At 43.3% G+C, this 57,671-nt stretch carries 54 protein-coding genes and 1 tRNA gene (2 of these 55 cut by a window edge); 11 read left to right on the top strand and 44 right to left on the bottom strand.

Features of this window, described 5'->3' with window-relative positions:
* From pepV to AC6F33_RS04335, 3 genes are all read right to left on the bottom strand, one after another.
* Positions 1-1,238, bottom strand: the 5' portion of a protein-coding gene (pepV, locus tag AC6F33_RS04345) for a dipeptidase PepV (protein WP_480947672.1). 169 nt of this gene lie to the left of the window's left edge; only the first 1,238 of its 1,407 coding nucleotides appear in the window; the start codon lies at positions 1,236-1,238; the stop codon falls past the left edge of the window.
* A gap of 765 nt (positions 1,239-2,003) precedes the next feature.
* Positions 2,004-3,380: a sugar phosphate nucleotidyltransferase gene (locus tag AC6F33_RS04340; protein ID WP_500777808.1), complete on the bottom strand. Its 1,377-nt coding sequence runs from the start codon at positions 3,378-3,380 to the stop codon at positions 2,004-2,006.
* Between the two features lie 173 nt (positions 3,381-3,553).
* The gene (locus AC6F33_RS04335) at positions 3,554-6,115 is read right to left on the bottom strand and encodes an excinuclease ABC subunit UvrA (RefSeq protein WP_500777807.1); all 2,562 of its coding nucleotides are present in this window, start codon (positions 6,113-6,115) and stop codon (positions 3,554-3,556) included.
* Between the two features lie 155 nt (positions 6,116-6,270).
* Between AC6F33_RS04335 and AC6F33_RS04330 the strand changes: the two genes are divergently transcribed.
* Positions 6,271-6,342: transfer RNA gene (locus tag AC6F33_RS04330), tRNA-Gln, on the top strand.
* Between the two features lie 376 nt (positions 6,343-6,718).
* Here the strand turns inward: AC6F33_RS04330 and AC6F33_RS04325 are convergent.
* Positions 6,719-7,387 carry a Type 1 glutamine amidotransferase-like domain-containing protein gene (locus AC6F33_RS04325; RefSeq protein WP_480947675.1) on the bottom strand — a complete coding sequence of 223 codons (669 nt, stop codon included), beginning with the start codon at positions 7,385-7,387 and terminating at the stop codon, positions 6,719-6,721.
* A gap of 85 nt (positions 7,388-7,472) precedes the next feature.
* Positions 7,473-8,117, bottom strand: coding sequence for a TetR/AcrR family transcriptional regulator (locus AC6F33_RS04320; protein ID WP_500777806.1), 645 nt, complete (start codon positions 8,115-8,117; stop codon positions 7,473-7,475).
* A 140-nt stretch (positions 8,118-8,257) separates the two neighbouring features.
* Here AC6F33_RS04320 and AC6F33_RS04315 point away from each other — a divergent pair, with 140 nt between their 5' ends.
* The gene (locus AC6F33_RS04315) at positions 8,258-10,240 is read left to right on the top strand and encodes an ABC transporter ATP-binding protein/permease (protein WP_500777805.1); all 1,983 of its coding nucleotides are present in this window, start codon (positions 8,258-8,260) and stop codon (positions 10,238-10,240) included.
* 181 nt (positions 10,241-10,421) lie between these two features.
* Here the strand turns inward: AC6F33_RS04315 and aroD are convergent, their stop codons facing one another.
* The 5 genes from aroD to AC6F33_RS04290 all read right to left on the bottom strand — a co-directional run bounded on the left by aroD (position 10,422) and on the right by AC6F33_RS04290 (position 16,877).
* Positions 10,422-11,189 (bottom strand): type I 3-dehydroquinate dehydratase, encoded by a 768-nt coding sequence (aroD, locus tag AC6F33_RS04310; RefSeq protein ID WP_480947678.1) that lies wholly within the window; start codon positions 11,187-11,189, stop codon positions 10,422-10,424.
* A gap of 37 nt (positions 11,190-11,226) precedes the next feature.
* On the bottom strand, positions 11,227-12,447 hold the full coding sequence (locus AC6F33_RS04305) for an MFS transporter (protein WP_480947679.1): 1,221 nt from the start codon (positions 12,445-12,447) through the stop codon (positions 11,227-11,229).
* 43 nt (positions 12,448-12,490) lie between these two features.
* Positions 12,491-13,702: an MFS transporter gene (locus AC6F33_RS04300; protein ID WP_480947680.1), complete on the bottom strand. Its 1,212-nt coding sequence runs from the start codon at positions 13,700-13,702 to the stop codon at positions 12,491-12,493.
* A 175-nt stretch (positions 13,703-13,877) separates the two neighbouring features.
* Positions 13,878-14,783, bottom strand: coding sequence for a shikimate dehydrogenase (locus tag AC6F33_RS04295; protein WP_480947681.1), 906 nt, complete (start codon positions 14,781-14,783; stop codon positions 13,878-13,880).
* Positions 14,784-14,855: 72 nt separating this feature from the next.
* Positions 14,856-16,877 (bottom strand): oxidoreductase, encoded by a 2,022-nt coding sequence (locus tag AC6F33_RS04290; RefSeq protein ID WP_480947682.1) that lies wholly within the window; start codon positions 16,875-16,877, stop codon positions 14,856-14,858.
* 180 nt (positions 16,878-17,057) lie between these two features.
* Between AC6F33_RS04290 and AC6F33_RS04285 the strand changes: the two genes are divergently transcribed.
* A complete protein-coding gene (locus AC6F33_RS04285) occupies positions 17,058-17,954 on the top strand; it encodes a LysR family transcriptional regulator (RefSeq protein WP_480947683.1) in 897 nt (298 codons plus the stop codon).
* A gap of 321 nt (positions 17,955-18,275) precedes the next feature.
* On the opposite strand, the gene AC6F33_RS04280 is transcribed toward AC6F33_RS04285, so the two are convergent.
* From AC6F33_RS04280 to pfkB, 8 genes are all read right to left on the bottom strand, one after another.
* Positions 18,276-19,427 carry a mannitol-1-phosphate 5-dehydrogenase gene (locus AC6F33_RS04280; RefSeq protein ID WP_500777804.1) on the bottom strand — a complete coding sequence of 384 codons (1,152 nt, stop codon included), beginning with the start codon at positions 19,425-19,427 and terminating at the stop codon, positions 18,276-18,278.
* A gap of 17 nt (positions 19,428-19,444) precedes the next feature.
* Entirely contained in the window at positions 19,445-21,532 is a 2,088-nt protein-coding gene (locus AC6F33_RS04275; RefSeq protein ID WP_500777803.1) for a BglG family transcription antiterminator, read from the bottom strand.
* A 63-nt stretch (positions 21,533-21,595) separates the two neighbouring features.
* The gene (locus AC6F33_RS04270) at positions 21,596-23,500 is read right to left on the bottom strand and encodes a PTS mannitol transporter subunit IICBA (RefSeq protein WP_255747615.1); all 1,905 of its coding nucleotides are present in this window, start codon (positions 23,498-23,500) and stop codon (positions 21,596-21,598) included.
* Between the two features lie 287 nt (positions 23,501-23,787).
* The gene (locus tag AC6F33_RS04265; protein WP_480947689.1) at positions 23,788-23,958 is read right to left on the bottom strand and encodes a YvrJ family protein; all 171 of its coding nucleotides are present in this window, start codon (positions 23,956-23,958) and stop codon (positions 23,788-23,790) included.
* A gap of 79 nt (positions 23,959-24,037) precedes the next feature.
* Complete coding sequence (locus AC6F33_RS04260) at positions 24,038-24,256, bottom strand: DUF2922 domain-containing protein (protein ID WP_255747619.1); 219 nt, start codon at positions 24,254-24,256, stop codon at positions 24,038-24,040.
* 35 nt (positions 24,257-24,291) lie between these two features.
* Complete coding sequence (locus tag AC6F33_RS04255) at positions 24,292-24,510, bottom strand: DUF1659 domain-containing protein (RefSeq protein ID WP_255747621.1); 219 nt, start codon at positions 24,508-24,510, stop codon at positions 24,292-24,294.
* Between the two features lie 105 nt (positions 24,511-24,615).
* Positions 24,616-26,514, bottom strand: coding sequence for a fructose-specific PTS transporter subunit EIIC (locus AC6F33_RS04250; RefSeq protein WP_255747623.1), 1,899 nt, complete (start codon positions 26,512-26,514; stop codon positions 24,616-24,618).
* The gene (pfkB, locus tag AC6F33_RS04245; protein WP_255747624.1) at positions 26,511-27,455 is read right to left on the bottom strand and encodes a 1-phosphofructokinase; all 945 of its coding nucleotides are present in this window, start codon (positions 27,453-27,455) and stop codon (positions 26,511-26,513) included. The genes AC6F33_RS04250 and pfkB overlap by 4 nt, the downstream gene beginning before the upstream one ends.
* Before the next feature lie 119 nt (positions 27,456-27,574).
* Here pfkB and AC6F33_RS04240 point away from each other — a divergent pair, with 119 nt between their 5' ends.
* From AC6F33_RS04240 to AC6F33_RS04230, 3 genes are all read left to right on the top strand, one after another.
* Complete coding sequence (locus AC6F33_RS04240) at positions 27,575-28,354, top strand: MurR/RpiR family transcriptional regulator (protein ID WP_255747626.1); 780 nt, start codon at positions 27,575-27,577, stop codon at positions 28,352-28,354.
* Between the two features lie 138 nt (positions 28,355-28,492).
* A complete protein-coding gene (locus tag AC6F33_RS04235; protein ID WP_500777802.1) occupies positions 28,493-28,672 on the top strand; it encodes a hypothetical protein in 180 nt (59 codons plus the stop codon).
* A gap of 156 nt (positions 28,673-28,828) precedes the next feature.
* Entirely contained in the window at positions 28,829-29,212 is a 384-nt protein-coding gene (locus AC6F33_RS04230) for a RidA family protein (RefSeq protein WP_500777801.1), read from the top strand.
* Positions 29,213-29,587: 375 nt separating this feature from the next.
* On the opposite strand, the gene AC6F33_RS04225 is transcribed toward AC6F33_RS04230, so the two are convergent.
* From AC6F33_RS04225 to gabT, 5 genes are all read right to left on the bottom strand, one after another.
* The gene (locus tag AC6F33_RS04225) at positions 29,588-30,904 is read right to left on the bottom strand and encodes an aspartate aminotransferase family protein (RefSeq protein WP_500777800.1); all 1,317 of its coding nucleotides are present in this window, start codon (positions 30,902-30,904) and stop codon (positions 29,588-29,590) included.
* Between the two features lie 40 nt (positions 30,905-30,944).
* Positions 30,945-31,703, bottom strand: a complete 759-nt coding sequence (locus AC6F33_RS04220; protein ID WP_500778135.1) for an amino acid ABC transporter ATP-binding protein — start codon at positions 31,701-31,703, stop codon at positions 30,945-30,947.
* A 4-nt stretch (positions 31,704-31,707) separates the two neighbouring features.
* Entirely contained in the window at positions 31,708-32,415 is a 708-nt protein-coding gene (locus AC6F33_RS04215; protein ID WP_255747646.1) for an amino acid ABC transporter permease, read from the bottom strand.
* Between the two features lie 133 nt (positions 32,416-32,548).
* Complete coding sequence (locus AC6F33_RS04210; RefSeq protein WP_500777799.1) at positions 32,549-33,397, bottom strand: substrate-binding periplasmic protein; 849 nt, start codon at positions 33,395-33,397, stop codon at positions 32,549-32,551.
* Positions 33,398-33,510: 113 nt separating this feature from the next.
* A complete protein-coding gene (gene gabT / locus AC6F33_RS04205; protein WP_255747649.1) occupies positions 33,511-34,833 on the bottom strand; it encodes a 4-aminobutyrate--2-oxoglutarate transaminase in 1,323 nt (440 codons plus the stop codon).
* A gap of 89 nt (positions 34,834-34,922) precedes the next feature.
* Here gabT and gabR point away from each other — a divergent pair, with 89 nt between their 5' ends.
* Entirely contained in the window at positions 34,923-36,338 is a 1,416-nt protein-coding gene (gabR, locus tag AC6F33_RS04200) for a MocR-like transcriptional regulator GabR (protein WP_500777798.1), read from the top strand.
* A gap of 63 nt (positions 36,339-36,401) precedes the next feature.
* Positions 36,402-37,352 (top strand): homocysteine S-methyltransferase, encoded by a 951-nt coding sequence (gene mmuM / locus AC6F33_RS04195; protein WP_500777797.1) that lies wholly within the window; start codon positions 36,402-36,404, stop codon positions 37,350-37,352.
* A 497-nt stretch (positions 37,353-37,849) separates the two neighbouring features.
* Here the strand turns inward: mmuM and AC6F33_RS04190 are convergent, their stop codons facing one another.
* The 11 genes from AC6F33_RS04190 to AC6F33_RS04140 all read right to left on the bottom strand — a co-directional run bounded on the left by AC6F33_RS04190 (position 37,850) and on the right by AC6F33_RS04140 (position 48,544).
* Positions 37,850-40,507, bottom strand: a complete 2,658-nt coding sequence (locus AC6F33_RS04190; RefSeq protein WP_500777796.1) for a calcium-translocating P-type ATPase, PMCA-type — start codon at positions 40,505-40,507, stop codon at positions 37,850-37,852.
* Positions 40,508-40,700: 193 nt separating this feature from the next.
* On the bottom strand, positions 40,701-42,509 hold the full coding sequence (locus tag AC6F33_RS04185; RefSeq protein ID WP_500777795.1) for an Ig-like domain-containing protein: 1,809 nt from the start codon (positions 42,507-42,509) through the stop codon (positions 40,701-40,703).
* A gap of 385 nt (positions 42,510-42,894) precedes the next feature.
* Positions 42,895-43,746, bottom strand: a complete 852-nt coding sequence (locus tag AC6F33_RS04180) for a DUF2785 domain-containing protein (protein ID WP_500777794.1) — start codon at positions 43,744-43,746, stop codon at positions 42,895-42,897.
* A gap of 32 nt (positions 43,747-43,778) precedes the next feature.
* A complete protein-coding gene (locus AC6F33_RS04175) occupies positions 43,779-44,438 on the bottom strand; it encodes a metallophosphoesterase family protein (protein WP_500777793.1) in 660 nt (219 codons plus the stop codon).
* 77 nt (positions 44,439-44,515) lie between these two features.
* On the bottom strand, positions 44,516-45,631 hold the full coding sequence (locus AC6F33_RS04170; RefSeq protein WP_500777792.1) for a glycosyl hydrolase family 18 protein: 1,116 nt from the start codon (positions 45,629-45,631) through the stop codon (positions 44,516-44,518).
* 153 nt (positions 45,632-45,784) lie between these two features.
* The gene (locus AC6F33_RS04165; protein ID WP_500777791.1) at positions 45,785-46,183 is read right to left on the bottom strand and encodes a VOC family protein; all 399 of its coding nucleotides are present in this window, start codon (positions 46,181-46,183) and stop codon (positions 45,785-45,787) included.
* Between the two features lie 53 nt (positions 46,184-46,236).
* Positions 46,237-46,698: a GNAT family N-acetyltransferase gene (locus AC6F33_RS04160; protein ID WP_500777790.1), complete on the bottom strand. Its 462-nt coding sequence runs from the start codon at positions 46,696-46,698 to the stop codon at positions 46,237-46,239.
* Positions 46,699-46,714: 16 nt separating this feature from the next.
* A complete protein-coding gene (locus AC6F33_RS04155) occupies positions 46,715-47,206 on the bottom strand; it encodes a GNAT family N-acetyltransferase (protein WP_500778134.1) in 492 nt (163 codons plus the stop codon).
* Positions 47,207-47,251: 45 nt separating this feature from the next.
* Positions 47,252-47,473: a hypothetical protein gene (locus AC6F33_RS04150; protein WP_500777789.1), complete on the bottom strand. Its 222-nt coding sequence runs from the start codon at positions 47,471-47,473 to the stop codon at positions 47,252-47,254.
* Positions 47,474-47,518: 45 nt separating this feature from the next.
* On the bottom strand, positions 47,519-48,025 hold the full coding sequence (locus AC6F33_RS04145; protein WP_500777788.1) for a DUF6141 family protein: 507 nt from the start codon (positions 48,023-48,025) through the stop codon (positions 47,519-47,521).
* 12 nt (positions 48,026-48,037) lie between these two features.
* A complete protein-coding gene (locus tag AC6F33_RS04140) occupies positions 48,038-48,544 on the bottom strand; it encodes a GNAT family N-acetyltransferase (RefSeq protein ID WP_480947724.1) in 507 nt (168 codons plus the stop codon).
* A 101-nt stretch (positions 48,545-48,645) separates the two neighbouring features.
* Between AC6F33_RS04140 and AC6F33_RS04135 the strand changes: the two genes are divergently transcribed.
* Positions 48,646-49,101: a hypothetical protein gene (locus AC6F33_RS04135; protein WP_500777787.1), complete on the top strand. Its 456-nt coding sequence runs from the start codon at positions 48,646-48,648 to the stop codon at positions 49,099-49,101.
* 222 nt (positions 49,102-49,323) lie between these two features.
* Here the strand turns inward: AC6F33_RS04135 and AC6F33_RS04130 are convergent, their stop codons facing one another.
* Positions 49,324-49,419 (bottom strand): putative holin-like toxin, encoded by a 96-nt coding sequence (locus AC6F33_RS04130; protein ID WP_500777786.1) that lies wholly within the window; start codon positions 49,417-49,419, stop codon positions 49,324-49,326.
* An 84-nt stretch (positions 49,420-49,503) separates the two neighbouring features.
* On the opposite strand from AC6F33_RS04130, the gene AC6F33_RS04125 reads away from it, so the two are divergent.
* Positions 49,504-50,391, top strand: coding sequence for an alpha/beta fold hydrolase (locus AC6F33_RS04125; protein ID WP_500777785.1), 888 nt, complete (start codon positions 49,504-49,506; stop codon positions 50,389-50,391).
* 147 nt (positions 50,392-50,538) lie between these two features.
* On the opposite strand, the gene AC6F33_RS04120 is transcribed toward AC6F33_RS04125, so the two are convergent.
* Positions 50,539-51,141 (bottom strand): GNAT family N-acetyltransferase, encoded by a 603-nt coding sequence (locus AC6F33_RS04120; RefSeq protein WP_500777784.1) that lies wholly within the window; start codon positions 51,139-51,141, stop codon positions 50,539-50,541.
* A 304-nt stretch (positions 51,142-51,445) separates the two neighbouring features.
* A complete protein-coding gene (locus tag AC6F33_RS04115) occupies positions 51,446-52,060 on the bottom strand; it encodes a hypothetical protein (RefSeq protein ID WP_500777783.1) in 615 nt (204 codons plus the stop codon).
* Between the two features lie 138 nt (positions 52,061-52,198).
* Here AC6F33_RS04115 and AC6F33_RS04110 point away from each other — a divergent pair, with 138 nt between their 5' ends.
* Positions 52,199-53,005 (top strand): HAD family hydrolase, encoded by an 807-nt coding sequence (locus tag AC6F33_RS04110; protein WP_500777782.1) that lies wholly within the window; start codon positions 52,199-52,201, stop codon positions 53,003-53,005.
* A gap of 18 nt (positions 53,006-53,023) precedes the next feature.
* Here AC6F33_RS04110 and AC6F33_RS04105 read toward each other — a convergent pair whose 3' ends face one another.
* The 7 genes from AC6F33_RS04105 to AC6F33_RS04075 all read right to left on the bottom strand — a co-directional run.
* Positions 53,024-53,491, bottom strand: a complete 468-nt coding sequence (locus tag AC6F33_RS04105; RefSeq protein ID WP_480947736.1) for a GNAT family N-acetyltransferase — start codon at positions 53,489-53,491, stop codon at positions 53,024-53,026.
* A gap of 46 nt (positions 53,492-53,537) precedes the next feature.
* Positions 53,538-53,687: a hypothetical protein gene (locus AC6F33_RS04100; RefSeq protein WP_480947737.1), complete on the bottom strand. Its 150-nt coding sequence runs from the start codon at positions 53,685-53,687 to the stop codon at positions 53,538-53,540.
* A 167-nt stretch (positions 53,688-53,854) separates the two neighbouring features.
* Positions 53,855-54,634 carry a glutamate racemase gene (murI, locus tag AC6F33_RS04095; protein ID WP_480947738.1) on the bottom strand — a complete coding sequence of 260 codons (780 nt, stop codon included), beginning with the start codon at positions 54,632-54,634 and terminating at the stop codon, positions 53,855-53,857.
* A 163-nt stretch (positions 54,635-54,797) separates the two neighbouring features.
* Positions 54,798-55,421: a sugar O-acetyltransferase gene (locus tag AC6F33_RS04090; protein WP_500777781.1), complete on the bottom strand. Its 624-nt coding sequence runs from the start codon at positions 55,419-55,421 to the stop codon at positions 54,798-54,800.
* A 42-nt stretch (positions 55,422-55,463) separates the two neighbouring features.
* The gene (locus tag AC6F33_RS04085; protein WP_500777780.1) at positions 55,464-56,312 is read right to left on the bottom strand and encodes an alpha/beta fold hydrolase; all 849 of its coding nucleotides are present in this window, start codon (positions 56,310-56,312) and stop codon (positions 55,464-55,466) included.
* Between the two features lie 38 nt (positions 56,313-56,350).
* A complete protein-coding gene (locus AC6F33_RS04080; protein WP_500777779.1) occupies positions 56,351-56,803 on the bottom strand; it encodes a hypothetical protein in 453 nt (150 codons plus the stop codon).
* Positions 56,804-57,361: 558 nt separating this feature from the next.
* A protein-coding gene (locus AC6F33_RS04075) for an Imm59 family immunity protein (RefSeq protein ID WP_500777778.1) crosses the window boundary here: on the bottom strand, positions 57,362-57,671 show its 3' portion. 23 nt of this gene lie beyond the right edge of the window; only the last 310 of its 333 coding nucleotides appear in the window; the start codon falls outside the window, past its right edge; its stop codon occupies positions 57,362-57,364.

Raw genomic sequence — 57,671 nt, 5'->3', positions numbered from 1 at the left:
CCTCCGGATGTCAGTAATTCAACATCCTTAAGACCCATATGTTTTTCATAAACGTTCTTCAAAATTTGTACTGCCGGATGCTTCGGATCCATGTACAGCGGTTTGCTTGTTCCAAGTTCTCCGATAGAAAGGCCAAGCTTCTCAATTGAAGCGGTGAGCGTCTTGGTTAATTCATCTAATGACGCTTTGATTGGGCAGCGAATATCGAGCGAAACGGTACCGCCTTCTTCTCCAAAACGGATGACACCGGCGTTCACGGTCAGTTCACCGGAAATGTCGTCATGATACTTAATTCCAAGACGTTCGCCGCCGAAGTCGTTATTCAGCGTATCAGCAAGCAAATCAACAAATGCCTTTTCTGTTGGAATAAGCGGCAGATCTTTTAATGCGGCAGCGAGCAGAAATGCCGCATTAACACCCCCAGCCGGCTCCGATCCGTGTGCCGATTGACCTTTTACTGTCAACTTTATTCCCTGTTCTGTTTTTTCCTCAGTGAACGGTACCTTTTTTGCTTTGAGTTCATCTTGAACATGTCCGGACCATTTTTCTGCTTCCGTACCTTTCAATATAGCGTAAGCCTGGTCTGGAACCATATTGATGCGTTCGCCAGAGTAGAAGGAAGCGATATGCACCGGAGCGTCACCGGCAGCCTGCGGGAGTTTGATCCAGGCGCGAATCTGACCTTTTTCAGCAAAAATCAATGGGAATTCTGCATCAGGAGCAAATCCGAACAGTGACATAGGTTCGAGTTCATTGTACTTTACCATACATTCGCAGCCGCTCTCTTCGTCTGTTCCGATCACAAGGCGGATTCGATTTTTAACGGGTACGCCGGATTCCTTCAATGCTTTGAGCGCGTAATAAGCGGCCATCGTCGGGCCTTTGTCATCAATTGCTCCCCGTGCATAAAGAGTACCGTTTTCAACGTATGCGGTAAACGGATCATGCGCCCATTTGCCGGTCGCAGGCACGACATCCACATGACCGAGCACTGCAATGTAATCCTCAGCATCTTCCGGACCGTACTCAATGTAGCCGGCGTAGCCCTGGAGCATTTTTGTGCGGAATCCGTCTCTGTCACCCATTTCCAGTATTTTTTTCAATGCAGCAAGCGGACCCGGTCCGAATGGTGCGCCCTCCTTTGCCTGAGTTGCATCCTTCGTGCTCGGAATCGAAATGAGCGCGGAGAGATCTTTCAAAAATGCATCTTTATTTGCCTTAACATTCAATTGACTCATTTTTTTACCGTCCTTTTTATCCAATAGTTACGATGTTTGCAAGCATTCAAGCTATGGCCAACGATCACAAACATTCATCTATTAAGCATTCTAGCACAAAGCAGTAAGCAAGGAAAAATCCGGAAAAAGTAAATGCTGCTTAACTCAGCAACTATTGAGTAAATCTCTGTTGCATGGTAATTACGCACTGCGCAGTATGCAGTGAAGTTAATGAGAAAAGTGGTGAAATACAAAAGTTAAAGCTAATCCGTGAAAAGTGAAAGCTAATGATGGAAAACTTAAAGCCAACCTACCGAAAGTGAAAGCTAACCTCAAAAGTTAAAGCTAATTTGAGAAAAGTGAAAGCCAACAATGGAAAACTTAAAGCCAATCCTCCAAAAGTTAAAGCGAAATTATGAAATTCACAAAATGTATGAGACAATCGCGTTACTCTGCTTCATTCGGTCTAACTTTCACCAGGTTCGGTCTGACTTTCCATCGGTTCGGCCTAACCTCTACTTTTCGGTCTAATTCTCACTAGATTCGGTCTAGCTTTCCCTGGATTCGGTCTAACTTCTTCTCTTCAATTCAGCTTTCTTAATATTATTAGTGTTTTTTCAATTGATACGATGTTGCGCCTCTTCCGTCTACTGCGAACTAAAAAGATAACAAATCGTTTCCCAGTAATTCTTAATTAATGAACCATAGATTATGATCGGGACACTGTGTAAAATTTCAGCCAAAAAAAGCGGATAGGTTCGCCTATCCGCTCAGCTTGCATCTTTTTTATCCGCGAACCTGTGAACAGTTCGCTTCGATTTCTTCCCACTTCATGTACTTGCGATCAATGTCTTCTTCAATCAGCTGACTGCCGATCTGTACCTCGATCAATTCGAGTGCATCATCAGCTTTAATTGCATGAAGCGTTTCGGCTGTAACGATGACCACATCGCCAGGCTTGATCGAACGGATCACGCCGTTTTCCGCATAGCGGCCATTCCCCTTGACGATCGTCCATACTTCCTTGCGCATATGATGGCAATGGTAGCTGAGATTGGCACCAGCTTTAATCACGATCTTTTTCGTCAGTACTTCTTCATTATTAACCGAGTACCGTGAATAATCGAGAACGCGATAGGAACCCCATTGGCGTTCTTCATACATCGGGCGCTGGTCAAAGCCCTTCATTACTTCTTTTATGCGCGGACTTTGTTCTTTATCCGCAACAAGAATACCGTCCGGGCTGACTGCAACAATCGCATTTGAGACGCCGATTACCGTCACCGGCAGATCAAGCTCGTTAATAAGATTCGTGTTTGCCGAATCATCACTGATAATTCCTTTACCGATCTGTTTTGTCGCCATTTCTTCAGTCAAAGTGTTCCAAGTGCCGAGGTCTTTCCAGAACCCTTCATAAGGCAGCGCAACAATGTTTTTCGCCTTTTCAACAACTGCGTAGTCAAAGCTGATTTTCGGCAGCTTGGCAAATTGTTGTGAAAGCTCCTCATAGTTAAGCGGCAGGCCCAGCGATTCCAAAATGGAAATGACATAGTTCAGACGGAATGCAAATACACCGCAGTTCCAAAGAGCGGAATCTTTAATCAGCGTTTCCGCCAGTTCCGTAGTTGGTTTTTCAGTGAAATGATCCACTTTTATAAATGATTTATTTTCGCCTTTAACAGGAACAATATAACCATATTTTTCCGAAGGGTAGGTTGGTTTGACACCCATAAGTGCCAAATCTGCCTTCGTTTCATCGAGTAATTTCTCTAAGTCAAGGATTCGTTTAAAAAATGCGGTATCGACATAAGGATCGACCGGCAGTACAGCAACCGCATCGTCAAGAGAAGCGTCCGTCATGGTATATAAATAGGAAGCCGCAAGTGCGATTGCCGGAAAGGTATCACGACGTTCCGGTTCAACGATTAAAGGCACATCCTTACCAAGCTGGTTTTCAAGCATCTCCACTTGGCCCTTTCCCGTCGCAATCACTGTTGATTTTCCAAGTCCCACTTCGTTCAACTGGCCGAACACCCGCTGAACCATTGAAGACAGCTTCTTATCTTGGTCTTCAAGCACTCTCAGAAATTGTTTGGATCGTGCATCATTAGACAATGGCCATAATCGTTTTCCTGACCCGCCTGATAGCAAAACTAATCGCATGTTAACTCTCTCCTCATGATCTTTTATTACATAGACTGAGTCGCGATCAAATTCTATGTAATTAGCTCTTTATATTTTTATCTGAACCTTGTTTTGCAATAAAAAAATAACGTTGACTGATTCTATTATGCCACTAAAAGGAAATAACGATCAATACTCATCGGCCAAATCACCTATTTGGATACCATGCGCATTCGATTGGCAAGATAATTTCCGGTAAGACTTTCCGAAATCTTCGCAACCTGCTCAGGAGTACCTTCGGCAACAACTTTCCCTCCGGACGGGCCGCCGCCGGGTCCTAGATCGACGACATAATCACAATTTGCGATCAAATCAGGGTCGTGGTCGATGAGAATAACCGTAGAATCCTCAGCCATTAAGCGATCCAATACCCCGAGCAGCATTTCAATATTTTGCGGATGCAGCCCTGTTGACGGTTCATCAAGTATATAAAGCGTTCCCTGATGATGCTTCTGCAGTTCACCGGCAAGTTTCATTCGCTGCGCTTCACCGCCGGAAAGTCCCGGTGTCGGTTCACCGAGCCGTAAATAGCCGAGTCCGACGCTCTGAAGAAGACGGAGTGGTTCGACCAATCCAGGAACATCAGCGAAAAACCCAGCTGCTTCATCAATGTTCATCTCCAATACATCGGCAATCGACTTGCCGCGAACGTTTATTTTCAAAGTCTCCGGCTCGTAGCGTGTGCCGCCGCAATGCGGACAGCGGACGCGCTGCTCCGGCAAATACTGCATGTCAAGCGCCATCTCTCCTCTTCCTTCACAGACCGCACAACGTCCGCCTTTCACATTAAAGGAAAAATAGCCGGCATCCCATTTCCTGCCTGCCTCTGCTGAAGCCTGGGCAAACAGGTTACGAATTAAATCAAAAATGCCGGTATACGTCGCCGGGGTAGAACGTGCATTGCGTCCGATCGGTGCCGCATCAACAACGAGAATACGCCGGATTTCGGCTGCACCGGTCAATTGGCTGACACATGTCGGCAGACTCGTTTTATTGAGATGCGTACGGATTGCCGGAACGAGTGCTCCTTGAATCAACGCCGTCTTTCCCGCTCCGGAAACACCGGTCACCGCTGTCATTCGATTAAGCGGAAAACGTGCTGTTACGTCATGAAGATTGTGTAGATCATGAACGCTTATCTCAACAAAGGAATGATTTTGTTTAATAGAGCGTTGTTTCCGGCCATGTACCATCCGCCGCCTTGATAAATAATTGCCGGTCACTGAATTCGGCATATGTGCCACCTGATTCGGTGTCCCTTCAGCGACAACCTGCCCGCCTCGTTCGCCCGCTTGCGGTCCCATCTCGATCATGTAGTCGGCTCCGCGAATGATTTCCAAGTTGTGGTCAACGACAACCAAGCTGTTGCCATTCGTAACCATTCGCCGCATAATCCGCTGCAAACCGGCTACATTAGCCGGATGCAGACCGACAGATGGTTCATCAAGTACATAAAGGATGCCTGTTGAATGACTTTTGGCCATATTAAGCAATTCAAGCCGCTGACGTTCACCTGTTGAAAGTGTTCCACCGGACCGATCCAGCGTTAAATAACCGATTCCAAGCTCCAGCATCGGATCAATTTCCCGACGCATACCCTCAGCAAGTTTCTCTGCGACAGGCCGAAGCGGCGATTCCAAATGGTTCGGTAATTCATCTGTAAAATGCTTCAGCTCATTGATGGTCAATGCTGCGGCTTCTGCAATAGACAAACCACCTAACCGCGTAAGCAGCGCTTCCGGTCGCAGGCGTGTTCCATGACAATGCTCGCATGGACGCACGCTTAGAAATTTTTTCATGCGTGCATACCGTGTCTGATTGCGGTCGCCGGCGAGCGATTGCCGTACTGCTTCGACTGCATTGTCATAGGTAAACGTGATCGGATACTCCTCGCCTGTTTCACTGTTGTGAAACGTGAGCGGTCGCTTTGTCTGTTTGCCGCGCAGGACAATCTCCTGTTCTTTTTTGCTCAATTTCTGCCATGGCACATCAATGCGCACGCCAAGCTGTGCGACGAGCCGCACTGTGTAGCCTCGGCCCGCGGCGCGCCATGAGGCAACTGCGCCTTGACGAATCGTTTTATTAGGATCTGCGATTACAAGTGCGGGGTCCACCTCCGCACGTTCGCCGAGTCCGCCGCATACAGGACACGCACCAAGCGCAGAATTGAATGAAAACGTTTCGGCACTTGGAAGAGGAAACGACGTGCCACATTCCGGGCACACACATTCTTCATTTAAAATAGCTGTCAGAGACGGATTAACTCTATGTCCTTTGGGACATTGATGTGTCCCCAATCGAGAAAACATAAGCCTCAGAAGGTTATAAGTCTCCGTCACGGTTCCGACCGTACTGCGACGACCAAGCATTGGAGGACGCTGGCGCAGGGCAAGCGCTGGCGGAAGAAATTCAATTTTCTCCGCATCTGCGCGCTCCATCTGATGAAGTTTACGCCGTGTGAACGCCGACAGTCCTTCAAGATAACGGCGGCTGCCTTCAGCATAAAGAACCCCCATTGCAAGTGAGGACTTTCCCGATCCAGAGACACCGGCGATTGCAACCTGTTTTCGCAACGGTATCTGAACGGTCACATCCTTCAAATTATGTGTGTGGGCACGAACTATATTAATCGTTTGCGGCAAGTTTTCGTTGCGTCGATACATGATACACGTAATGGGCAGCGGATCACGTCTCCGCGACACGCATTCACTCATCCTTCCTCCCATCAAAAAATGATTCTGCTTTCATTATAGCTTTTTTGATCCTTGTCCACTCATATAACCTGATTTTGGGAGTAATTCAACTTTTTTCAGAAAAAGCCTTGCATTATTAATCTGTACTGGGTATAATATTTCTTGTTCTGATTCATTACCCCATGGCCAAACGGTAAGGCAGCGGTTTCTGGGGCCGCGATGTTCTGGTTCGAATCCAGATGGGGTAATCATAGTAAGTAAAGCCGTGGATTCTAGATGTATCAAGGATTCACGGCTTTTTTCTGCGTCTGTGTCACTTTTCTCTCACCGGGCAGTCAACCTCTATTTTTGGAGGACAGTTGCGAGGCGATCGGTCATTGATTTTTCTTCCCAGTCTCTTCTTTTTGTGGTCATTTTTTGTCTGAATGACGCATCTCCACTTTCGAAGAACCAAGGGTCACTTGGCTTGATACAACTGCTAAACTAAAGTAACAGTTTACGTTAGATAAAAACGGACACTTTTTTTAGGGGTTTGCATGAAATGGGTGCCGCCCCGAACCAGAAGCGACACCCATTTCAAAACTTTTATAATTTACTTTTAATATGTTTAGCGGCAGAGTAATATCAGGGCGAAAATCGTTTCCAATGTCCCTCGGAGATCACTTCTACCGCTCCATCGATCACTTTGATTGCAGTTTGATCGTCAATCGCATATGCCGGCCCTTGCATCCCTTCGGCCCATCTCGTTGCGGCAGCCATAGTGTTTCCCGGCAGCATCTCGTTATCCAGATGCGGAAACATTGCAAAATTGACCAGTCTCAGCGCTTCATCACCACCGTTGGGCGGAGTCCAGCCAACGAAGTCTTCCCCGATGTTGGGTGCCATCACCATGCTCCCAGCACTCATTCCCACATAGACTGCGTGCAGGGATGGCAAGAGATCTGCGAACCCGGACTGCCGCATCCAGTGTCCCAGGTAGAGAGCGTCGCCACCAGCCACCAGCAGGACATCCGTCTCTTGAACCAGTGGCACCCAGCGGTCTTCATCGATGCTTGGCAGCGCTGTGAGTTCCAGAACACCGACAGACTTCCAACCCAGGTCGACCATGGGATTCTCGGAATTCCCACTGATGAACTGCCAGGTTTTGACACCGGGGCCGACCCAAGGGTGTCCGTACATCGCAGTGGGGATGCACAGGGCATTGGAGTCGGCGATCGGCTTGCCCAGTAAGTCAACCAGCGCGTCATGTATGCTTTTGTTAGTGATGCCTGCAGATGTGAGCAATAATTTCATAAATTCTCTCCCTCGTATCGTAATTTAGTTTCATCCCATTAGAAAAGTGAAGAACTATAGATTATTAATTTTGGTTATCTGCTACCTAATTACTTAGATTTTTTTCAGAATTCTTTTTAACTTCAATGCAACTATCGTTAATGCCCAGCAGCCCTCGGTAAAACATCTTGTCCAATTCATGATCAATTTTTTGCAACGATTGCGGAGTCATGTTAAATTTTTCCATATACTGCCGATTACGAAAATACTGAAAGAACATGTCGATGTAGATAAAAACTGCGGTATCGCTCAAATCATCGTCAATATATCCTTCCGCTCGCCCGCGTGCAACAAATTTTCTCCAAAAAACACTCCTACTGTCAAATAACAGATTAATTTCACTATTATCTTGATACATTTTGAAGAAAAGATCAATCATCTTCTTATTCACATGACTGAGTGCCTGTTTCGAAAACTGTTGCATGCCCTGCAGACACTCAGGGAATGTTAACGTCGAATCATTTAAAAACCCCAAGATTGAATCATAAAACTCAGTAAATATTCGCGTAACGACTGCCCTTGATAACTCGTCCTTGCTTGAAAAATATTTATAAAGTGTCGCCGATGAAATGCCAATGACACGCGCTAATTCACGCATTTTGATTGTGTCCGGATCCACTTTTAAATACAGTTCAGCAGCGGTCCTTAGAATGTGTTCGCGCATCATGTTCTTCCGTTCGCTTCGTTTCATTTACTGTTCACTTCCATGCTCATCTTTTGTCTAATAATTGTAAAAGTAATCTTGTATTTTGTCAAAAAAACTAAAACAACATTGACATTTTGTTTTAGTTTTCGTATATTTAAGCTTGATATTAGTAAAGGAGGAAACACATGGCCTATCTCGAATTACATGACATTCACAAATCATACTTTTTAGGAAAAGAAGAATTTCCCGTTCTTAAGGGTATTGATCTGCAACTAGAACGCGGTGAATTTGTTTCAATTTTAGGGGAATCTGGGGGCGGCAAATCGACCCTGATGAATATCATTGGTGGATTGGATCGTAAGTTCACTGGTCAAGTAACCGTTGACGGACGTCAGCTGGATCATACCAAGGAAAAGCAGTTGGATGACTACCGCCGCAGCACCATTGGTTACATTTACCAATCATATAACTTAATCAGTCATCTCAACATCGTTGAAAATGTATTGGTATCTTTGGATATGACTACGCTCACCGGCAGCCAGCGAAAGGAACGTGCCATCGCCTTACTGAAAAAGGTCGGTCTGGGCGAGCATTTAAAGAAACGCCCAAGTCAACTCTCCGGCGGTCAAAAGCAGCGTGTAGCGATCGCACGGGCTTTGGCCAGCGATCCTGAAATCATCATTGCTGATGAACCAACAGGCGCTTTGGACTCCGGAAACACCGCAGAAGTGCTCAAACTTCTGGAACAAATTGCGGAAGAAGGCAAACTGGTCATCGCCGTCACCCATTCTCAAGAGGTCGCCAACTATGGAACTCGGATTGTCCATCTGACAGACGGGAAGATCGATGGCGACACACGACTAAGCCCAGCCTATCCGTTACCAACAGACGCTCAAAACGAGTTTCGACCAAAAGCGCTTTCTTCCGGAGCAAGTTATCGAAATGCATTCAAACACCTCACTTTTAATTTTTGGCGCAATTCGCTTATCATGCTGGGAACGGCCATCGGGCTATTCGCCGTACTGCTCTTCAGTGGTCTGGGCAACGGAGTTAACGCCTTCATGCAGGATCAAATCAATTCAATGGTTAACCCCAATTCAATTACTGTGTTTAAGAACCCAACCGGCAAAAAGGTTACTACTGCCGAACTGCAACAGTCCATGCAGCAGTTTGCCAATGACCCATCGAAGCTGCTGCTTACCAACGATCAGGTTGACCGCCTGCGCGACTTAAAACACGTCAACAAGGTGGAACCTGGCTATCAGCTAAGCACCTACACCTTGTCCTACAACAAGAAAAATTCAAACGGCAGTGGCATCCAAACTTGGACAAAGGGATTTGCTGACAACACAATTAAAACGGGACATGCACCCGGAGATAATGAAATTGTGATCAATAAGAACCAGGCGATCGCACTCACCAGTGCCAAAACCTATAAAAAGCTTCAAGGAAAAACAATCAAGCTTACGATGCAGTGGATCAATAAAAAGAACCAGCCTGTTCAGATTATCGGTAACCTTAAGGTTGTTGGATTTTCAAACAATGCCCAGACTCTACCGGCAGCGACCAACTATGACACGATGCGTCAATTGATCGAGAAGCATAATGGTGTTACGGATGCGAATTTTGTCTCCGTTAATGCCACCGATTCAACGTATGTTAAACAGGTCGCAAAAAAGATACAAGAAATAAAGAATAACGGTAAATATGCCTATGGGGCCATTACAGTCGGTGACATTTTAGATACGATTAATCAGTATGTTCAGATTGCATCGATTATCCTCGCATCGATTGCCGGCATTTCGCTCGTCGTTTCCGCGCTCATGATCATCGTAACGATGTATATGTCCGTATCTGAGCGAACAAAAGAAATCGGCATTCTGCGCGCGCTGGGTCAGCGCAAGAAAGACATTCGCCGCCTGTTTACTGCCGAGTCAATCCTGATCGGCTTGTTCTCAGCGGCTCTCGCACTAATCTTTGCTTACGGCTTTAGTGCACTGCTTAATCACCTGCTCTACAGTATCGTTAAATTCAACATGGTTCAGATTACAGCAGCCAACATCATCACAATCGTAATCATCGCTCTTGTGATCTCATTTATCGCTGCACTGTTGCCGGCAAGACGTGCTTCACGATTGAACCCAATTGACGCTCTGTCAGCTGATTGATGGTTCATAAATAATACTCGATTCATTTAATAGGTATGATTTTGAATTGAGTATGCCGCTAACTCCTTCGAAATCTTCCTTGATGAAGGAATCATAGAAAAGAGAGATCGCTACGCGATCTCTCTTTTAATTTGTCTCAAAGTCAAAGACGGACTTTTGAAACACCTCATTCTTATAGTGATTATATTCCTGCTTGTTCATGGAAGAAGTACAGCAATTTCGCCAATTGATCAGCCCTAATTTGACCGGGAGCAGAAGCTTTTGCTGCCGAGCCAAACGTTAAAGCCGAACCGAAGAGTTCTCCGGTTAACCGACTAATGACACCTTTTCCGGACATTGACATCGTGATGAACGGGCGATCGGCAAATTTAGTTTTCATTTGTTCCGTTGCTTTGAGCAGTGTCAAAACATCGAATGCTGATTGCGGCATGACCGCTATTTTTGAAATATCAGTCCCACGATTCTGCATCTCGCACAACCGTTCAATGATCGTCTTCGTGCTTGGTGTCTGATGGAACTCATGACTTGACATGATCACCTTGACACCATTGTGATGTGCCTCTGTAACAATACGACGCACCACACCCTCTCCAATAAAAAGTTCGACATCCACTAGATCAATCCATCCACTCTGAATCAATTCAAGGTTCAGCGCAGCATAGTCATTTGAACTAATTTCTTTTTCTCCGCCTTCTTTCAGCGTCCGGCACGTAAAAAGAATCGGTTTATCCGGCAACAGATCTCTGAGTTCACAGGCAACTCGTTTAACCGCTGCAACGTCGGCTACCTCATCTAAAAAATCAACGCGCCACTCAATCACATCGGCAGGTAGTTCCTTCAGCAGCAAAATTTCCTTCTGAAGTTCCGCAAGATTTCTTCCGACAATCGGTATCGCTATTTTCGGAATACCAATTCCCAATTCCACATTTTTCACTTTAACTGTCTTCATTTTTTTCACCTTTCTTTATTTACGCCATAGAGCTTTTTTACGATGTTGTTTCAGTAGCCGGTGTTCGTGCAATTAATTTTCGATAGCGATAATTGACAAAGAGTCCAAGTAGAATTCCTAAAGTATTCACACATAATGAGAAAGCGAATACTCCGTGAATGTCTGAATAGCGAATAATGATTCCTGTCACAAAGGGAATTGTTGTCTGCGCGATACCAGTAGCCGTGTCAATTGTACCTGTAACTGTACCTTTGCGGCTCCAGAAGAATTCGCAAAATACAGCAATGCACAGTTGGAAGACTCCTGCCGTGAAAATGCCAATCAAGAAAGCAGCTGTTCCCGCCACAAATGCGGATCGTGAGAACATGAACAGAACAGTCGCTAGAAAAGAACAGATTGGAAAAACAGCAAGAATCGTCACAGGTCGGATAACTTTCATCAGCAACAATGCCAAACAAATTACTGAAACAATCGCGCCAATATTGAAATAGCTGACCAGTTTTAACGAGTCTCCCAAATCCATGCCAACCACTTTCTGCCCATAAGTCGGCAGCCATGTCCCCATAATATATAAAAGACCAGGTGCTGTAAATCCAATGAGAATAAATGCCGCACCCTCAAGCCAGAACTTTGGCTTTCCGGTAAAGCGTATATTCGGTGGTGCTTCTCCGGACACCGCTTTTGACTTTTTACTTGGAAACGGCGCTCTGCTTAACAATAAAAGAACGATGATATAAATTGCACCGGGAATAAAGAATGCCCACCCATAAAAAAGTTGATTATTGTTCAGAAAGATAATGATCCCCGGAAGCAGTGCCGATCCACAAGAAATGATCGCTTTCAGTATGACTGTTGATGAACCAGAATATTTTGGGAAAAATTCCATCAGTGATGGATAAGTCCCCGTATCGAGACATGCGATAGATAGTCCGCCGAACACAGCAACACATAGAGCTACATAGTAATTTGGCGCCAACGGGATGCCGAAAAGAAAAACAGTCATGAACAGACAGCCGATCACAATCATGCACTTACGCCCGATTTTGTCAACAAGAAGTCCATCGATAAATACAGTGCAAAGTCTGCCGAGACCAAATGTAGCAATAAGGAAGCTGATCCCTGCAGAATCCGTATGAAATTTAGCTTGAAGAAAACTCATATTCTGCGCCAGCATGATGTAAGCCATGCCGAAGGCAAAATAAATCGAATAACAGCAGAGTGCTGAAAATAAGTACCTGTTCTTTTGTTTCATCTGCATCCCGTCCCTCAAAGTCAACACTAGTTAATTGCACCAGGTCTTTTCATATTGTTTTTGATTCCATTTTTCTCATCATCGGAACTACCTTACGATACCGATACGCAATGATCAAAGCTAGCACAAAACCTGCAGCTGCGATCCAAGCATCAAATACCATAATGTTAGCAATACTGGTATTTGACAGAACACCCGTAATCAATGGAATAGTAAACGACGCAATGCTGCCCAGCGTATAAAATGTTCCGGTAATCGTTCCTTTACCACGTGGAAATACTTCAGCCATCAAAACAAGAGCGAGTTGCATGACACCGCCTGCAGCTGAATACCCAATCACAAATGAGAATAGTACACAAACGAGCGGTTTCGGAAAGAGACATAGAACCACTAGTGCAGCCATTGATACGAATGTGTAGCCAACCAAGAAAAAAATTGTGTGCAATTTGCGTACAAGAACTGCAGTCACAAAAACGCAGACAATGGAGCCAATCGCATAATAGCTCATTAACGCACGTGAAGATGCATCGCCCATACCTGCGACACTGCTGCCATACTTGGTCAGCCACTGGCTCACCAAATAGAAAGTTGCCTGAGAGACATAACCGTACAAACAAAAGCAGGTGCCTTCGAGCCAAAATTTCGGCTTGCTGATAAAGATTGATGTTTGATCTCCCGACTGTTCGGATTCTTCGTTGACGGTCATAGGCGGGAATGGCCGTTTAATCAAGTAAATGGCATTGGCGACAAGGATGACCGCTGCAACAATGAATGACCATCCGTACCAAAGATGAGAAGCTACAAGAAAACTGATGATCAATGGAAGCAAAAACTGTCCTCCAGAAATGAATGCTTTCAAAACAATGTTTGCCGTTGAAGCTGTTTTTGGAAACGATTCCATGAGTGCCGGGTAAGTGCCACAATCAAGGAATGAATTAGCGATTCCGGCTAGAATGCCGAATACATAGGCAATACCAATATTCGGACTGATCAAGATACCGATAAAGAAGGCAATGTACGTCGCCAAACCCATATACACAAACGGTCTCCGTCCGAATTTGTCAGAAAGAACACCTGAAACAAACAGAACGATCAAGCGTCCGATCCCTAGAGCTGAAATAACAATTGCGACACCGCCGACATTTGTGTTCCAATGTGCGGCGAGAGCATCCATATTTTGTGCAAGGATAATGACACCCATCCCGTGAATAAAGTAATTGATATACAATCCGAGCGCAGTGGGCATATATTTGTTCTTCATAGCTGACCTTCCTTCCTCATTGTCAAAGTTAAAAATTATTCAGCATTTCCTAACTGAGACATTATTAAAATCTTGTACCGAACAGAATGACCAAATACAGAATTTTATTTCTAAAATAGATTAAATGTGATTTTTTTCACATAAAAATCACAAATGAATACTTATCGATATCCGTTTACTTATTTTGAGGTGCCGCGCTTTTTGTTTCGTCTTCTGCTAAGAATGGCAGTGAGCGTATATAATCCACAGGCATCTGTTTTCCCGTCCAGATTTCAAATGCACGTGCGCCCTGCCACAGCATCATGCCAAGTCCGTTAAAGAATCGGCAGCCTTGAGCCTCGGCCATGCTGAGCATTTTTGTTTTTTTCGGGCTATAAACTACATCCGTAACAATCAGATCCTTACGGAATACACTCGGATCATTAATAATGCTCTGATCTTCAAGCGGCTTCATACCGACACCTGTGGCATTACCGAACAGGACGCTGTCAGCGATTTCCGCTTTCAGTTTCTCCTCATCGGCTAAGTCAAAAAGTGTTGCCTTGCATGATGTTCTTGAGTTAATTTTCTCAACTGTGTGCATTGCGTTTTCAAAGAACGCATCTTTGCGGTTGAAAATTGAAATCTCTTTTACTCCATCCAGTGCCGCCTGCACGCAAATGGCCGTGGCTGCACCGCCTGCACCAACAATCGTAATTTTCTTACCGATAATATCAATGTCATTTTCTTTCAAATTACGCATATAGCCTGTTCCATCTGTAATGTCCCCTGTTAAAACACCATGATCATTGACTACGGTATTTACCGCGCCAACTAATTCGGCAGCCGGAGTAAGTTTATCCAAATAGTTCCCGATCAACCTTTTATTCGGCATTGATACGTTCCAACCGCGCAGTTTCAAAGCACGAAACCCTTTGATCACATCAGGTAATTCCTGATTATTTACTTCAAACGCAAGATAAACATAGTCCAACCCCAGCTTCGCAAAAGCTTCATTGTGCATAGTCGGGGACAGACTGTGCCGAATCGGTGTTGCAATCAAACCAATGAGTTCTGTGTGTCCTGTAATTCGTTCTGTCATGATAATCGTTCCCTTCATCACTTAAAATTTTTATATACAACTGCGCGAAAGCTAGAATACTTACTCCGGCTTTCATAATGCAGCAGAAAAACCCGCTTTCATGCTATCGACTTTTTTAATTGTTTTGATGATATCTCTAGCCTCTTTGGTGCCATTGATTAATCGCCGCGCCACCTTGCTATCGCCAATGTTAACCAGTTCAATTTTGTTTTCTCGGCAATAATCATTCAGCTCATTCGTCAGCGAATTAAAGGAACGCATGCCTAAACAAATGAATCCGAAATCGAAAGGAATCTGTTTCTCAGCACCTGCAACCTTTACATTAAAGTGATCACGTTCCACTTTTATTAACGGTGTTTCAGTTAACTGATTGACTTGATACTTGTCCAGCATCGCCATCATTGACACACGTGTGACCAGATCCAGATCTTTTCCTAAGACAGGAAGCATTTCAATGATTGTAACCGAACCGGCACCGCGTTTTGCAAAGTATTCAGCCACATCAAGTCCAACTGCGCCACCGCCAACAATCGCAATTTGCTTACCTTTAAAACTACTGAACCGCTTCAAATCGGACAATAAATCAAAAACGGAAAAGACCTTACGCTCCGAACTGACAAGTTGCTCCTTAAGCCCCTGAATTGGCGGTAAAAATGGTTTCGCACCTGTTGCCGTAACGATGATATCCGGGGCTTCAGCGGCGATCCGATCAAAATGAACCGTCGTGTTCAACGAAACTTTCAGATTCGTGAGCGACTTCGCCCTTTTTTCCAAATAGTTGGGAAAATCCTCAATTCTTTTTTTATCCGGAAGCCTTGAAATTTCTCGTGCGAGTCCGCCTAGATAGCTTTTCGTCTCAAACAGATGCACATCACAACCGACTTCAGCTGCCGTACAAGCCGCCTCCAATCCGGCCGTTCCTCCACCAACGACCATGACGCGCAGGGGATGACTCACATGATAGCGCTTATATGAATCCCCATGAATCAAATCCGGATTAATTGTACAGCGAATCGGCTTGCATTGTGCGATTCGATTATCCGCGCAGCCTATATTACACGAGATGCATTTTCTCATTAATTCTTCTTGCCCATGTTGCACTTTATTGACCCAATAAGGTTCGGCAAGAAGCCCTCTCCCGATCGCGATCAAATCTGCTTTTCCGCTTTCAAGAATTTTTTCTGCCACTTTAGGCGTACGAATGTTCCCCGATGTGATTGTTGGTTTATTGAATTTCTTTTTCACAGCCTCAGCCATGTATGCCCGCCAGCCATCCTCAAGAGACATTTCGTCGATCTGATACTGAATGGAGTCGTTCAACGCCGCCGATACATTCAGCACATCAACATCATCAGTCAAATAGTCCAACAACTGCAAAGTATCCTCTAATTTATTACCACCCGCTACAAATTCTTCCGCACTAAAACGCAAAGCGATTGGGAAGTTGACCCCCACCTGGCGACGCACTTCATTGATCACTAGTCTCGTGAATCGCGCTCTATTTTCCGGTGACCCGCCGAATTCATCCGTCCGCTTGTTATAAATAGGTGAAAGGAACTGGCTGAGAAGATAAGAGTGTCCGGCATGAATTTCGATACAATCAAATCCTGCACGTTGTGCGCGTCGTGCCGTTTCTCCATATTTCTTAACGATGAGCATTATTTCACCCTTTGTTAATGGGCGCGGAATCACCCCACCGGATTTTGACGGAATATTGGAGGCTGATACCGGCTGTTTTCCCTGAAGCCGACCAGGGTAAGCTGAAGCACCCGCATGATTCATTTGCACGGAAACACACGTTCCATAAGCGTGCATCGTTTCCGTAAACTTAAATAAACCGGGAATAAACTGATCATTATCCATTCTGAGCTGTGTTGTGCCATTTGTGCCCATCGGATAATCCAAACAAACATTTTCTAAAATAATTAATCCTGTACCACCTTTGGCTCGTTCTGTGTAATAAGAAAGATGATCCTCTGTCATACTGCCATCGAGATTGGCAAAATTTGTTCCCATTGGCGGCATGATAATTCGATTCTTAATCGTCATTCTTTTAATTGTTAATGGTTTGAAAAGTAAAGGATAGTCTTCCATAGTGACATGACCCCCATATCATATTGTTAAAAATGATTGATAATTATTTCACATGTATTAAATCAAAAGAGAATGATATTTATTTCACAATCTTATTGTAGAACGCGCTTACATCAAATACAATAAAGGTATACGGTTTTATCTATAGATGCCATCTATGCATTTTTCGGAGGTGTGTTTATGAATCTGAAACAATTGTATTATTTCGCCAATCTTGCCGAAACCGAGCACTACACCAAATCCGCTGAACTTCTCGACATTTCTCAACCAACGCTCAGTCACATGATCAAAACACTTGAATCCGAGCTTAACGTTCTCCTTTTTGAAAAAGAAGGTCGCAACATTCGTTTAACAAAATATGGTCGTTTATTTCTTCCTTATGTACAGAATTCACTCAATGAACTGGAGAAGGGAAGACGAACACTTGAAAATATGATTGATCCGAAATCTGGGACAATTGAGCTGGCTTTTATTTACACCATGGGGGCATCTTTTGTTCCAAAAATGGTTCGCCTGTTTTCTTCCCAAGAGGCTTATCAAAATGTAACCTTTAACTTTCATCAGGGGACAACTCATGACGTGATCCCCAAGATTTACGACGAAACCTATGATCTGGCTATCTGCTCCTACGTGCCTGATCTTCCCGAACTATCATTTTTTCCTGTCTATCAAGAGGGGCTTGTCTTAATCACAGCAAAGAATCATCCTTTAGCAAAGCAGGATTCTGTTAGTCTGAAGCAGACAACGCCATATCCGTATATCTTTTTCAGTAAAGAGAGCGGTCTATACCCACTCATCGAACAAACGATGCAATCACTACAGATCCATCCGAAAATTGCCTGTGTCGTAGAAGAGGACTTGGCGATGGCCGGTCTTGTTTCCAATAATTACGGCATTGCAATCATTCCGAAGATTAAAGCCCTGTCCTCCTTTAACCTAAAAATTATTAACATTGCGGATAACATACCTGCCCGAATCATCTATCTAGCCTTTCTCAAAGATCGTTATATACATCCTGCAGCAAAGGCTTTTATCAGCTTTCTAATGAAGCATAAAATCACAAGATTGACAAATTAAGGTTTTGTATAATCAGAAAGGTGTCACGACCTATTCTTCACTTCTACTGTTAGAAAACTTAGCTTCGCCAAGCCTCTGGTGAAGACGAAGCTGCCGTCGCGACGGTCACGGATGACCTAGGTCCGGTTCGCCACAGGACGTACTTCCACAGGACGTGTTGGCTTCGACGTTCCTCATAGGAAGTGAACACCGGTAGTCGAAGCTCCTTTATTGCCGAGCCACTTACATTAAATTTCTCTAAATCTTTATACTTTTGTGAAAAAAAGCAGCACAGACCATAGCCCTGGCCTGTGCTGCTAATCTTAATATATGTGTAGAAAATTATTTTTTAAGCAGATTGAAGTTCTCATAGTAGCTTACGGCTTCCTTAGCAATCGGATCGTTGGCTCCAAGTCCGCTGACTTCTTGCAGAACAGCGACCACGCCTTTTTCCTTTAACTGTTGTTGCAGCTGTGCTGCTTCAGCATCTTCGGTAACATCAAATCGAAGAGCCGCCGCAATCACTTTGGCGAGATGTGTAAAGGACAATCCAAGCTTTTCAGCTTCACGAGCAGGTTTTACAAGCCGATCCTCCGGTCCAAGTTTGCGAAGTGGCGAACGTCCGACACGAGTAACATCATCATTTAGCTTCGGATTTTGGAAACGATGCAGGATTTTTTCAATATACTGTTCATGTACTTCTGGTTTAAATCCGTATTGCTTGATGAGATAAGCACCGGTTTCTTCAATCGTTGCTTTCACGTCTTGATAGATGTCGGAATCACGCAGCGCTTCATGAATCTTCTTTTTCCCGGCCTGATAGCCGAGATATGCGGTCGTCGCATGCCCCGTATTTACGGTAAACAGTTTGCGTTCAATGTAAGGCGCGAGATCCGGAACAATTTGCATTCCTTTTACTTCCGGGAGCTTTTCATTCGTTGCGACAATCCATTCATGATAATCCTCGACAAGCACGTCAAGCAATTCTTCATTATGCTGGATAGGCACAATTCGGTCAACTGCTGAATTCAAGAAATAAACGGTTCCGTCAAGCTTCTTCAACGTATCTTCATCAAGTGCTTTCAGAACTTCTTTTTTCAACAGATCGGTCGCGTTGATCTGGTTTTCACAAGCGATCACATAAATCTTTTCATCTGTATGTTTTACGCGTTCAGCCAGCCCTTTTGCGATGAGTGGAGCAATGAACGGAAGCACTTTTGGACCGATCGCCGTTGTCAAATAAACCGCTTTGCCGATAGCTTCAATAACTTGGTCCGGATTCGTCTTGCTGTTGATTCCGGAAACATTATGAATGGTGATCGTTTCTTGATTCTCTGCCGCTGTTCTCACCGTATAGGTCTGTTTTTCATTTAAGGCATTAATTATTTCTTCCGCGATATCAACAAAACTTACATGGTAGCCGGACTCCGCGAATAGCGCGCCAATGAACCCTCTTCCAATATTGCCTGCACCAAAATGTACAACTTCCTGCATGATCCTCAGTCCTTTTATTAGAATTTATGAATGAAAAATTGATAAAAAATCGTTTCTAATTTTGCACGAATCATTTCTTCATTTGCTGATGCGAAAATTAGTGTACTCTCGCGATCCTCAACAAGTGAGGAGCTGATCATACTGATCGCTTCCTGAGCGACCGGATTTAAGGGGTCAGGCGCGAGTATCAGCAAAAAATTACTGACCGAACACGTTTTACCATCCATAGCTGCCAGTTCAAAATGCTCAGTTGAATGTGCTATTTTAAAACATAAGTGCCGTACCGACTTGTCTCGACAGTGAAACAACGCCATATTCGTTCCCGGGACGGCAAGTCCCGCCATACGTTCGCGTTCGATTAGTCGCCAATAGACGGATTCACGGTCATCGATGATCGATTGATCGAAGCAAGTATCAATTAATTGGATCAAAACATCGTTCATCTTTTCCGCCTTGCTCACTTGAATCACCGAGAAGGCTTTTAGAATAGCTCGAATTGCCATCTGTGCTTGATCTACTTCATCCATTAATTGCTGAAGTGAACGTTGACCGGCAACCTCAGGACTCGAAACGATTCGCTCAGGAAGCAACTCCGCATCGGTCCCGCTTTTTGCCAAATCATGCGTAACTTGTTCGATCGCTGAAATATCTTCTTGACTGAGCAGCGGATTCACAAACAGGCACGGTATTTTTTGTTTCGGCAAGTGGACGGTAGATAAAATCAGATCAAATGCATCTAAATCCATATGCCCCATTTCATGGATCGATGCTACAGTCACCGAATAAAGATCCGGCATTTCCTTTCTTAACCTTGCCGCCAGCATTTTCGATGCACCGATACCGGTCGGACAGACGATCAACGCACGAATTTTTCGCATTTGCTTCCGCTGTTCCAGAGCAGAGCCGAAGTGCAGCACAATATAAGCAACTTCGTCATCAGGAAACCGGATTTGTTGAAACACCTGTTTCAAAGCCTGTTCAGTAATCTTGAACAGAACAGGAAACTGATCCTTAATTTGCTGCGTCAACGGATTAAACGAGGCAAGATCTTTTCTAATCCGGAACAGTGACGGCTCCAGATGTGCCATCAAGCCTTGAAATAAAGAGAAATCACTGTTCAAATCGACCTGCAACTGCTGTGAGATGTGCTGGATCAATTTTTTAATTGCTTTGCCCGTGATGACCTGATCAAAGTATATGGATTCGGCACTTTGCAACCGTGATCCTTTGAGCAGTGTTGCCATGAACGCCTTTTCCGAGTCCGTAAGTATGATGCCTAATTGATCGGACAAGAGTCCCGAAATCTTCTTAATAAAAGGTAGCGCTTCCTTTTCATGACTGTTTTGCTTCTCATCACCACCCGTTCCCTCTTCAAGCGGATGCCCGCTTTCAAAACGCTGCAGTGCAATGCACACCTGAATGAGAAAGCTGACATAGTCACTGTCCGCCAATTCCGTATAAAGCTTCCCAAGATCATGCTTCATCGCTTGATCGACCGTCGACAGGTAATCGGACTTGAAATAATGCAGGACATGCACTCCTGGCTTTAGCTGCTGATGGTTAATTTGAAAAATCGCTTCGATTAATTCTTCATTAAAGTAGAACAAGTAAAAATGAGCGAGCGCTGTGCGTTTGGCGCGTTCCGTGCCGATCATTTGCAAGCCGACGCCGCGTTTGCGAACGACATGCATCTCAAAGTCCTCAGTCCATGCGGACAGTTCATCCAGATACCCGCTTAACGTTGTTGACGAGATATCCAGTTCCTTTGCCAGCGGTCCAGTTTTCATGGGTTCATCGGCCTCAAATAATTTCAGGAAGAGCAAAAGTTTGCGCTCCTTGGCTGACAAATCTACCGGTTTTATTTTTGAAAGCTCTTGAACCAGTTTGAATACGGATTTATCCGGTCCTTGAATTTGCAGGGTCTTATCTGCGTTTTGAATCAATTGCAGACCAAATGGTTTAAGCAGTTTCTCAACATTTTTTAGGTCGCGGTGAACCGTTCGCATGCTGACCTGGAGATAGGACGCCATCGACAACGTTGAGTGCCTGCCGCTCGTCTTAATCAGCAACTCAAGTATGGTTTTTTCCCGTGTGGTCATGTACATTCGATTTATCCGCCTTTTTCTTCTAACATAGCATAACGATCAGGCGATTTCTTGTGAAAGCACTTACTCGTTTTGCGCTGCTGCTTTATTTATGATCGTTAGCAGATCATCGACCGATTGTGCACGTATCATCTCGCCGACATTGATTACATCCGAGCAGGCAACAGCAATTTTTGAAAGAATTTCCAGATGGCTGTTATTCTTACCTGCGATTGCGAAAACGAGCCGAACCTTGTTTCCTTCAAAATTAACACTATCCGGGATTTGAACAATCACAATTCCTGATTCCAGCACTTCCTTCTTCACTTCTTCAGTGCCGTGCGGAATGGCAATGCCATTGCCCATATATGTTGACATCAGCTGATCACGGGCAATCATACCTTCGACATACGACGGTTTCACATAGCCGCCTTCCACCAGCTTTTGACCTGCAAAACGGATAACCTCTTCTTTTGTCTTAAAGGATTGCTGGATGAACACATTTTCTTTTCGAAGAATCTTCCCATCAACAAATGGCTGTGTTTCCGCTTCTTCCGGTGCCGCCGATTCAATCTTTTCTCCTTTGCTCAACTGATTGATCAAAAGATCGTATTCAGGGCTGCTTAGGAAGTTGTCGACAGAAATATGGAATGCGTTCGGTGCCTTGTCTCGTGCTCTTTGTGTCAATTCGGATTGAGTCACCACGATTTGCGCATCGCTTGGTATGGAGCTGACTGCCGTGTTGGTCACGTAAATATCCAGCCCTGCTGCCTTTACTTTTTTCTTCAGCAGAGACGCACCCATAGCACTTGATCCCATGCCGGCATCGCATGCAAAAACGATTTTCTTCACAGCTTTCGGATCAAATCCTTCACTATTAGTCAATACACCGGAAACGCTGCTCTTCTTTCCTTTCATGCTTTCCATTTTCCGTGTTGCTTCATCAAGATCATCATTCCCTGATTTATCTGTTTTTAAGATCAGCATCGAAATCACAAATGAAACGATTAATGAGACAAGCACATCCGCAATGTTTGCTGCAAAACTGCTAAACGATTTCGGAGTTACGGCCAACATTGCGAGAAAGCTGCCGGGAGATGCCGGTCCGACTAAACCGCCTTTCAATGTAACCAAGGTGAAGATACCACTCATCCCACCTGCAATGGTCGCCAACAGTAAAAGCGGTTTCATTAAAATGTAAGGAAAATAGATTTCATGGATGCCGCCGAAGAAATGAATGATTGCAGCACCCGGTGCCGACTTTTTCGCATTGCCCTTTCCAAAGAAACAATAAGCGAGAAGAACGCCCATGCCTGGTCCAGGGTTCGCTTCAAGGAAAAAGAGAACAGATTTACCGTACTGACGTGCCTGTTCAACTGCAATTGGGGTCAGTACACCGTGATTAATTGCATTGTTTAAGAATAATACTTTGCCTGGCTCAATAAACAAACTGGCAAGCGGAAGCAAACCGGCATGCACGAGCCATTCGACACCAGAAGCAAGTCCGTTGCTGACCACATCAACAACCGGTCCGATACCAAAGAATGCCACAATTGCAAGAATTGCTCCGAGAATACCTGCAGAGAAGTTATCAACAAGCATTTCAAAACCGGTCTTGATTTTGCCTTCAATCGATTTGTCAAACTTTTTAATGACATAGCCGCCAAGCGGGCCCATAATCATCGCACCGAGAAACATTGGAATATCGGTCCCAACAATGACGCCGGCAGTTGCAATAGCACCAACGACACCCCCGCGATGACCAAATACCAGTTTACCGCCGGAGTAACCAATCAAAATCGGCAGCAAATATTTTACAAGCGGGTCAACCATTGTCGCTAATTCTTTATTCGGCAACCAACCTGTTGGAATAAAAAGTGCTGTAATCAACCCCCAAGCAATAAAAGCACCAATATTCGGCAGAATCATTGAACTTAGGAAGTTTCCAAACTTTTGAACCTTAACTTTAACACCAGAGCCTGCGGACATTATTTTCTCCTCCTTTTAAGGTCTTACTAATTGAAGCTACTTAAAAAAACGGTTTGTTTATTATTGTTTATTAAGCGCTTACATTTTCTATATCTCTGCTACATTTCTATTATAGTGATCCCCCGTTCACAAAAACAACACAAACTAAAACCAGTTTTGCCAACCCTTGTGTGACAAAACTGGTTCAAACCGATGCACGTGGTATTCGATCACGGCTGAGCATCAATGCAGGAATAATAGTAAAAGGCGGCATAAACCGTTCAAACGAACGTTGTGCCGCCTTTCATTCAGATTTGTCTTTTCATCCGTTCGTCCGGCTGGCCGGCCTCCTGGTCGACCGGAAGCAAACGTACCGACTGAATCAGCTCATCAAGCTTGCCTTCAATTCGATGCAAGAGAAAAAAGGTGACGACAGCCGGAAAACCAACATCCTTAACCATGGATAACCACACCTCCATAGAAGCATCCTCCTTTCTGATCATTAATAAAGGCCAAAGAGAACGTGTTCGACATTCTCTTCGGCCTCATATGATCTCATTATACGTCTAGTTCAACTGGCGTCGTGTTGTTTTCCGAGATGCGTGCCGATTTAACGCTTGTTAGATCACCGCCCAATGATCGGAACACGTTCTCTGCGATAAGTGTATTCATCGCGTCCTTAATCGCAACTGGATCCGCCGGTTCAACCGGATCATTCAATGAGAGTGTCACACTTTTGCCCTCAGTATTTAAAAAAACAAGATTCAGTTTCTTCATTCCTTAGCTCCTCCTTTCGATTTATTTGTAAAGGATCAGCCGATTATTTCGGCTGTGTCGTTACGCTCAACTGAAATGAGCGGGTGCTGCTGCAGCGGCGCTAATTTCTGTGCGATTGCGAGCAAGCTATTCTCTGAAGCAGCTGGCTTAATGTTTCTGAATGATTTGGTGAGCAGAATCTGCTCGCCTTTTTCATCTAAGCCGCCATTCAGATTCATCACAAAGACCGATTCTGTGATTGTACTGGTTGCCATCTTGATCACCTCCTACATGTTTTAAGTAGGACGTGATTGCAAAATATGGTGAGTCTTGCTAAAAAAAACCATCCGGCGTCGGATGGTTTTTTAAGAAACAATTCTTCAATGAAGCAATGCATAGATTTGGTCTGCATTTGTCGCTGTATTCAGCTCATGGACTATACGTTTATCAACCAATTTCTGAGCAGTATCCGACAAATAGTGCAGGTGTGCTTCACTGCCTTTCGGTGGGATTAAGAAGGCAATCACAAAGGTTACCGGTTTCTGATCAAACGTTGGCCAGTCGGTGATCGGAGTTTCAAGTTTTACTGCCAACATCGCCGCCTTTTTAATGGTCTCAGACTGAGCATGTGGAATCGCAAAACCGTCTTCCATGCCGGTTGAGCTCTGCTTTTCCCGATATTGAAAAGCCTTGACTAATCGTTCTTGGTCGCTCACATTCCCTTTAATCTGCATTTTTTCAGCAATAAATCGGAACAACTCATCTTTCGTTTGGATACCTTTTTCAAAATAGATGTTCTCTTTGCTCAAGAGTGTCTCTTGAGCAAGTGTCGGAGCAGCTTCATTGCTTTCTGCAGCTGCCTGAGCAGCATTATCTGCTTCCGTTGCTTTCAAATTTTTGTTAAAGCGATGTTTCTGATCAATAGCGATTAAGTAACCCGACACTAAAGCTCCTGCAAGAATGGCCAAGACCCAGAGCAGCGGATGGGTTACAATCGGCAGCACGATAAATCCGCCGTGAGGTGCCGGTACTTGAACCTTCATATAATAGGTTAGAATCGCAGCAATCGATGAACCGACCATCAATGAAGGAATGACAGTAAACGGACTCTTCGCCGCAAATGGAATTGCGCCTTCGGTAATATGGGTGGAGCCGAGCAGAAAGTTGACATAGCCGGCGTTGCGTTCTTCTTTTTGAAAATATTTTCCAGCGAACAGAACTGCGAAACCGGTTGCAATTGGCGGCGCAATGCAGGCAGCAGAGACACCAGCCATGAAATAAAAGTTTCCTTGACCAAGCAGTGCCACACCCGTCACATAAGCTGCCTTGTTTACCGGACCACCCATGTCAAATGCACACATGATGCCGACAATTAAACCAAGGACAAGGGGACTTTGATTCTGCATATTACTTAAGAAATGCATCATTCCTTCATTAATGGCTGTCATTGGCGAGGACAATAAGACCATCGCATATCCACCGATAAGACCGCCCAGCACTGGAAGCAGAAAAATTGATTTCAGACCGTCCAGTTGTTTCGGCAATCCTTTCAAGCCAGATTCAAGCAGCAGGATCAGATAACCAGATAAGAAACCGCTGACAATACCGCCAAGGAATCCTGTTCCATTCGTAAACGCGATCATACCGGTAATAAATCCAATCACAAGTCCTGATCGTTTGCCAATCGCCTGGGCGATGTATGCAGATAAAATCGGTACCATCAATCCCAGTCCTACCTTGCCAATCGCGTTCAGATTAGCTGCGAACACATTGTATTCATTGCTTTTTGGATCTGCCGAATTAATGCCGAACATGAATGATATGGCGAGCAGCACACCACCGGCAACAACTACGGGAAGCATATGTGAAACGCCGTTCATCAAATAGACATATAGCTTGTGTGCGAGTGATTCTTTTTCGACGCTGAGATCAGTATTGCCTCCACTCGGAGCCTGTCCACTTTTAAACAAAGGAACGGAACCGTTTACAATTTCATCAATTAATTTGTCAGGTTCTTTAATTCCTTTTGTTACCGAAACTTTGATCACACGTTTACCTGCAAAGCGATCCTCGTCAACATCCTTATCAGCTGCAATAATCACGCCGTCCGCTTCTGCAATCTCCCTTGGTGTCAAGCCGTTTTCAATACCCGCTTGTCCATGTGTTTCCACTTTTATCTCAATACCTTTTGCCTTTGCCGCATCTTCAAGCGCTTTCTTAGCCATGAACGTATGAGCAATTCCTGTCGGACAACCTGTTGCTGCAATTATTTTTGTCATGATTCTCTTGCCCCCTTCAAATGAGTCGTTATGTTAATTTGTTTCATTAATTCCGGAACATCTTTTAGATCACTCAATCCTGCGGTAAACGCCGTTGATGAGCCCGCCGCCGTTGCGTAAACCAGTGCATCTTCCAAGCTCTTATTATTGATTTGGGAACCAATAAAGGTACCAAGCAGCGTGTCACCGGCACAGGCTGTATTGACTACTTCACCCTTAGGAGCTGTGGTGAACAGCACTCTTTCACCGTCTGCGTACATCGTTCCCTTATCCCCTCGAGAGACCAAGATCCGCTGCGCTCCTTTTTTCAGTAACTGTTCCGCTGCTTCAATCAGATGTGCTTCATCATTAAAAGACTCAGGATGGACTGACAGCCATGCGGCCAGCTCCTCATCACTCGGTTTAATCAAATAGGGCCGATCTTCAAGGCAACTCAGCAAAGCATTCGAGCTGACATCCAGGATCAATTGAAATCCCTTTTGCGCTGACAGTAAGGAAATCTTTTTCAGAATCGAATCATCGACTCCTCTAGGTAGGCTGCCTGATACGAACAGCATGTCTTCTGAAGTAAGCTTACTCATTTTATCAATTAACTGCGCTTGAGCGGCCAAACTGATCTCCGGTCCGCGATTTACCGCTTTATACTCCTTGGCACCTGCTTTTATAAATGTATTAATGCGTGTAATGCCGTCAATCATGACAAAGTCGGTTGCGATACCGGTTCGCTTCAGTTCATCATCAATATACTTTCCTGTAAATCCACCTAAAAACCCGGTAGCGACACTGTCAATCCCCATTTTTTTAAGCATAAATGATATATTGATTGTTTTTCCGTTTGCCTGATAATCTTCGAAAACACTTCGATTGACTACATAAGGTTCAAAGCTGTTAAATTCAGTGAACAGATCAATTGCCGGATTCATCGTACATGTGTAGATCATGATTTTTCCCTCGCCTTCACTTGCATCTTCTCTACTTTTTTATTATGCCATGATTAGCAATGAAAATGTTTTCGGAAAAGGCTATAATCAATGTAAAGGTTTTCAATTTGGAGGTTAAGATGGATCTTACTTTTTTCGAACGCGTTAATCAGTATTTCGACACATTAAGCGACAGCGAAAAATTTTTGCTCCGCTATGTACAGGATCATTTGAGTGAGATGCCGAAAATTTCGATTGTCCGCCTGAGCGAAAATGCGAATGTATCGACGGCAACAATTGTCCGTACAATGAAGAAACTTGGCTATGAAGGATTTACTTCCTTCAAGATTCGCTTGAAGGACGAGCATCGGCTTGCTCCCGAGTTTTCTGTTATCGAAAAAGTCGATAATAAAATTAAAGAAGCGATTCTGAAGAATGAACAGGAAGTCACTAAGACGATACAAATGCTCGATCGCGGCACGATTGAAGATGTGTTACAGAAGATTATTTATTCACGGAAAATTGTACTGTTCGCCCGCGGCTTTTCTGAACTGATCGCCAAAGAGATGACCGTTAAGTTCCAACTCACCGGCAAGTATTGTGAAATGCATGACGATCCGAACATCATCACGACGATCAGCAAGCGAATAGATAAGAAAGATCTCGTTATCTTCATCTCACTCAATGGACGTACCGAAGAATTGGTACAGGCAGCGAAGAACTGCAAGGCAAACGGAGTCAGCACAATCACACTGACCGCCAATCGTGAGAGTCCGCTTTACACCTTGTCCGAACTGACGCTCGTCGGCTACAAGTCGAAAGTATCCTATTTCCCGGATTACGAAGTGCGCTCACGGCTCCCGCTGCAGGTCATGGCGCGCATCATTCTGGATGCCTACGCCATACGCACGCGTTCCTGATTGCTTGTGCGGAACTGTGCGTGCACACGCATGATAAATACGGATGGGCGCATCACAAATGCGGGGTGTGTTACGCTTTTTCGTATTAGAATAGAAGAAAAGGTCGTCGATGTGCGATCAATGATTGGAAGATATCTAATGAAGAGAAGTAATTGGGTACTCCTGGTTTTGGCAATCGTACTCCCGCTCGTTATTCTGATCAATCTCTTTGTTCATAACGATATTGTCGCACCCATTCTCATAGGCTTGCTCATCTTTGCGTCTGGATGTTTCTTTAACTATTTAAATAGAAAAGGGTGGCTGAAAAAAAGACGCTGAGCACCTGTGGATTGGCAAATTTTTTGTCCCACAATTAGTTGATTCGCATCGTTCAACGCTATGGTAAACTAATAAAGACTATTGTTTCGCGGCTTCCGTTATTGATTGCTCCGGCAATCGCACGTAGCCATCACACACATCTGGAGGTTCGATTTAATGAAAAAGCAAATCGCAACAAATGCTGCACCAAAAGCAGTCGGCCCTTACTCTCAAGGAGTTCAAGCTGGCGACTTTCTGTTCGCTTCCGGACAGATTCCGCTCGATCCCGCAACCGGTGAAATCGTCGAAGGCGGCATTGAGAAACAGGCTGAACGTGTTTTTCTCAATCTTCAAGCCGTATTGAATGAGGCAGACCTCGACTTTTCAAATGTCGTGAGCGCCACGGTCTACCTTGCGGACATTAATGATTTTGCAACAGTTAATAATATCTATTCGACTTACTTTACAGGAGAAATCCTCCCGGCACGCTGCGCGTTTCAAGTTGCCGCTCTGCCAAAGCAAGCGAAACTGGAAATCTCTTGTGTCGCATATAAAGGATAAACAACAAGCTTGAACGTAGAGTATTCCGCGTTCAGGCTTTAATTATTTTTATGAGATCAAAAATATTCAGGATCATTGTTGTTGCGTTTATTCACTTCATGTTTCAATCATCAGTGCACGTATGATCACTGCAAAACCATCTACTGTTCGTAATAACTCAATCTATTCGTTATCCGCATTCGCTCATTTCTTTTACAATGGGCCCAAGCTGATTGTCGGAATGCCCGTCAGTCTAGTACAATGTCTTTGCACAAAGAAACCGCCGGATACTGGCGGCATGAACATTTTTTAACAAGCCGTTCAAGAACACTGACGTTTAAAACGGGGTAAATAAAAGGCAGAGCACTCAGCTCTGCTCATAAAAGGTGTCATGCATCACTGCCATTCGGCAAATATGGTTTCAAAGATTTGTAACGTCTTTTGAATATCTGCTTCTGTATGTTGGGTTGACAAATAAATTCTTCCACGGTTCGGAGTAAGTCGAATGCCAAGCTCAAGCGAGCGGGCAACCAGACGATTATAGAGCTCGATATCGGCGAACTTCAAATAATCTCTGAAATCATCCACTGGCTGATCAACCCCAAGCAAAAGCATGCAAATGGCTCCGTCATGCCGACAATATAGCGGAACTCCAAAGCGATTGCCCAATTTTTGAAGACCATCTGTTAATTGTTGGCCAAGAGCATTGAATCGCTCATAGACTCCTTTACTCTGCAATTGATCAATAGTTGTCAAGGCCGCGGCAACGGAAATCGCATTTCCATTAAATGTGCCAAAAGTACGGATTCCGCATTCCATGACCTCGCTTTTTCCAGCGACAACCGATAATGGAAAACCTCCTGAAATCGCTTTAGCAAATACAGCAACATCCGGAGTAACACCTAAGTATTCTTGCGCTCCACCCAATGCGAGTCTGAATCCGGTAATCACTTCATCAAAGATGAGTAAAATTTTATTTTCCGTCGCAAGCGTTCGAAGTGCTTCAAGATAGCCTTCATTTGGAAAAATCGGACCGGAATCGCACATATAAGGCTCGGTAATGATTGCGGCAATTTCATCACGCTGTTTTTCAATCACATGCTTGATTGCAGGCAAATCATTCCATGGCAGAATGATGAGTTGATCGGATGCGTCGGCTCGCTGCCCCAATACTTCTCGATTTTTCTTTGGCTGCTCTCTCGGTCCCAATTCATCAACGGAACGGGCGTCCGTGCTGATCAGCTCTTCATCAGACCAGCCATGGTACTGTCCTTCAAATTTAATGACTTTTGATTTTCCGGTGAATGCCCTCGCCAATCGGAACGCAAACATATTCGCTTCAGTGCCTGTATTTTGAAAAACGACACGCTCAGCACAAGGAATAATCTCGGTCAGTTTTTCTGCAAGTCGGTTCAGATCGGAAGAAGGTGAGCAGAACTGCGTCCCTTTTGCCATCTGTTTGGCTACAGCCAAAGTCACCGCATCCGGACTGTAGCCTAGAATCAAAGGACCCATTCCAGCCACGTAATCGATGTACTCATTACCGTCAACATCATAAAGATATGCGCCTTTTCCATGATCAAAACAGATTGGAAACTCTTGAAAACCCGCTTTGTGAAAGCTGCTGGCAACACCATTTACTAAGTATTTTTTAGAGTGCTCATATATTTTTTTAGAGTTCTCGGTATTTATCGAATTCCCATTCAGTCTCAATCACCTCACGACACTTTCCTATGACTTTTCGAAAATCCTCTTATACTTTTTCCGCTTCAGGGTGCAGTACTTGATTAATAAAGAGCTTGGTTCGCTCATGCTTCGGCGCATTAAAGAGATCGCTTGGTTTTCCTTCTTCGACAATAGCGCCTTTATCCATGAAAATGATACGATCTCCAATTTCTTCGGCAAATCGCATTTCATGCGTAACAAGAACCATGGTCATGCCCTCATCCGCGAGTTCGCGAATAACCTTAAGCACTTCGCCGACAAGTTCGGGATCCAGGGCAGAGGTTGCTTCATCAAACAACATAATATGCGGTTCCATCGCCAATGCGCGAGCAATAGCAACGCGTTGCTTTTGTCCGCCGGATAGCTGACTTGGATAGTGGTCCATTCGTTCGGCAAGACCCACTTTTTTCAAATAGTTCTCTGCAGTCTTCCTTGCCTCTTCCTTTGACTTTCTTCTTATTTTCACTTGTGCCGCCATCACATTCTCAACTGCAGTCATCATTGGGAAAAGGTTAAAGCTTTGAAACACCATGCCGATTTCTGTGCGAAGCTTAGCAACGCGTTTCTCATTATAGCGGCCGGACTTGTCTGCAAAATTCTCCCCTTCAACTTTGACTGTTCCTGATGTTGGGAGCTCCAAGCAATTCAAACAGCGAAGCAGCGTTGATTTTCCTGAGCCCGAAGGTCCGATAATCACGACAATTTCACCTTGATGAACATCCAAGTCAATCCCTTTTAAAATTTCCAGACTGCCAAACGATTTATGAAGCTGATTCACTTCGATCATTGGTTTAGGCATGTTTCGATAACCTCTTTTCTAACAGCCGCACGACTTGAGACAACGGCAAACTGAGAATCAGGTAAGCAACTGCGAGAATCGTATAGGACTCAATCGTTAAAAAGGTCTGTGACGCATAGGCTTGTGTGCGCAGCAATAATTCGTTGACCGTGATAAACGCAAGCAGCGATGTATCTTTAATCATCATAATCAGATAGTTACCAAATACAGGAATCGCCTGTCGTGTTGCTTGTGGAATCACAATAGACCACAAGGCCTGACGCTGCGTATAGCCCAGCGCAAGCGCCGCTTCTGTCTGTCCCTTGTCAATCGACAGAATCGCGGCACGCACCACTTCAGATAAGTAACAGCCGTAATTGATTCCTAATCCAAGTATTCCGGCGAAAAGCGGATTGAGCTGAAATTGATAATCCGGCATGAAAAATTGAGCAACTAAAGAGATAAGCAGGGGCACAACATAAAACATATACACAAGCTGAACAAGGAGCGGCGTCCCCCTGACAATTTCCAAAATAACAACCAATATGCCCTTTAGTACTTTTGAGTCCGATAAACGGCCCACAGCAATGAGTACACTTAGAATAACAGCCAGCAAGAATCCGCCTACTGTTGCTTCAAGAGCAATTAAAAGCCCTTGCCATAATTCCGGTGTCAGTTCTTTGATGGCTGTGGCAAAATCCAGATGACTCAAAATATCCATTCGTTACACCTCATTCGTCAATCAATTGTCTTGCATTCTGCAACCTTGCCCTTAACTTGAATTTCCCATACAAATAGCAGAAATCAGAGTTAGTCTTGTTGAAAGAATAACTCTGATTCAATCAATTTTAGTTTTATTTTTGAACGGGCACGTAATAGTTATCAGGCATTCCGTATTTCTTCAATAGTTTCTTGATAAATCCGTTTTCTTTCAAAATATTAATTTGTTTGTTGATCGCGTTTACCAGCTTCGTGTCGCCCTTTCTTGCAGCAGCACCGATGTTTCCGGAAGCCTGTGGTGTATACGGATCAAGAATTTTTAATTTCAGCGATGGATCTTGTTTCAAGCTATAGGCAGCAACAGCACCATCAGTTACCAATGCATCAATCTTTCCTGTGTTTGCCGCAAGAAGCAAATCGGCTTGAGAACCGAACACATTAATTTGTTTGATTTTGCCTTCTTTTTTCAGCTTGTTCGCAAAGTCATAGAATGCTGTTCCTTTTTGTGCGCCGACCACTTTATCTTTCAGGTCATTAACACTTTTAATCGGTGAATTCTTCGGAATAACGAACGCTTCGCCCTCTGTATACCAAATTGTTGTGAACTTCGCTATTTTTTCTCTTTGCGGGTTAATATACATAGCATCCGTCACGAGATCGATATTCTTATTGTTTAATTCGAGGAGCAAGTTCTCAAACTTTGTCTGTTTCATTTCAACCTTTGGAATTCCTAAACGTTTGGCAACTTCTTTAATGATTTCAGCGTCGATACCGGTGAATTTTTTCGTCTTCTGGTCAATGAAAGCAAACGGCGCATCATTTGAAGACCCCACGACAAGGACTCCTTTTTTCTTTGCCGCCGCCAATGTGTCTGTCGTTTTACTTGAAGAAGAGCTGCCTGATTTGGAACTGCTTGAGCCACAAGCTGAAAGAATATCGACGAGCAATACAAGAATAAGTGCTGACATAAACCAACGTTTCATGAAAAAGACCTCCCCAGTTATTGAATTATTTAAGTTATATAATTAAATACAATTTTCAGTTATTCATATTTTGAATTCTACTAGTCATTGCTAGAAAAATCTATGCACCTTTTTTATTTTACAGTTTCCAGTGCTTCTTCAATTATATCCAATCCCTGAGCTAATTGGACTTCAGTAATCGTCAGCGGCGATAAGAAGCGAATACAATTGCCTTTCAATCCGGCATCAAGAAGAAGCAAACCATGCTGATTGGCATAGGCAACTATTTTCTTGGCCCGATCTTTATCCGGTTCTTTCGTCCCTTTGTCCTTAACAAATTCAACGGCTGCCATGGCGCCAAGTCTTCTAAAGTCACCGATAAATGAATAGGTTTGTGCCCACTCTTTCGCCCGTTCTTCAATGATCACGCCTATTTTTTCTGCTCGTTCAATAAGATGTTCTTCTTTAATAATATCGAGAACGGCTAATGCAGCAGCGCAAGCGATCGGGCTGCCGCAATAGGTGCCGCCGAGGGATCCCTTTAGATCGCATGCATCAAACAGTTCCGCTTTTCCGACGACACCGCTAAGTGGGAATCCTGCAGCAATCGATTTGGATACGGTCATAAGATCCGGAGCCACATCAAAATTTTCAATGGCAAACATTTTTCCTGTTCGAGCGAAACCGGCTTGAATTTCATCAGCGATAAATACAATCCCATGCTCGGTACAGAAATCGCGTACGTACGTAACAAAACGTTTCGACGGAATAATGAACCCGCCTTCACCTTGAACAGGTTCCATCACGATACAAGCAACCATTTCCGGAGCAACACTGCTTAAAAAGAAGTAATTAAACTTGTCAATGATATACTCGTCATACGCCTCTTCAGACATTCCTTCCGGTTTCCGATATGGATAAGGATAGGGCGCTTGATAGGTTTCGGGGGCGAACGGCCCGAAGCCGAATTTATAAGGCTTTACCTTGCTTGTCATGCCCATGGTCAAGTTTGTTCTGCCATGAAACGCACGATCAAATGTCACGACTGCTTGTCTGCCAGTATAGGCACGAGCAATTTTCACAGCATTTTCAACAGCCTCCGCGCCGGAGTTAAGCAAAAGTGCCTTTTTCGTAAAATCTCCCGGAGCAATTTCACACAAGCGTTGACATAGTTCAATATAGCCCGGATACATAATGACATTAAAGCCGGGATGGATAAAGTGCTCAAGCTCTTCTTTTACAGCACTGATAACTTTCGGATGACAATGTCCGACGTTTTGGACACCAATTGCTCCGGCAAAATCAATGAATTGATTGCCCTCAATATCGGTTACTAACGCTCCTTCCGCCTTTGCCGCAATATGGCGATTCCCATTTCCGACGGCAGCCGCAACAAATTGATCGCGTTTATCCTGCCAAACTTTTGTTAGATTTCCTTCCAATAATTCCTTTCCCAATGTTCTCACTCCTTTAATAGATATTTTGCTAATTTTTTGGTATTATGTATAGTATCAAAATTCAAATAATTATGGTGTCAGGAGTGCCTATGATCTCACTAACCATTCAAACTGATACTAAAAAAGAATATATTTACCGTCAAATCTACAAACAATTGAAAAAAGAGATTCTTCTTCACCATTTTCTTCCAAACGAAAAGCTTCCTTCCAAACGCGAGTTGGCACAAACATTACACGTCAGTGTCAACTCAGTTAACGGAGCCTATCAGCAGCTTCTCGAAGAAGGCTATATTTATGCTGTTGAGCGAAGCGGCTTTTACGTTGAAAAACTGGATACAATTCCGCTTTCTCAGAGCCTCCCGCAGTCACTGGATCTTGATCTTGTTGAGGAAAAAGAATCGAAAAAAGATTGGATTTCCTTTTCACATATGTCTGTCGATCGATCAATCTTTCCATTTGACAGTTGGTTTTCGTGTGAGCACCGCGCACTGAAATTAAGCAGATTAGAGCTTAACGATGACTCATCACGCTTTCCGCAAGGCATATACTCGGTACGAAAAACAATTGCCCGCTTCCTGTCCGTAGCTCGTGGTGTGAAATGTTTTCCGGAGCAGATTGTTTTAGGCTGCGGCACCCAGTTTCTCTTCTACATACTTCGCCACCTGTTTCAGGAAGACGCATTGTACGCGATGGAAAATCCGGGCTACCGGCGCATGTATGAATTACTGCAGATGGAACAGGTACGTCTTAGAACGATTCCGCTTGATAATAAAGGAATTTCTATTGATCTTCTCAAACAAATCAATCCAAACGTTGTCTATGTGACTCCGTCGCACCAGTTTCCCTCAGGTGTTGTGATGCCAATTTCGCGCCGAATTCAACTTTTAAATTGGGCTGCTGAAAAAGAAGATCGTTATATCATTGAAGATGATTACGACAGTGAATTTAAGTATGAAACGGATACGATTCCATCCCTCCAAGGCCTCGACAGCTACGGGCGAGTCATTTATTTCGGCACGTTTTCCAAGTCACTGCTGCCTGGTTTACGTTTGAGTTACATGATTCTTCCGCAAAAACTGCTCAAAAAATACAGAGAGCGCTGCAGCTTCATTATGTCAACGAGCAACGCTCTGGGGCAATTGACCTTGAAGCAATTTATTGATTCAGGTGAATACCGCAAGCACATCAAACACATGAAACAAGTGTATATTGAACGGCAAAAGAAATTGATTGATGCATTGAAAAAGCGCTTTGACTCAGCTATTACGATGCACGGTGCAAACGCCGGCCTTCATTTCACTGCAGAATTTGATACACCTCGTACAATTGATGATATCGCTGAACGTGCGCGTGCAGCCAAAATAGAGCTCTATAATCTCAAGCCCTATTGCCTTGATGGCACCTATCTCTACGCGCGGCCGGCCTTTATTTTAGGTTTTGCAAACCTATCTGTTGATAAAATCGAGGAAGGTGTAGAACGCCTCTACCATGCCATTTTTGAATGATGGGGCGAGTTTTGTATAATGTTACTGACTGATTTATTAAGCCAGACAGAAAGAAGGCCTCCTATGCGAAGCAGTATCCGTGACCTGATGAACCAATACACCCCAATCATTTTAGATGGTGCAATGGCAACTGAAATTGAGAAGCAGGGGATCACGATCGACAGCGAGCTGTGGTCAGCGGCCACCATTCATGACCATCCTGAACGCATTAAAAAAGTGCATCTGGATTATTTTAAGGCAGGTGCCGATGTCGCAACGACCAATACTTATCAGGCAACATTAGCCGGATTTCAGCAAAGCGGTTATACAGAACTCGAGGCGGAGCAGTTCATTCAAGATGCCGTAAGCATCGCGATTCAGGCCCGCTCCGAATTTTGGGAAGGACTTAGCGCTGAACAAAAAAAAGCACGTCCCTATCCACTCGTTGCAGGAAGTGTTGGTCCCTATGGCGCATATCTTGCCGACGGATCGGAATACACAGGGGATTATGCCTTAAATGGAGCGGGTTATCGGCTGTTTCATCGTTCAAGAATGCAGTTGTTAAAAGAAGCCGGAACAGATCTGTTCGCGTTTGAGACAATGCCCAATGTTGATGAAACCAAAGTGTTGGCCGCCATGCTGAAGGATGAGTTTCCCGAGGAAGAAGCCTGGCTCTCATTCAGTCTCGCTGACAATGCGCATCTGTGTGACGGAACTCCACTTGCCGAAGCGGTGTCCTTTTTTAACGCCTTTGATCAAATTACGGCGATCGGCGTGAATTGCATTGCAATGAATCGAGTTGAACCGGCGATCAAGGTTATTCGCCAAGTGACGGACAAGCCGATCGTGGTCTATCCAAACTCCGGTGAACACTACAATCCACTGACCAAGCAATGGGAAGCGGCTAAAACGCAGGAAAGTTACGGATCAGCATCCAAAGCATGGTTCAAAGCCGGCGCGTCGCTTATTGGCGGCTGCTGCCGTACATCACCGGAAAACATACGGCAAATTGCTGAATGGGCACGTTCAAAATGAATCTAGAAAAACCGGGCAAAAAGCACCGGTCCTTACTTTTCCGCAGGATGCGGTGGCTTTCGCGTTGCATACAGGACGTACTTTCACAGGAAGTGATAACTTTCGCGTTGCATACAGGACATATGTGTATTTAGCGAAAGTTTCCTTAGCGATAGTTCCTTCATCTCACTTCTGTTTCATTAAGCATTCCGGTCCTTCATTAAGTACCCAGTAAAATAACCGGAGATTTTCCGGCTATACGCATCATGGAGCTTGCTTCGCAGGTACATAAGGGTAATTTTTCCGGTTATGCACAGCAAAATCCTCCATTTTCACGTTTTACGATTCGATAAGCGGAATTTTTCCGTCTATTTATCAGATTAACCAATAAGTGCGGATTGGGAATCAGCATCTTATGACCATATCGTCGTACCAGCAAGGCAAAACGATAAACTTTCTTTACCTGCTAAAAAGGCAGAGGCTCCAAAGGGAGCCCCTGCTTTTTCTGCCTCTTTCTATTATTTGTTTTTCATGCGCATCCCGATCTTGATCAATTCATTGACCACAAGCGGGATTAAAGCGAACAAAATGACGATGACCCAATCTTGCAACGACAGCATCTGAACATGGAACGCTGCGGCCAAGAACGGAACGGAGATCACGGCGAACTGAAGAATAATCCCCAGCAGGATTGCGCCGATCAAATATTTATTCGAGAACAGCCCCACTTGGAAAATGGATTTGGATGCGCTCCGCATCGACAATGAGTAGAAAAGTTGGGATACGGCAAGCACAACAAACGCCATTGTTTCCGCATAGGTCAGGACATCTTCCGGAATTGAACCGGACCACAGCTGGTAGCCATGTTCGCTTAATCCAAAGTAGAAAGCGACTAAAGTCAGAATACCGATTAATGATCCGCCAATAACTGCCCGCATGGCTGCTCCTCCAGCGAAGAAGCTTTCCTTCGGATCACGCGGCTTTTTACTCATCACATCTTTGTCTCCGGGATCGACGCCAAGCGCAATTGCCGGAAATGTGTCGGTAATGAGGTTTATCCATAAAATTTGCGTCGGAAGAAGCGGCATCGGCCAGAAGAAGAGTACCGAAGCAAGTATAGCAACAATTTCTCCAAGGTTGCAGGAGAGCAGAAAAACAACGGATTTTTTAATATTGTTATAAATATTACGTCCTTCGCGAATCGCTGAAACAATGGTTGTAAAATTATCGTCGGTCAGGATCATATCGCTCGCGCCTTTAGAAACATCTGTACCGGTAATTCCCATGGCGACACCGATATCCGCATTTTTCAGCGATGGTGCGTCATTGACACCGTCGCCGGTCATCGAAACAATATTTCCGTGCGATTGAAATGCTTTTACGATCTTAACTTTATGTTCCGGAGAAACCCGTGAAAACACGCGATAATGACCGATTTTTTCGTTCAATTCTTCATCAGTCATTGAGTCGATCTCGCTGCCCGAAACGGTTTGTGCCAGTGACGTTGCCATACCGAGCTGCATGGCGATCGCTGCTGCTGTGTGCTGATGATCGCCGGTAATCATGATCGGTGTAATCCCTGCTTGTTTCGCCTGATGGATCGCATCTTTAACCTCAAGTCTAGGCGGATCAATCATGCCTACGAGTCCAAGCACAGTCAAATCCTTTTCCATGACATCAGCATCAATCATTTCATCGGTATCTTTGTATGCCGCACCAAGAACACGAAGCGCTTGGTCAGACATTTCTTCCGCTGCTCTGAGGTAATCCGCTTTTAGCTCATCTGTCAGAGGAACCTTTTCCCCATTAACCAACGCATGAGAAGAGATTTTTAAAATGTTGTCAAATGCACCTTTTGTGTGTACACGATAATGGCTGCCTTCCTTATTCAGTGTAGACATCAGCTTGCGGTCGGAATCAAACGGATTTTCCGCCACACGTGCATGTCCCACCTCCAATTCGCGTTTCGGCGAATGAAACTTTTCACCAAGTTCAAGCAAGGCAATTTCCGTCGGGTCACCGGTGCCCTCACCATTAATAAGTGTGGCATCGGTACACAGCACCATCGTTTGAATCAGTTTTCGTTCCGTACCCTCATCGGCTGTCGCAGTTCCTTCATTCGGCACATCAAGAAATTTGCGATGTGTATACAGGTGGAGCACCGTCATTTTGTTCTGCGTCAGTGTCCCCGTTTTATCCGAACAAATAATGTTGACCGATCCCAGTGTTTCAACTGCAGGCAAGCGTTTCACAATGGCATTGATCCGCGACATGCGCGTCACACCGAGTGCCAATACGATCGCAACAATAGCAGGCAGCCCTTCCGGAATCGCTGCAACAGCCAAACTGATCGCGGTCAGGAACATCTCAAAAAGATCGCGCTTTTGAATCAGCGCAATAACGAAAATGAGCACGCAGATGCCGATGGCAATATACCCAAGCGTTTTACCAAGCTCTGCAAGACGTTTCTGCAACGGCGTCATATCCGTTTGCGTCTCATCAAGTCCCTTGGCGATCTTGCCGATTTCCGTATTCATTCCTGTGCCAACAACAACACCTTCCGCACGCCCATAGGTCACAAGAGTGGACATAAAAGCCATATTAGCTAAATCGCCAAGCGGCGTTTTGGGGTCCTCAAAAACATGTGCGGCATTCTTTTCCGACGGAACAGACTCCCCCGTCAGAGCCGATTCTTCAATCTGCAGATTGACGCTTTCGATCAACCGAAGATCAGCCGGAATATAGCGTCCTGCATCTAAAACTACAATGTCTCCGGGAACAATATTTTTTGAATCAATTTCAATGACATCGCCATTTCGACGAACAAGCGCACGCGGTGTCGTCATTTTCTGAAGTGCTTCAATCGCTTTTTCTGCCTTAAATTCTTGGAATACACCAATGATTGCATTCAGAATAACAACAAGCAAAATGATGACTGAATCGGTGTATTCGCCAATGAGGAGTGTAATTACTGCCGCACCAAGCAAGACGTATATCAACATATCTTTCAGCTGAGAAAAAAACAGAGCAACAATACTTTTCTTTGGTTTGCTTTTTAATTTATTTTCTCCATAGGTTCCAAGCCTTGACTGTACTTCCGCGTCCGTCAAACCTTGTCTTTGATTGACCTGAAGCTCATTTAATACCTGTTCAGCGTCTTTGGAAAACCAACTCACGTTCGCTACACCATCCTTATCTCGCCACTAATCTATTCTCTTATCTTTACCCCATTTTCAATTCTCACAACCGGATTGACCAATTTTTTTTCTGCGATTCGTCCATACTTTTTGAGTGTATGAAAAAATTCCGGATTCTACACCGGAATTTTTAAACACGTTCGACTATTACGTTTTTATGAGTAACCCATTATTAAAACACAGTAAAGGTTCGAGTAAGACTTTTATTTCCCGCCCGATCTTGAGCATAAACTGTCAGTTTCTTTCCCTTTTTTTGTTTTTGGTACAGCTTAATACTGTACTTACCGTGAGTATTTGCAGCCACAGCACCAAGCTTTTTTTTGCCATACCGAACCGTAACACGTGCACCAGGTTCCGCTGTTCCCTGTATTTTCAACTGCTGATGATAAAAACGATAGACAATTGGCTCCGCCGGAGGTGTCTGATCTTTAACTGTTATTTTCTTTGATTGGCCCGCGTTTCCGCTGGTATCCGCCGCAAACACATCAAGTACCGTCCCGGCTTTCTGCCTTCCGATAGTGGCTTGGAAATGTCCGGTGGCGTCCGCCTTGCACTTAGCTAATAATCCGGCTTTGCCGACGATGGCAATGACTGCTCCAGGTTCTGAATTACCTCTAAGCTGTGAATCCTTATCTCCAAATGGAGCAATGCGCGGCTGTCTTGGAGCATCACGATCTTCCTGGCGTTCAGCAAGATTTGAATAAGTAATAGGTGCACCTTTTTCATTTGGGATCGATGCGGCACTGTTAACAATGATCGCACCGCCGCCTCTGAGCTTTGGTGCTTTTGATTTACCGTTATAGACCTTCTTTTTCAACTGTTGAAACCCAGCAATTCCATGAAAGCCATAAGGGCCGTCCGCCTGGTTCAAATAAAGGGCTTTGCGAAAATTACTCATGAATTGTCCGAAAGACGTAGTCGGGCTGATATAATCATGGATTACGTCTTGGACAGCCTGATAATCATTGTGCGGATCTTGGATGATCCGTTTAAACAAATCATCCGGTTGGCCGCATTGTATATATAGGTATTGCACAAAGAGATATGAGAGTGAATAGTTCGCCAAATTGTCGCCAGAATCATCCCAGTAAAGCAGTGACTTGCCATTCGCTATGGAGCTGGATTCATTATAATAATCAATTCGATCGTCAAGCGGCTTTTTCGCCAACAATTGTTCTGCAGCAAGCGACAGCCCTTCATCAAGCCATGTGTCCATCTCATCCTTTTTCTCAACAAGCACATTTTGGTTATAGTTGATGAGATGCTGAAACTCGTGTACCAGCGTCGAATAAGCGAGCGACACTTTTTTATGTTTGCTTGAACCAAGTGACGGATAGGTATCGACATACACGATTTCACTATAATTTGATTTCTTCCCTTTATATAAATCATTTGGGTCAAAATAGCCCGACGCAAAACCGCCATTTTGTTCCGCCGAACCATCCTTTATATCAAAACATAGCAAATTGATTTTCCCATCGTGATCCACATCAGACGGTGCTCCGAAATAACGATTGTCCAACGGAAAAATAGTTTGATCAAATGTTTTACCAAGCGTTTCCGCATCCTTTTTTGTTAGCTGGTTTCCGTTCACCCACACCTTGGTGTGCTGACCCACGTAGCTTAATTTCGCTGTAATTTGATACCGCTTGTCCGTCGACAAATCAGACACCCAGAATTTTTTACCCGAACCCACCTTGATGCTTTTTTTCTTTTGCAATGTATGATTCAATGGATTATATTTTGCTCGAATCTTTAGCGGCTGCACATAATCAAGCCGGTAAGAGGCCCTTTGCAGCTTTTTGTTTTTCGCATAGCTTTTATTATTAATACTGAAGTTCCCTGTACTTTCCGTTTTGTAGCCGTTCGCAGATTCATTGCTGATCAGTACCGTACCGTCAGCTGCAAATGCCGCGCCCGCAGGAGCCAAAAGAAACAGAGCTATGAGAATAAGAACTATTCGTTGTAAAAAATGGTTCATTTAAACTCTCCTCCCCTGGCAGAAAAACTCAAAAACTCTCATTCTTTTATCTTGTTTCAGTGTACTTAATCTCATGCGCAAACTCAACTGTGAACTGATTTCAAGATCGGAATAGCTACCGTATTTAATTTGCTATATAATTATTATGTATCCCCTTACAAAAAAGGATGAGTAAATATGACTCCTAAAAAGAAATCTCTGAACACGATCATTGGCAATTTTGTTATGTGCATCTTATGGTTTTTGTTCGCTGCCACTTTAATCGCTTCGTTCATTCTTTGGCTGTACACAAAAAATCCGCTTTCCATCATAAGCGGAATAATCTGCGCGTGCGGTATCCTTTTCAACATATATCTTAGCAAACGTGCCAAAGTTGACGAGTCCATCAAAAATAAGGGTTAAATGCATGCTCCAAATGCATAAGCGCATCGTCTGCCTCTTGATCGAGCAACGAAGCATTTTTCAGTCTGAAATAGACGCATCGTACAAAATGCTTCATGTTCACTCTTTGAATGAGATACTTGCGAAACGCTGAGGCATGAACGGATTGATTTGGCTTCTGTAAATCAACATTGCGCAGCCACTTAATCAGTACGGAGACCATTATTTTTTTCGAAGTCACCATACTTAGAACCGCTGTCGCCATTCGTTCATCCTCTTCCGCATCAAACACGGTCGGTGCATTTCGAAGCATGGTCATCAAGCTGCTCCAAATGACGATGCATTCGGATTCTCCTACGAATCGGTTTTGTGCACATTCATCAAGCGCGTCACTGATATGCGCAGGCGCGTGTGCCCATCCTTTTCCTTCAACAAAGCTACGATAATCCTTTTCCAATGCACAATAATGATTCAACTGCCGAAGCAACTCCATATATTCCTGTCGACCGATAAAAGGCTCTTGATTATCCCGATATAAAATCAACGCAATAAGCAATGCTGAGAAGGATCTCAGAAACACGTGATCCGACAGCTCTTCACCGACTTCATAAAAAAGCAACCGTTCTGAAAGTGTTCGATTAAGAATCGTCATGAGCTGCTTTCCATCAAGTAGCTTGAACTCAATCAGCCATTTTGAAAGAATGGTATACCCAAGATCATCTCTTAAATCACTATCTGTGGAATGAAGAGCACACATCACGTACTCAACCGCTTCAAAATCAGAAAAACCTTCAGGCACCTGAAAATCATTATTTTTAATCTCAATAAGCTTGTCTTTTAATTCAGTATCGGTCATCGTTTCACCTGCAAATCTTTTATTTGATTGATTCATTCATTTGGAACGCTTTTTTCTATTTTATTCGCCAGCTTCTCCAAGAAGATCATGGACTTTTCTTCATTTGGAACGTGAATGACATTTGTATTAATAAAATCTTCCGCATCCGGACTATGTGCTTCTCTTATCTCTAAGGCAGCCTGTTCAAAATCATATGTGGTTCGTTTGAATTCGATTTGATCCGAATCGATGAGCAGCCAATAGGCTCCAGGCTGTTTTGCAAACGGCATACCCACGCTGCCTGAATTAAATATTTTTGTTCTCTCAAGTTTCATTTCGTACTGAATATGTGTATGTCCGCACACAACGATGGGCTGCTTCACTTCGGCAAACAGTTTCTTAATTCTTTTTTTAGGCGATAAAGGTGTAAAAATATCGTGATCGTTCTCAGGTGTCGCATGGCAAAAAAGCACATCGCCAAGTTCATCCACATGAATACTTGTGACATCGTCCAAATTTGAAAGAAAATCAAGTTGTTTACCTGTTAAACTGTTTGCGACCCATTTTGTCGTTACTCGACCTTCTTCTGACATATGAAGCAACGGTGCTCCCTTTGATGCGTCAACAACTTCACGGTCACCATTTCCTCTAATAAATGTGATGTTTGTTTTATTCCGCAAATTTAAAAGGCAGTTTAATGTTTGAGTTGGCATCGGTCCGGAAACCATAGCATAACTAACGCAAACGAGCATCATAGAGCGTTAATTGACGTCAGGATAAGGTAATATTCTCATAAATTATATAGACCCATGCAGAAGGGAAAACCTAAAGCCCAGTAACTGATCCCGCGCAGATTATATAATCGGACAAGATCAAATTTCGCTTGTGCACTGCGTGCATCTTCAAACCAGACCTCATGTGTGCTTCCATTTGCACCCACATAGGTGTAAAAGGGGGATTGTGCCGCTTCATCAAACTGAATACTTACGCCATTAAAAATGGCGCGTTCCAGTGCTTCTTTTGGGCTAAAGGTTTCTGCTTCCTGTCCCTCTTTGTGCGGGAGCAGCCAATCTCTGGCATACGTTTCAAATCCAAGCGAAATTTTATCTGCCGGCATGACCGATAAGGCGTACTCAACCACTCGTTTCATTTCATTAACCGGTGATATGGCTTGAGGCGGTCCGAAACGATACCCCCACTCATAGGTCATTAAGACAACAAAATCGACAATTCGGCCATGTGCCTCATAATCATAAGCCATATAGTCCGCACGTGGTTGATCTATGGCTGTTTTTGGCATAACAGCTGTAGATACGCTAAACCCAAGCGGGTGCAGCCGATCGACCACAAACTGCAAGAAATCATTAAAGCCTTGCCGATCCTCGGGGCGTACACTTTCAAAATCGATGTTCAGTCCTCGATAACCTTTTTGTTCCATGACACGAATCACCGATGATACCAGGTTTTCACGTGCTGACGATGAAGTAAAAATGGCGTGAGCGACGTCAGCGCCTGATTCATTTAGTGAAAAATTAACAATGGGCATAAGGGGCATAATGCTGTGCGCATAGGCGGCAGCTATGGATTCCTGATCGTCCAAATCATCCAAGTACCCGGCCTCCGTTACACGATAAGAAAACGGCAGCACAGTCGACAAAAGCCCGTTTCGCTGAACAATTTCCGTGGCTGCTTCTTTTACCGGCTGGTACGTATAAGCATTGACCTCAATGACCGGTCGTTCGGGTGCGAAAACCGGTGGCATGGACGGGATAACCAACGCCTGCCCCGGTACAAGCCGTTCCGGATAAGCTAATCCATTTAACGCAACAATGCTGACAAGTGGCACCTGATAGTGATGAGCAATTTTCCATAATGATTCACCGCTTTGCACGACATGAATGTCCATGACTCATGACTCCTCCCGCACCAATCATTTTGCGAATTCTCAACATCCTTATAATTATGTTGACACGGTAACGAATAGGTTTAGAAAGAAAATATTATTTTGAAAAATAGTTGCCATAACTGTTTTATCCGCCACTAGTTCGTGAGCAATTCATTACTCAGGCGCAACAAATTCAACCTTGATCCGATCGGGATCTTCAAAAAAGACCGCATAATAATCCTTTCCGCCTGCAAAGGGATGGCGGTCTTTATAAAGAATATTCACCCCACGTTTGATTAAAGCTTCGGTCATTTCATCCACTTCTTCTCTTGATTCAGCATGGAAGGCAAGATGATTTAGCCCTGTCCTGCATCTGTGGTAGGGAATATCAAGATATTTCTTTCTTGTTTGTACGAAGACAATATATGTATCGCCTAACTCCCAGCTCTTTCCTTCCTCCCATTCTTGAACAAGCTCATAGCCTAATTTTTCTAAGAACCATCCCCAAAAGCGAACAGATTCGTTCAAATTTGAAACATTCACTTCAACATGATGAAGGAGCCCATGTGTCAATCTTATTTTCCCCCTATTTTTTATTCGTTTTTTGAAGGTCTTTCCTACTCTCATCAATAGAGTTTTTTCAGCAATTTTTGATAGGCTCCATAGGCATCCTCACCTTTATAAAGAATGTGGGTAAAGCCTTTTTGCATGTACAACTTGATCGCAATAGAATTGTCCAAATCGACACCCACTGTTAGTTCTTGATAGCCTAAATCACGCGCGTAATCAATGAGAAAATCGACCAGCATACCGCCAATCCCTTGATTACGAAATGCTTCTTTTACAATCAGTCTTGATAAGTACACGCGTCGGTCCCTTATTGTATAGTCGGCATCATTCATGTCGAAAACCAACGAGATTTCACCGATATACGCACTATCTTTGATAGAGACAAAAGTCCGCCTGTTCCCATTTACTAGTTCTTTATAAAATTGATCAGCAAGACGCTTTTGCTTTTTCATATCCCATATAGTTGAGCATTGTTTAAAGCATTCAGGTGTTAATTGAATAATTCCATTGTCTGACATGCAATCCCTCTCGCTTTTATGAGTCACATTCTAAGCAATCCTGATACGACAGAACAAAATCTGTTTGTTCCGTTTTCATTTTAATAAATGTGACTGGTTTTCCGAAACTGAGTTGCGATTCTCTGCCTGTTTCAGTGAATCCAAGCTGCTTATACAGATGAATAGCACGTTGGTTAAAATCTACAACATCAAGTGTTATGACTCCTTGATAATTAAAGTGCTGTCTTCCAAAAGCAAGGCAATTGGATACAAATGCCTTGCCAGTGCCCTTCCCCGTTTCTTGTGGGCAAATGCCCAGTCCGATTTCAAAACCATTTTCAGTTACGGTGTATTCAAAAATACCAAATAAGCGACCATTTTTCAGAACCGAAAAATAATGGTTTGCGGGATCGGAGAATATTTCTTTATAGCTCTCCTCAATTCCTTCTTCTGGAATGTTGTAAAAGGTATAGGGTTCCCCATAGATCCAATGGACATATTCCTCTGCCTGAGCTCGATTCATCGGCATGATATTCACGTTTCATTCACTCCCTTTTTCTTTGTGACAACCATTTTATATGTTCTCTTTTCTATATTTGCGATCAAAACACGTCCGGCAATAGACTTTACCATTAGTGTCTTTCACAAATCGATGGATGATCGTCTCCGTCACACCATACCATGACTTTTCCGGTGATTTAGCAATGATACACATGAATTCGCCAGGTTTAATTAGTTTTCCGCATCCCGTACACGTAAAGACGTAATTGCCTTTTAATTTCGAGAGAAAGCTCAAGACAGTCCCTCCTTAATCGAGATTATGCTCTACATTCTGCATCTCTTACTCTCCGGCATCCATCTTTGCTAGATCCATCGCTTTTTTCAATTTTGATGCGTGACGTGAACCAATGACAAGAACTTTTCCGGATTGCAGAACAATCTCGATTCCTTGATTACCGGCTGCTGTATACGCTTTTTCACCTTTAAAATTTATCTGAATTCCCCAGCCGCCAAATCGAGAAATTCCGGCATCTTCAATGGCTTTGCAGCTTCTTATTTCGCGCCATGTGAAACGGCGCGCATGCAGATGAATCGGGAAAAAACGAACATACAGACCGTCTTTCCGAACCTCGCAGGTCAAACGTGTCACAGCGAAAAAGATTGGAAAGATTATTCCAAAAATGATAAAGAACACAATCATCATGGAATCCGGCATCGGATTCGTTCCCCATGGCTTGCCAAAAACGATCTGGATAATGAATCCGTACCAGATCAGGGCAGTAATACCCAAAACCACCATCCATAGCCACCACTGCTTCATTTTCTGAACTTCTTGATAGTATGGCATCTTCATTCCTCCTCACACGAATCGTTTATAGCGCAACGAAACAAATCCGTCGCCATCCGGAAATGCATAGGTCGGATGTTCACATGGGTACATAAACCCCATAGCTTCGTAAAACGGGATACCCATCACATTGTTTTTGAACACAGAAACCCACTGCTCGGTCGCTCCATGATTAACTTGATCATTTGTGATCGCATCGAGCAGCTTAGTGCCGATTCCCTCACGTTTTCGGTTCGGATCTAGATAAAGGACAAATAATTCCGACTTTTCATCATCGATAAAACCGCCGGCACCAGCACCCACCACACGATCCTTATCAATTGCAACAAACCATCCGTTCCATTTTTTGTTGACCGTTAAAACTTCATGCTTAATTCTGTCTTCATTGTAAAATTGTTTGATCGTTTTTTCGATATAGTGCGTGGGAATAAGTGATTCATATGTTTTTCGATACCCTTCCGAACAAACATAAATAATTCCACTGGTATCTGCAAGACATGCTCGTCTGATTTCCACCATAAAATTTGCTCCTTTTCCGCACGTTAATCTTTTTATCGATGGCTAAATGTCTCAGTAGCATTATAATACAGATAATTGTACTTTTCTGAGGGGATATCTAGATGAGAAGATTATGCTTGCTGCTCGGCTGTTTCGTCATACTCCTATCCGGATGCGCATCAACAGATGGGACAAAACAAGTTCATCCACAGAAGCAAACGGAAAAACAAGTAAAAGTCAGTATTCATATCATCGATCAGACTAATCGCTTTCGCTACTATGGAATCAGTGTGAACAAAACCCATCCGGATCCTGGTACACTCCTGTTCTATAGCATCAAGTGGATTGATAAGAAAGCTGAAACCTTCTTTTTGGACAAGGGATCACAATACCGAATTGATCTTTATCCTTCAAAAATCAACCCAGTGAAAAACTTCAAAAAAAAAGGTCAATTAAAAATAAAAAATAGCACGGTACAAAAAGAGACGTCGTCAAAAAAAGACAAGGATAATCAGATACTTAGAAAATATATAACACCATGGAAAAATAATCAGTACATTCGTTTTGTCATTCGTTAAATACGAATATGCCCACCTTAATCCAATCTGAATATTTGAGCTCTGCTCATTCCTCTTTATTCTTGAACAAAATTTGTATATAATTATCTTTAGAAGTCATAGAATTAAAATGACCGTTGGTGCTCGTACACCAAACGGTCAATGGCAACAGTATGATTCCCGCAAGGGGTCAGCACATATGTTTAGGCGAAAAAATAACCTCCCCATTAATGAGCCGTTAACTCAAGGGTGGTTATTTTTTCCATTTTTATCTGACATGATTGCAACGATTAACGCACCAAATGAGATCATCAGCAATAAAGCATCTGCAACTATCATCGGCAGTACCTCCCTCCACGAGGGACTGGACTGTGCGCCGACTACCCTTGAGCAATCATTTCTTAACAAATGGAGAATCAAAAAATGTCAAAAACAATTAAACTATTCCGAAATGATAAAAAGCAGAAAGAGTACTTCAAGGTATATGACAAAGCATTGGCACAGTTACCAATCTCCTATGAAACGGAATATATAAAAACAGCGTATGGAAATACTCATATAATAAGATGTGGTGAAAAAGAAAATCCCAAACTCGTATTACTACATTGTATGGGGTTTAGTTCCATCTCATGGTATAAGAACTTGGAACTATTATCAAAACATTTTGAAGTATTTTGTTTCGATTCCATTGGAGAACCCGGGAAAACAGAGAGCAATAGAAAGAAAATAAAAAACGAAGATTATCTTCAATGGTTGATAGAAGTGTTAGATGCTTTAAAATTGGAAAGACCTAATTGGGCAGGATGGTCTTTTGGAGGATTTCTTGCAACAACTTTTGCAATGAATTTTCCTGAACGAGTAAAAAGGCTAGTTATTATGTCGCCCGCTGCAACGATTGCCCCGCTTACACCCATTTTTTATTTGAAATTGTTTCCTGCTTTATTTATTGCAAGTGATAAAAAAATAAACCAATTTTTAAAATGGATTAGTGGCAGTGATAATATAGACTTTCCAAATCCTGCTTTTGCTGTATTTACATCTGGTATGAAAAGTTTTCAAGGCTGGGCAATGGGAACAAAGCTCGTTGTTTATTCTGAATCCGATTTCAAAAAGATTAAAGCACCTTCTTTATTGTTGATTGGAGAACAGGATCCTATTTACAAAAAGATCAGCCCGAGAGAATTGGCTGATAAATTTAACACGATTCAGCCCAACATAAAGGCTGAGACTGTGCATGGTAAACATGGCTTTCCGATTCAGCAAGCTCAATATGTGAATGAAAAGTTAGTTTCGTTTCTGCTTACTACATGATTGAAAAGATAGATATTGAGATACTTCTCTTCTGGGAGCAGCTCTCTTTTTAGTACACGTTATTCATGTTTTGCATTATCCGTCTTTTCTGCACCATGATTCTCTTCATGAATCATGTAACGACCGTTGAATCATCGCTGCGGCAAGTTAACTGTTGGCGATCAAATCTTTCTGAAATCCCTGCGGATGCCATGCATCCCATTCTTCTCTTAGCACACCGTAACCGATTGAATCATAGTATTTGCCATTTACGATTCGTGCTTTTCGAAAACAGGCTTCTTTTGTATAGCCAAGTTTTTCAGCAAGCTTCATCATGCCGAAATTGCCGGACCATGTGCGCAGATCAACCCGCACAATTTCCGGCATCGCTTGAAAAAGGTAATCTGTCCACAGGCCAAAAGCTTCATAGCCACGTCCATTTCCCCAGTATTCCGGGTTGTAAATTGCAATCCCGGCACTCAGCCAATTCGTTTCCTTGCTCTCCCAGTACCAGCCGACTTGACCAATTAGTTTATCTGTTTTCTTATCAGCAATGGCGAGATCCTTTCTCGGCGTCTCAAATGAATCCGTCTTGACTTTTTCACATTGCGCATCGACTAATTCAATAATCTCCTCTTTTGTTTTCCGAGGATAATACGGTCCGTCGAACTTCTGCCACTCTTGTCCAGGTGACCTCCAGAAAATACAATCATCCTTATCCTCTAATTTCCAATCGCGGACAACGATTTGATTTCCACTAAGTTGAATCATCTGTCTTCTCATTCCTGTCTATTTTTTATTGTGCTGCGAATAAGTTCCATAACTGCTTCTAGACTTGTCTGTGAAATAATCTTCTTCATATTAACGATTACGAAAAACGACCATGGTTACCGCAAAAGATACAATGGTTATCATGAGTAAAGACAGAATACTAGTAAGCTGTGAAATGTCAGGAAAAGGCGTCAATGCAATTAATTGATAAAACAGTAACCATTCGCCGAGAAATACTGATAATTGTAAAACTCTAAAAGCAATAAATCTCAATTAAAATCCTCCCCTTCTCACATTCCCTTCGTCATGCACTATGATTGATCATCAAAAACATGAGCAGAACAATGTAATACAAAAAGAGTCCTAGATTAAGAATCATTGGATTCGGTTTGATTGACTGAATCACTTTTGGCGGAGTATTCAAGCATGTTCGGAAAAGTAACGCAAAACAATAAATCAGTTGGATGCTTAAAAGAAATATGATTGCTGCAAAGAATGAATGATTATTTTGCAGCAAGGACAAACCAATAAAAATCGCACCGACCCAGTTAAAAATACCAGCAAACATCTCAATCGGATCTGACAGCATACTCATCATCCACTCGTCATTTGCTTCCCAGCGGTCTATATTTTCCTTTGAATGCTTATTTGAATAGACAATTTGCCCGGTTTGAAGCGCCATCGCAATGATAAAAATGATAAGGGCCAGTACACAAAACAGTGTCCCTATTCTCGCTGCCCAGCCGCTGATGAAAAATACTAACGAAAACGCGACCGGCAACCAACACGTAAAAATGAAAATAAGCAGCAAATGGATGAGCGCAAATTCGTTTTTTTTCGTTAGCATTTTAAGAAAAACAGCCAATAATAAAAACAGCATGACACCAATCCATCCAAATGCTAACGTCGTAATAAGCATGAGCAATACTCCTGTCTTATTTTCTCACTTCTTGTTATTTTCTTTCGCAACAAAGGTAACCTAATGGCAGCAATATTAACTTCTCGTTTCTTTCCATCTATCGGTGTTATAATGAAATGCAAAAAAAGGCGTAGACATATGAATCGATCATCACCAATTAAGGCACTTGTCTTTGATTTGGACGGCACACTTCTTAATTCTCAGAAAAGAGTTTCTCGAAGAACTCAAAAAACGCTCATGCGTTGCTATCAATCCGGTTTTACTCTTTTTATCGCAACTGCTCGTCCCCCGCGTTCCGTAAGTAAAATGGTCCCAAATGAATTACTCAATTGTGCGTCGGCAGTTTATTACAATGGTGCGTATGTAAAAGATGTTCATGGAAAAGCAATGAGTTATACGATCCCGAGTGCTGATTCAAGCGAACTCATCGATTTTATGTGCAACCATAATGGAACAGATGCCATTTCCATTGAATCCGAGGATACACTGTACGCGCTTACCGACAAAACCTTTGCAAAAAACGCCAAGCATATGGTTCTCCCGCCAACGATTGTCTCTCAATCTGATTTCAAGCGGCTGCCCGCGAACAAAATTCTGTTGTTTCATAGTTCAGTGGAATCAAAGCGCTACGTGATGAGATATAGCAATGAATTGAGCATTGTCGAAACCGATTCAAAAGAGTTAACTCAAATCATGGCCAAGAACGTTTCAAAAAGCCGTGCCATTTCTGCACTCTGTAAAAAAATGAATCTTTCTATGAACAGCGTCATGTCCTTTGGTGATGATTGGAACGACTTGGACTTGTTTCAGAACTGCGGCTATTCCGTTGCCATGGGAAATGCGGAGCCTGAATTAAAAAAGTATGCGTCAATGACCACTGCCTCAAATGATGAGGATGGTGTTGCTCAAATTCTTGAGAAGCTTTTGATTGCAAAACGTTTGTAAAGTGACCGTGTTTTCAATTTATCCAACGGTGCCTTTCATCCTCAAAACCTTGCCATCACATTCATTTGTTAATCGCTTCATTCCGTTTTTCTTGTAGAAAGCCCTAGCTCGTACATTGGTTGGAGAGACGCGGAGGTGATATTCGGACACGCCATGTTTTTCGAAAAAGCGCATCGCATACTGATGAAGTTCATGTCCTAATCCACTGCCTCTTTTCTTTGCAATGAGGTAATAAAGATGAACATAGCCGATCCTTTTGCCTTCGTATTCGCGAATGCTCAGTTCCAGCTGACCAATCACTTGATCCTTTTCAAAAGCAAGGACAAATCCGTCGGGAAATTGGCTGATTTTCTTCTGCAGCCACATTAAATAATCACCAGCATGGAAATCACGATCCGTTCCAAAACTAATGACAAACGAATCCCTGCGAAAAGCGAGAATCTTATTTTTATATTTCTCCACGTCCAACGGTTCAAAGCGCAGCAAGGGAGAATACCTCCTCAGTGTGATTGGTCAATAATCTCAATTATTTCTAGTCATCTTTCTGGTTATCTTTCAGTTCCCGCTTAATTTCCTGAATGGTAAAGCGAATCAGCCGCTTGATTAAAAAATAGATAACCGCAATAACAGCAAACCAAAATAGAATCATAATAACGAGCGGTGCATACATTGCAACTGCCATCGTACCTACCTCCCAAATTCCGTTTTTGAAACGATTCATGTTGCATTCATTATAAACAATGATTAAAAGTTATGTAAGCGATTCTTTCAACAGAACCAAATGAAAAAAGTAAAAACACAGTCGATCATAATGAACCAACTGTGCTTTATCATGTATTTATGTGCTTATTAAAGCATGCTGTCCAATTTATTCAGCAGCTCCTTATAATTCATGAGTGTTTCCTTATCTTTGACTTCCACACCGGACTTGTAGAAGGTGATTTTTCCGCTTCCTCCACCAATTTGATGCAGTCTATCCAGCGTACGTTTCAGATTCATTGCAGTACCCAGTCCACCGTCGATGACATGTGTGCCTTTTGGGAAAATCCGCTCAATAATGTCTTTAAAAATTGGGAAATGTGTACAGCCAAGTACAACCGTGCCATAATGAGACAGATCAAACGGCTTCAACTGCTCCATTAAATAAGGGATGATATGATCCGGATTAAAGTCAAACGCTTCGGCAAACTCAACCAATTTCGGCATGGGAAGCGGATCAACAATATCGTGCTTGTCGATCTGTTCAACAAGCCGATGATATTTTTCTTCCTTTAGCGTCGTCCGTGTCGCCATGACAAGCACTTTCTTTTTTTCCGGTTCGGTTTCGATCACTGCAGGTTTAACCGCAGGTTCAATGCCGATGATCGGAATCGGGTAATTCTTGCGTAAGTCCTCGATTGCCGCACTCGTGGCTGTATTACAAGCCACTACCAGTGCTTTGATGTCATGAGCAACAAGGAAGTCAACGGCTTCAAAAATGTATTTTTTTAATTCATCTTTCGGCTTTTCACCATACGGGATATGTGCGGTATCCGCGTAATAAAGAAAGTCCTCATTCGGCAATAATTTTATAATTTGATGGAGAACGGTCATGCCGCCAACGCCGGAATCAAATACTGCTATGTTCATGGATTATCACTTTTCTTTAAAAATTTTGTTCTTAACGTTGTTTTATTGTATCATCTTTGTCTGCTATTCTCCATGATGAACCCATGATCGATGATTAGAACGATGAAACGAGAAAATGGTTTGTATTTTTGACGGATTTCAATTTTCAAGATTAAATCGATCATTATTCATGATTTTCTAAAAATAATGTATCATCGATTTCCCTACTTTTATGATAGTATTTTTTATCGCGTTCTCCAATTTCACGGAGAACCTTGCACGGATGACCAACGGCTACCACATTATCGGGTATATCTTTTGTAACAACACTTCCCGCACCAATTACAGAATTTTCACCGATTGTGACTCCGGGCAGCACAACCGATTGTGCACCAATCCAAACATTGTTCTTAATTGTAACCGATAAATTGAATTGCATTTTCTTTCGTCTCAAATCAGGATTAATCGGATGACCCGCGGTAGCGATGGTTACATTAGGGCCAAACATGACGTCATTTCCAACATAAATGGGTGCATCATCCACAAGTGTCAAATTAAAATTGGCATAGACCGCATTTCCAAAATGTGTATTTGATCCCCAATTTGCTCGCAAAGGGGGCTCCACATAACAGTCTTCGCCACATTCAGCCAACAGCGATTTCAATAATTTTTCACGTTTAACTGTTTCAGACGGCCGTGTTTGATTAAAATCATAGAGCACTTCATTCCAGTTCTGCTGCTCTTTTAATAACTTTTCGTCGTTTGAATGATATAAGTCGCCACGAAACATCTTTTCTTTAGGATCCATCTTTAGCCCACCTTCGATCTATTCTCAATCCCTACAATGCAATCAATTCTTCATCATCTCTCGAATTTCCTTTGCCAATTCTTTAGGACGCTCGAGCATCACCATGTGTGAGGTGTCTTTCATCTTAATACAGTGACACTGCTTAGCGAGTGAACAAAAGTGTTCTACCGACTTCTTTTTATACCTTGCAATTTCTTCATTTGTTTGTGATTGAGGCTCTGCGACAATGAGGAAGACGGGCATTTTTAAGTGGGCTGCATGTTCATCTGGATCAAAGTTCCATAATGCGCGAGATCCGGCCAGTTCTGTTTCAGGCAAACATTTAAAGCGAAGCGATCCGTCTTCCATCTCGTTGACTTGATCCACAACAGCCCTTTGGACATCCCCATTCCAAAATGACGTATCTTGTTTTTGAAGATGAAGATAATGATCCATGCTGCTAAAAAAATCCTCAGGATACGAAAAGTCGGTGAACGCTTCCCAACTGATGCCTGGCCACTCTTGATAATTGAGGTAGCCGGCATCAACAAGCATCAGCCCTTTTACTCGTTCAGAATAATGAGAGGCAAAATGAAGAGCTAGAGAAGCGCCCCATGAGTGACCGACCAGCCAAAATTTTTGCACATGCATTTGATCAAGTACGTCCACGAGCTGCTTGGATAATGTAGTGAAATCATAGTCTGTACTTAACCCGCTGTCCCCGCACCCCGCCATATCCGGAGCAACAATATGCAGGTCTTGCAATCGCTTGGCAACCATTCGCCAAACCTCGCCGGTCCATGCCTGCCCATGAATAAGCACCACAGTCTCAGATGCAGATGGATCACCGGATTCCCTGATTTTATAGTTTACCTTTCCTCTTCCCGTTACGAAATGCCGTACCGTCCACATCAACCATCACTTCCGATTTTTTAAAACTGTTTCGTTAATTATAACAATTTTATGTTTCTATGGACTGAATTTCCATTGCCAGTACCTTTTCCTGTACTTACGTCACCAACGTTTCCTGTTCCCTCTGCTTTCACCATACTATGTGTCTTCGCTATATCCTTCGCATCATCGCTTATCTTTGCAAAGTCATTAGGCACTCCGGCCATTGCCGGTTTCCATTTGGTTGAACTGATCGATGCTTTTGTATCTCGGACAATTTTGGATACATGTTCTTTAAACGCTTGGCCTTGCTCATGCACAATCACTTTTTGCGCAGGTGAGATGGCAAGCTTCCGGGTGAATAGGTTCATCATGAACACGCCTTGGAGGAGGCTGTTCTTTTGCTCATCTTTTGTCAGCTGCTTGCCGAACAGATCTCTGCCGGTGGCGGCTTGGGTGATGCCGTTCGCGGCGAGCAGCGCGTTGATTCCTTTTTCGCTTTGACTGAGCACCTTGAGCGTTCGGCTTGCCTGATCGTAGGCGCTCAGGGCGTGGCCGTTTCTTTGCTCATCACCATCAGGTAAATAAACAGCACCCTCACGTTAGCGCTAAGGTGCTGTTCTTTGCCCTTTATTGATTTTTTGGTCCCATGAATTCAGTAGTCTCTTGCTTCTAATTGATTATTTGAAGGTGGTTACAGAGTAAAGAAAAGACTATTTGTTTGAGATGAGATCTAGATACTCCATACATTAGCCACCTTCACTAGCTTAGTTTATCTTGGGCTTTTTTTATATGGGAATTTGCTACTCTGCGTTTGACGATGAGTAAGTTCCTCTCTGAGAAAGTCGTCGAACAGATCATCGTATCGTTTCTTGAAAAGTTGCCAGCCAAACTGCCGGCAACAGCTGGTAAAAAAGGCATTTTGGCCTTTTTTATTCATTGAGAATGCAGAGCTGGCAAGAGGTTGGAATACTTTTTCAACTTCAAGTTTTAGTTTTAGTTTTAGTTAATTATTAATTGACTGTCAAAATTTTATTTTCTTGCTGTAAGAATAGAATTTCAATCATTTTTCATTCATCATCCCATAGTGGAGAAGAGTACTCTGGCTGTTCCCCTCTGCTAACCCTTAATTTATTATACTTAACCGTTAATTCTAATTTATTTAAAAAAACATTTTTTGCACTGTGGAAGCTTGTATAATTAGTGATTTTTCCAATCAAACTAGCTCTATCTCCCAAAGAGTAAATTTGATATACCCCTGTATCTAAATCGTATTCAATTCTTGTTTGCCACTCCATCCTATTCTCATCTTTTTGGTTAAAAATAGATACACGTAGACTATCATAACCTAATTTCTGAATTTCTTTATTCAGTAATTCT

The sequence above is a fragment of the Sporolactobacillus sp. BBK16-2 genome, from assembly GCF_059878335.1.
Note: the sequence above shows the minus strand (reverse complement) of the source record. Positions and strands in the feature narration are given on the sequence as shown.

What these genes read in the sequence shown, in the direction of transcription:
- AC6F33_RS04275 (WP_500777803.1), bottom strand. Translation starts at nt 21,532, where the DNA reads ATGTACATGACCACACGGGAAAAAACCATACTTGAGTTGCTGATTAAG.
- murI (WP_480947738.1), bottom strand. Translation starts at nt 54,634, where the DNA reads ATGAACATAGCAGTATTTGATTCCGGCGTTGGCGGCATGACCGTTCTC.
- AC6F33_RS04125 (WP_500777785.1), top strand. Translation starts at nt 49,504, where the DNA reads ATGTCAAAAACAATTAAACTATTCCGAAATGATAAAAAGCAGAAAGAG.
- AC6F33_RS04260 (WP_255747619.1), bottom strand. Translation starts at nt 24,256, where the DNA reads ATGAAGAAACTGAATCTTGTTTTTTTAAATACTGAGGGCAAAAGTGTG.
- AC6F33_RS04090 (WP_500777781.1), bottom strand. Translation starts at nt 55,421, where the DNA reads ATGGATCCTAAAGAAAAGATGTTTCGTGGCGACTTATATCATTCAAAC.
- AC6F33_RS04300 (WP_480947680.1), bottom strand. Translation starts at nt 13,702, where the DNA reads ATGAAGAACAAATATATGCCCACTGCGCTCGGATTGTATATCAATTAC.
- AC6F33_RS04255 (WP_255747621.1), bottom strand. Translation starts at nt 24,510, where the DNA reads ATGGCAACCAGTACAATCACAGAATCGGTCTTTGTGATGAATCTGAAT.
- AC6F33_RS04335 (WP_500777807.1), bottom strand. Translation starts at nt 6,115, where the DNA reads ATGAGTGAATGCGTGTCGCGGAGACGTGATCCGCTGCCCATTACGTGT.
- AC6F33_RS04180 (WP_500777794.1), bottom strand. Translation starts at nt 43,746, where the DNA reads ATGACCGATACTGAATTAAAAGACAAGCTTATTGAGATTAAAAATAAT.
- AC6F33_RS04120 (WP_500777784.1), bottom strand. Translation starts at nt 51,141, where the DNA reads ATGATTCAACTTAGTGGAAATCAAATCGTTGTCCGCGATTGGAAATTA.
- AC6F33_RS04280 (WP_500777804.1), bottom strand. Translation starts at nt 19,427, where the DNA reads ATGCAGGAAGTTGTACATTTTGGTGCAGGCAATATTGGAAGAGGGTTC.
- AC6F33_RS04295 (WP_480947681.1), bottom strand. Translation starts at nt 14,783, where the DNA reads ATGACAGAACGAATTACAGGACACACAGAACTCATTGGTTTGATTGCA.
- AC6F33_RS04140 (WP_480947724.1), bottom strand. Translation starts at nt 48,544, where the DNA reads ATGGTGGAAATCAGACGAGCATGTCTTGCAGATACCAGTGGAATTATT.
- AC6F33_RS04250 (WP_255747623.1), bottom strand. Translation starts at nt 26,514, where the DNA reads ATGACAAAAATAATTGCAGCAACAGGTTGTCCGACAGGAATTGCTCAT.
- AC6F33_RS04220 (WP_500778135.1), bottom strand. Translation starts at nt 31,703, where the DNA reads ATGATCGAAGTGAATCAGCTTCATAAATCGTTTGGCAGTCTGGAAATT.
- AC6F33_RS04170 (WP_500777792.1), bottom strand. Translation starts at nt 45,631, where the DNA reads ATGGACATTCATGTCGTGCAAAGCGGTGAATCATTATGGAAAATTGCT.
- AC6F33_RS04270 (WP_255747615.1), bottom strand. Translation starts at nt 23,500, where the DNA reads ATGTCCGCAGGCTCTGGTGTTAAAGTTAAGGTTCAAAAGTTTGGAAAC.
- AC6F33_RS04160 (WP_500777790.1), bottom strand. Translation starts at nt 46,698, where the DNA reads ATGTCAGACAATGGAATTATTCAATTAACACCTGAATGCTTTAAACAA.
- AC6F33_RS04325 (WP_480947675.1), bottom strand. Translation starts at nt 7,387, where the DNA reads ATGAAATTATTGCTCACATCTGCAGGCATCACTAACAAAAGCATACAT.
- AC6F33_RS04100 (WP_480947737.1), bottom strand. Translation starts at nt 53,687, where the DNA reads ATGGCAGTTGCAATGTATGCACCGCTCGTTATTATGATTCTATTTTGG.
- AC6F33_RS04240 (WP_255747626.1), top strand. Translation starts at nt 27,575, where the DNA reads ATGGATCTTACTTTTTTCGAACGCGTTAATCAGTATTTCGACACATTA.
- AC6F33_RS04215 (WP_255747646.1), bottom strand. Translation starts at nt 32,415, where the DNA reads ATGGATATTTTGAGTCATCTGGATTTTGCCACAGCCATCAAAGAACTG.
- AC6F33_RS04175 (WP_500777793.1), bottom strand. Translation starts at nt 44,438, where the DNA reads ATGCCAACTCAAACATTAAACTGCCTTTTAAATTTGCGGAATAAAACA.
- AC6F33_RS04115 (WP_500777783.1), bottom strand. Translation starts at nt 52,060, where the DNA reads ATGCTTATTACGACGTTAGCATTTGGATGGATTGGTGTCATGCTGTTT.
- AC6F33_RS04130 (WP_500777786.1), bottom strand. Translation starts at nt 49,419, where the DNA reads ATGATAGTTGCAGATGCTTTATTGCTGATGATCTCATTTGGTGCGTTA.
- AC6F33_RS04320 (WP_500777806.1), bottom strand. Translation starts at nt 8,117, where the DNA reads ATGAAACGAAGCGAACGGAAGAACATGATGCGCGAACACATTCTAAGG.
- AC6F33_RS04340 (WP_500777808.1), bottom strand. Translation starts at nt 3,380, where the DNA reads ATGCGATTAGTTTTGCTATCAGGCGGGTCAGGAAAACGATTATGGCCA.
- AC6F33_RS04315 (WP_500777805.1), top strand. Translation starts at nt 8,258, where the DNA reads ATGGCCTATCTCGAATTACATGACATTCACAAATCATACTTTTTAGGA.
- gabR (WP_500777798.1), top strand. Translation starts at nt 34,923, where the DNA reads ATGATCTCACTAACCATTCAAACTGATACTAAAAAAGAATATATTTAC.
- aroD (WP_480947678.1), bottom strand. Translation starts at nt 11,189, where the DNA reads ATGAAGACAGTTAAAGTGAAAAATGTGGAATTGGGAATTGGTATTCCG.
- AC6F33_RS04155 (WP_500778134.1), bottom strand. Translation starts at nt 47,206, where the DNA reads ATGCCGATGAATCGAGCTCAGGCAGAGGAATATGTCCATTGGATCTAT.
- AC6F33_RS04265 (WP_480947689.1), bottom strand. Translation starts at nt 23,958, where the DNA reads ATGGAGGTGTGGTTATCCATGGTTAAGGATGTTGGTTTTCCGGCTGTC.
- AC6F33_RS04290 (WP_480947682.1), bottom strand. Translation starts at nt 16,877, where the DNA reads ATGGAAGACTATCCTTTACTTTTCAAACCATTAACAATTAAAAGAATG.
- mmuM (WP_500777797.1), top strand. Translation starts at nt 36,402, where the DNA reads ATGCGAAGCAGTATCCGTGACCTGATGAACCAATACACCCCAATCATT.
- AC6F33_RS04145 (WP_500777788.1), bottom strand. Translation starts at nt 48,025, where the DNA reads ATGCCATACTATCAAGAAGTTCAGAAAATGAAGCAGTGGTGGCTATGG.
- pfkB (WP_255747624.1), bottom strand. Translation starts at nt 27,455, where the DNA reads ATGATCTACACATGTACGATGAATCCGGCAATTGATCTGTTCACTGAA.
- AC6F33_RS04135 (WP_500777787.1), top strand. Translation starts at nt 48,646, where the DNA reads ATGAGAAGATTATGCTTGCTGCTCGGCTGTTTCGTCATACTCCTATCC.
- AC6F33_RS04185 (WP_500777795.1), bottom strand. Translation starts at nt 42,509, where the DNA reads ATGAACCATTTTTTACAACGAATAGTTCTTATTCTCATAGCTCTGTTT.
- AC6F33_RS04230 (WP_500777801.1), top strand. Translation starts at nt 28,829, where the DNA reads ATGAAAAAGCAAATCGCAACAAATGCTGCACCAAAAGCAGTCGGCCCT.
- AC6F33_RS04110 (WP_500777782.1), top strand. Translation starts at nt 52,199, where the DNA reads ATGAATCGATCATCACCAATTAAGGCACTTGTCTTTGATTTGGACGGC.
- AC6F33_RS04285 (WP_480947683.1), top strand. Translation starts at nt 17,058, where the DNA reads ATGAATCTGAAACAATTGTATTATTTCGCCAATCTTGCCGAAACCGAG.
- AC6F33_RS04085 (WP_500777780.1), bottom strand. Translation starts at nt 56,312, where the DNA reads ATGTGGACGGTACGGCATTTCGTAACGGGAAGAGGAAAGGTAAACTAT.
- AC6F33_RS04235 (WP_500777802.1), top strand. Translation starts at nt 28,493, where the DNA reads ATGAAGAGAAGTAATTGGGTACTCCTGGTTTTGGCAATCGTACTCCCG.
- AC6F33_RS04210 (WP_500777799.1), bottom strand. Translation starts at nt 33,397, where the DNA reads ATGAAACGTTGGTTTATGTCAGCACTTATTCTTGTATTGCTCGTCGAT.
- AC6F33_RS04305 (WP_480947679.1), bottom strand. Translation starts at nt 12,447, where the DNA reads ATGCAGATGAAACAAAAGAACAGGTACTTATTTTCAGCACTCTGCTGT.